Origin of the sequence: Arthrobacter crystallopoietes BAB-32, assembly GCF_000328305.2 — a bacterium.
Classification (GTDB): domain Bacteria; phylum Actinomycetota; class Actinomycetes; order Actinomycetales; family Micrococcaceae; genus Crystallibacter; species Crystallibacter crystallopoietes_A.
In genome coordinates this window covers 57,672-100,415 of record NZ_ANPE02000058.1, presented here as the reverse complement: position 1 = coordinate 100,415, position 42,744 = coordinate 57,672, and the positions used below count along the sequence as shown (strand labels likewise).

Sequence of the window (42,744 nt, the reverse complement as noted above, 5' to 3'; positions counted from 1 at the left end):
CCGCCGCTGGTGCCGCTGTTCATCGCCGGCTTTGCCGCCATGGTGCTCCTGCGCAGCACCGGTTGGCTGCCACCGGAGGTGCTCGGGGCCGCGGGACTGCTGCAGGACGTCCTGCTGGCCATGGCGCTGTTCGGCCTCGGCACCGGCATCCGGCTGCGGGAACTGGCGCGGGGTTCGGCCGCCTCGCTGGCGGCTGCGCTGCTGGCCTGGCTGCTCATTGCGCTGCTCGGGCTGGCCGCGGCGTGGCTGATCGCGGGATGAGGCCGGCTGGCCTGACGCTCGCTGGAGGCCTCGGACCGCGTGGTTAAATGGCCGGATGAACAATGGGAACCTGACGCGCGCCGAGGCACGCCGGCGGTCGCAACTGCTCGAAGTCGACAGCTACGAGGTCAGCCTCGACCTGCGCGCCGCCGAAGATCCGGACGGGCCGGGCTATCTCTCGCGGACGGTCGTCACGTTCAGCTGCAGCTCCCCCGGCGCCGACACGTTCCTTGACTTCATCCATGGCGGCATCCATTCCATCACGCTGAACGGCGAGCGCCTGGACCCCGCGGAGGTCGCGGACGGCTCGCGGATCCGGCTGCCCCGGCTCCAGGCGCAGAACCAGGCCGTCGTGGTCGGTACCGCGCTGTACAGCCGCAGCGGCGAGGGACTGCACCGCTTCACGGACCCTGCCGACGGGAGAACCTACCTCTACACGCAGTATGAGCCCGCCGATGCCCGCCGGGTTTTCGCGAACTTCGAGCAGCCGGACCTGAAGGCCAGCTTTGCGTTCACTGTCGCTGCGCCGTCGGGCTGGCAGGTGGCCTCCAACGCACCGCTGCAGGCTGTGGAGGAAATGTCCACCTCGCCGCGCCATGCCAAATACCGGTTCGAACAGACGCCCCGGATCTCCACCTACATCACTGCCGTCCTGGCCGGTCCCTACCACCGCGCGGAGGACAGCTGGGAACGGCGCCTGCCCGATGGCAGCCTGCTGCGGGTCCCGCTGGGTGCGTACTGCCGGGCCTCGCTGGCCGAAGCCTTCGACGCGGAGCGGATTTTCGCCACCACCAAGCAGGGCCTGGACTTCTTCCACGACCTCTTCGACTACCCGTACCCCTTCGGCAAGTATGACCAGGCCTTCGTGCCGGAGTACAACCTCGGCGCCATGGAGAATCCCGGCCTGGTCACGTTCACCGAGAACTATGTGTTCAAATCCCGCGCCACCATTGCCCAGTACCAGGCCCGGGCCAACACCATCATGCACGAGATGGCCCACATGTGGTTCGGCGACCTGGTCACCATGGCCTGGTGGGACGACCTGTGGCTGAAGGAATCCTTTGCGGACTACATGGGCTCGCTGGCGCTGGTCGAGGCGACGGAGTTCTCCAACGCCTGGGTCACCTTCGCCAACCGGCGCAAGGCTTGGGCCTACGTGCAGGACCAGCTGCCGACCACGCATCCCATCGTGGCGGACATTGCTGACCTGGAGGCGGCCAAGCAGAACTTTGACGGCATCACCTATGCCAAGGGCGCATCGGTGTTGAAGCAGCTGGTGGCCTATGTCGGCTTCGACGCGTTCACCGCCGCCGCCCGCCGCTACTTCCGCCAGCACGAGTACGGCACTACGTCGCTGGCGGACTTCCTGGCCGTGCTCAGCAGCGCCTCGGGCCGCGACATGGGCAACTGGGCGGCGGCCTGGCTGCAGACCGCCGGGATTTCCAGCATCACGCCGGAGCTAACGTACGACGGCGGACGGCTGGCGTCCGTACGGTTGTTGCAGGAGGCCACGGATCCCGTCACCGGGCTGCCGGCGAACCGTCCGCACCGGCTGCGCCTCGGGCTATACGATTTCGACGATGCCGGCACCCTGGTGCGCACCGGTTCCGTGGAGCTGGACGTCGCCGGGCCGGTCACTGAAGTGCCCCAGCTGGCCGGCCGCCGGGAACCGGCACTGCTGCTGGTCAATGACGAGGACCTCAGCTATGCCAAGGTCCGGTTCGATCCGGGATCCCTGCAGACCGTGCTCTCGTCGCTGGACCGGATGGCGGATCCGCTGGCCCGGGCCTTGTGCTGGTCCACGCTGTGGGACATGGCCCGGGACGGGCTGCTTGACGCAGCGGCCTACCTTGCGGCGGTGGAGGGCTTTGCCCCGGCGGAAGCGGACAACGGCGTGCTGCAGATGCTCCTGGACTGCGCGCGGACAGCGCTGGACCGCTACGCGCCGGCGTCGGAACGCACCGCGCTGCGCCAGCGCTTCGCCTCGTTCCTGCGCAAGGAGCTGGCCCAGGCGGAGCCTGCCAGCGACCACCAGCTGGCGTGGGCCCGCTCCCTTGCGGCTGTAGCCCGGGCGGAGCCGGACAGCGCGGACTACCTGGCGGAGCTGCTGGCCGGCTCCGGCGTTCCGGACGGCCTGGCCATGGACGCTGACCTGCGCTGGCGGTTCTGGCAGGCCCTGGCGGCAACCGGCAAGGCTGAAGCATCCCTGCTGGAAGCTGAACTTGACCGGGACCGGACAGCATCCGGGCGGGCCGGGTTCACCGCCGCCATGTCCGCCCGTCCCGATCCCGCCGTGAAGGCCAAGGCCTGGCAGGACGCCCTCTCCGGCTCGCAGCTGACCAACGAGCTCCTCGACGCCACGATCGATGGCTTCATGGCCGCCGGCCCCGAGCTGCTCGACCCCTTCATCGAACCGTACTTCCGGAGCATCGAGGGCGTCTGGCAGCAGCAGAGCATCGAACTGGCCAGCCGCGTCGTTCGCGGTCTGTTTCCGCTGCACCAGGACCTGGCCGAGGGACAGGCACCGGAGCTGCATCCCGTCGTCGTACGCACTGACGAGTGGCTGGCCGGACACGGCCGTGCCCCTGCTGCCCTGCGCCGCATCGTCGTCGAGCAGCGTGACCACCTGCGCCGGTCCCTGCAGGCCCAGCAGGCGGCGGAAAAATAAAGGCCTTCCGCGCTCGCCAGGAAGCCACCGGCGGACTTAATCTGGTCTTGCCGGCCGCCCCTTTCGAAGCGGCCGGACCAATGCGGACCGGAGACGCCAAATGCCCAGACTGAGGGTGCACAACTTCACGCTGTCGCTGGATGGCTACGGCGCGGGACCGGACCAGAGCGTCGAAGAGCCGCTGGGCGCGGGCGGTGAACAGCTGCACGACTGGCTCTTCCGGACCCGGGGCGGCAAAGAGATGCTCGGCGAACCGGGCGGAAGCACCGGCGTCGACAACGACTATTTCCGCGCCGGGGAGACCGACATCGGCGCCACCATCATGGGCCGGAACATGTTCGGCCCGGTCCGCGGCAGCTGGAACGGCAGCCAGTGGCGCGGCTGGTGGGGCGACAATCCGCCCTTCCACCACCCGGTCTTCGTCCTGACGCATCATCCGCAGCCGCCGATCGAGATGGAAGGCGGCACGGTTTTCCACTTTGTCGACGGCGGCATCGAGGCGGCGCTCGAACAGGCGTTCTCTGCGGCCGGCGGCCTGGACGTGCGGCTGGGCGGCGGCGCGTCGACGGTCCGCCAGTACCTGCGTGCCGGCTTGGTGGACGAGCTGCATCTGGCAGTCGTTCCGGTGCTGCTGGGGGGCGGGGAGCGGCTCTTTGACCAGCTAGGCGGCGCGATTGAGGGCTACGGCATCGTCCGGTTCACCGGCTCGGACTCCGTCCTCCATGCGCAGCTCGCCCGGAAGCCTCAGCAGTAGCTACGGCACCCGGTTCAGCCATTCCCCGGTAGCGAACTTGGTCTCCACGAGCTCTTTCGCCGCAGCGAGCTCATCCTCGGCAACGGCAGAGTCCGCGGCACTATAGCGGTCGCGGAAGGTGGCCATCATGGTCTCGATGATGGCTTCCCGGGCGAGGCCGGTTTGGCGGCGCAGCGGGTCCACCCGCTTTTCCGCGCTGGTGATGCCCTTGTCCGAGATCTTCTCCTTGCCGATCCGCAGGACGTCCGTCATCTTGTCCGCGTCGATGTCGTAGGACATCGTGACGTGGTGCAGCATGACTCCATTGCCGAAACGCTTCTGGGCGGCACCGCCGATCTTGCCCTCCGGCGTCGCAATGTCGTTCAACGGCTGGTAGAAAGCCTCTACACCGACCTTCTCCAGGGCAGCCATCGTCCACGCGTCGAGGAAGGCATAGGAGGCTTCGAAGGACAGTCCGTCCACCAGGGTCTGCGGCAGGTACAACGAGTACGTGATCGCGTTGCCGTGCTCCATGAACATCGCGCCGCCGCCGGTGATCCTCCGAACCACCGTCACGCCATGGCGCTCGGCACCGGCGGCGTCGACTTCGTTCCTGACGGACTGGAAACTGCCGATGACCACGGAGGGCTCGTCCCAGTCCCAGATCCGCAGTGTGGGCTGGCGCCTGCCCTCCCCTACCCTGCGGGTCAGCACCTCATCAAGGGCCACGTTCAGGTGGATGGGAAGCGCCTGCGGGCCGATGATCTGCCACTCGTGGTCCAGCCAGCCCGTGGCCTTGGCCAGTGCGCGGCGGACCGCAGTGGCAACGGCCGGGGCCGAGAAGCCGAAGAGCACGACGCCGGGTGCCAGCGCAGCGTCGACGGCACGGGCGTAGTCTGCATGCGAGCCGTCGGCGGGCAGCCCGTTGAGGGCAGCGTTGATATCGGCCAGCGCTTCGTCCGGCTCGAGGAAGAAGTCGCCGCTGACCGAGACGTTGGCCAAGCGGTCCTCCACGACGTCGAGGTCGACGACAACGAGTTTGCCGCCCTGGACTTTGTACTCACCATGCCGGTGACCGGACATTCCGTGCTCCTTGCCGTACTCACTTGGGCCGCAGCTGCCGCGGCCAGCCCTTCAGTCATACCACCAGCCCCATCCCGCGTGCGAAGCAGGCCCGGCCTGGTGCCCCTCGGGTCAGCTGCGCAGGGGCTTCAACGCACCGGCCCAGGCGATCACCTGGTCGAACAGTGGCGTCAGGGCTTCGGTGGCCTCGTCGGTGGGGACGAAGTCCTGGTCGTCGCTGAACTCATCATCGAACGGGAGGAACACCTGTGCCCGAACGTCCGCCATCTGCAGTTCCGCGGCGATGGTGCGCAGATGCTCCACCACCCGCGTTCCTCCAGCGCTGCCGTAGCTGACGAAGCCACAGGCCTTGTTGTTCCATTCGGCGTACAGGAAGTCGATGGCGTTCTTGAGGGCACCGGGCACGGAGTGGTTGTACTCGGCGGTGACGAAGATGTAGCCGTCGAACGGCGCTATGGTCGCGGACCAGGCTTTCGTGTGGTCCTTCGAGTACTTCCCCAGCGACGGAGGCAGCGGTTCATCCAGCAGCGGCAGGTTTTGCTTGGCGACATCGACCAGTTCGAACTCGGCGTCCGTGCGCCGGCGGGCGTTTTCGAGGACCCAATCGGCGACGGGAGAGCCGGTGCGTCCGGGGCGGGTGCTGCCGAGGATGATGGCGATCTTCATAGCTGGACTTCTCCATTCGGTCGGGCTGGTTCAGTCTTGCCTGGTGCATGTCCCTGCGGGCCTAGGGGCATCCTAACCGTGGAGCCGCAGGTGGGATACAGCAGCCTTAACGACGCCGGTGCCCGCACCTTGTCAGGTACGGGCACCGGGCGAAAGAACGGGTGGCGAAGCCTACTTCTTGCCGAAGCCCTTGAAGCGGGCGTTGAAGCGCTCGACACGGCCGGCGCTGTCCATGATGCGCTGCTTGCCGGTGTAGAACGGGTGCGACTCGGAGGAGATTTCCACCTCGATCAGCGGGTAGGTGTTGCCGTCTTCCCACTCGGTGGTCTTGTCAGAGCTGACGGTCGACTTGGTCAGGAAGGAAACGCCGGAGGCCAGGTCGCGGAAGACAACCGGGGCGTACGCCGGGTGGATATCAGACTTCATGTGGAATCCTTTGATCGCGCCCCTGGATTTTGCCAGCGGCTATAAGGGATGAATAGTGCGGCCTATGGCAGGCCAGCAATCAATCCTACCGCACGGCAACGTCCACGAAGAAATTCCGAGAAATTCCGGAAACTCCGGGAAACAGTGGCAGGAAGCGGCCTGCTGTTCCTGGGCCCGTCAGCGGGGCCGGCAGGCCCAGAACGCGACGGCGCTGGCGGCCGCGACATTCAGGGAATCCACTCCGGCGCGCATCGGGATCATCACTTTCAGGTCCACCTCATCCAAGGTCTCCGGCAGCATGCCTGCGCCCTCGGTTCCCAGGACGAGAGCCAACCGGTCGAAGGTACGGGACTCAAGTTCATCCAAAGTGATGGCGTCCGCGGCCAGCTCAAGCGCCGCCGTCGTAAAGCCCTTTTCCCGCAGCAGGCCCACCCCGGCGGGCCAGGCATCCAGCCGCGCCCAGGGAATCTGGAACACAGTGCCCATGCTCACCCGGATGCTGCGCCGGTACAGCGGGTCGGCACAGCGCGGACTGATCAGCACCGCATCCATGCCCATCGCGGCCGCGGACCGGAAAATCGCGCCGACGTTGGTGTGGTCCACGATGTCCTCCAGGACCGCCACCCGCCTGGCGCCGGCGATGACCTCGGCCGGATCGCGCGGGGCGGGCCGGTGCATGGCGGCCATGGCCCCGCGGTGCAGGTGGAAACCGGTGATCGCCTCGAGCACGTCGGGCGTGCCGACGAAGACCGGAACGTCGGGAAACAGGCTGATCACATCGCGCAGGTCCTCGAGCCACTTCTCCGCCAGGAAGAACGAGCGCGGCCGGTGCCCTGCTGCGATAGCCCTGCGCAGCACCTTCGAGCTTTCCGCGATGTACATCCCCTCCGCGGGTTCGCGGCGGCGGCGCAGGGCGGTGTCCGTGAGCTGGGTGTAGTCGGCGACGAGCGGGTCCTCGGGCGAAGCCAGGTAATGCAGGTTCATGCGGCCAGGTTCGAGACCATGACGAACAGCGCCACCAGGCCGAGGACCACGATGATGCCGCGCAGCACCACGGGCTTGAGCCGTCGGCCGACCGCCGCGCCGACGAGGGAGCCGGCCAGGGAGCTCACCGCAATCACCAGCACCACCCACCAGTTGATCCGGTCGAAGGCGAACACCATGTAGGAGATGGCCGCAATGATGTTCACGCCCAGCACCAGTACGTTCTTGACGGCGTTGGCCTGCTGCAGGCTGCCGTGCAGGAACACGCCCAGGATGCCGACCAGCAGCACGCCTTGGGCGGCCACGAAGTACCCGCCGTAGACGCCGGCGAAGTAGACGAGGAACAGCAGCACCCACGGCCGGCTCTGGGTCCGGGCCTGCGCCGCCTGCCGCTCGCGCACCCAGGCCTGCAGCCGCGGCTGGAACACCACGAACAGCAGCGCCACCACAATCAGGAACGGCGCGGCCACGGCGAAGACTTCCTCGGGGAGCCGCAGCAGCAGCGCGGCGCCGGTGATACCGCCGAGCAGGGAGGCCGGCAGCAGCACCTTCAGGGTGCCGCTCAAGCCCCGCAGCTCGCGCCGGTAGCCGAAAACCCCGCCGACGTTGCCGGCGATGAGGCCCATGGCGTTGGAGATCGTTGCCGTCACCGGGGCGATACCCAGCGCCACCAGGACGGGGAAGGTGACCAGCGTGCCGGAGCCGACGATGCTGTTGATGGTGCCGGCCCAGAGCCCGGCCAGGGCAATAATGGCCGATTGGACTAGGTCCATAAGGTACGTACAGCCTTAGGCGCGGCGGGCCACGGCGGTGTAGCGGCCGCCGTCGTTCCTGACATCCAGCGGCAGGTCGAAGGCGGTGCTGAGGTTCTCCTCGGTCAGCACCTGCTCAATGGCGCCCTGCGCGACGACCCCGCCGTCGCGCAACAGCATCGCGTGGGTGAAGCCCGGGGGCACTTCCTCCAGATGGTGGGTGACGAGCACCAGGGCGGGCGCGTCGTCGTCCTGCGCCAGTTCGCTCAGCCGGTGGACCAGGTCCTCGCGCCCGGCAAGATCCAGCCCGGCGCCGGGCTCGTCCAGCAGCAGCAGTTCGGGATCGGCCATCAGCGCCCGGGCAATCTGGACGCGCTTGCGCTCCCCCTCGCTCAGGGTGGCGAACCGGCGGTTGAGGAAGGTCGACATGCCCCACTGGTCCAGCAGGCGGAAGGCGCGGCGCTCGTCCTGCTTCTCGTACTCTTCGCGCCAGCGCCCGGTCACCCCGTAGGACGCGGTGACGACGACGTTGAGCACAGTTTCCTGCTCCGGGATCTGGGTGGCCAGCGCGGCGGAAGCCAGGCCGATCCGCGGCCGCAGTTCGAAGACATCGACCGAACCCATGACCTCTTCGAGGATGCCGGCTACGCCGCGGGTGGGATGCATCCGGGCGCCGGCGATCTGCAGCAGGGTGGTCTTGCCGGCGCCGTTCGGGCCCAGAATGACCCACCGCTCGCCCTCCTTGACTTGCCAGTCCACGTTGTCCAGCAGGGTTTTGCGCCCGCGGACTACGCTGACCCCGGCAAATTCAAGAACTTCACTCATGTCAATAGACACTAGGCTAAGAGGCGTCGTCATCGCCAAACGCTACGCCGATGCTGGATGATTGACCTGGCAGGTTCTCCGCCCGCCGTTTCCGTGTGCCCACAGATAAGGACCATGCAGCATGCTTTCGCTCTTCCGCGTTGTCTCCTACGGACTTGAGCTTACCGACGACTACCTGGTGGCCGTCCAGCGGGCACTGGGGGCGGCCGGCGGGGACATTGTGGAACTGGAGAATTTCAGCAACGGGCGTTTCCAGGCCACGGTGCATGCGGTAGGGTACGACGGCGACGCAGAGTCCGGCCTTCTGGCGTTGCGTGCGGCGGTGGCACCGGTCATCACCACCACACAAAGCACCGCCGTGATGCCGGCTGAGCTCGCCGGGCCCAAGCGCAAACTGCTCATCATGGACGTCGATTCCACGCTCATCAAGCAGGAGGTCATCGAACTGCTGGCCGAGCACGCGGGCAAGCTGGATGAGGTCGCCGCGCTGACCGACGCGGCCATGCGCGGCGAACTGGACTTCGCCCAGAGCCTGCATGCCCGGGTCAAGACCCTGCAGGACCTGCCGCTGGAGGTCACCGAGCAGGTCCGCGGGTCGGTCGAGCTCACTGACGGCGCCGCCGAGCTGGTCGAAGCCTTCCTCGACGCCGGCCACGTTGTCGGAGTTGTCTCCGGCGGCTTCAGCCAGATCCTCGACCCGCTCGCCGAGGAGCTGAATCTCCACTACTGGCGGGCGAACCAGCTCGGAACGAGCGAAGCCACGCTGACCGGCCACGTCGAAGGCGACGTAGTCGACCGGGCCGCGAAGGAAGCCTCGCTGCGCGAGTGGGCCAAGGCTGAGCATATCGAGCTGTCCCAGACGATCGCCATCGGTGACGGCGCGAACGATTTGGACATGCTCGGCGCGGCCGGCCTGGGCGTGGCCTTCAACGCCAAGCCGGCGGTCCGCGAGGCAGCCGACGCCGCCATCGACCTCCCGTACCTCGACGTGGTGCGCTACTTCGCCGGAGTCTGAAGCGGTGCCTGCCATCCCGCCATTGGCGGAGGCAGGCCCGCTTTTTCGCCCCTAACGCTAAATGGCTGCCGCCGGAGCTTATGCCCCGGCGGCAGCCATTCTCCAATCCGCTGTGGCGGAATCAGGCCTGGGCCTGCTCGAACCATTCCGCTCCGCCGACGAGCTCGGTATGGCCGGACGGAACATCTGCCGTGGCCATCTTGGCTATTTCCACTGCGAACTCCTTGACGGAATACAGCTTGCCGGCTGCTTCACGGCGGGCCTCGATGGCTCCCGGTGCGGCGCGGTCGAGCAGGGTTGCAGTGACCGTTCCTTCAATCATGTCGCCGGACACGACAACCAGGCTGATGCCCTTTTCCTCCAGCGCCGGAAGTTCCGCCCGGAGGGCATCCTCGCCGGCGCGCTTGCTGCGGGCCACCGGCTCGTACTCCGGCATGGTCGGGACGGTGTTGATGAAGTGCGCCTGGTGGCTGGTGACGAACACCACGCGGGACCCGGCGGGCATCGCGTCCACGGCGGCCTTGAGCATGTTGACCTGGGCATCCCGGTTGAGCCGCATGGCGTAATCCTCGCCGAGGCCGGTTTCCATGCCCCCGGAGGCGTTGAGGACCAGCAGGTCCAGGCCGCCGAAGTTCTCCTTGGCGGCGTCCACCAGTGCCTGGGCGCCTTCAGTGGAGGTCAGGTCGGCACCCACGGCCACGGCCCGGCCACCGGCGGCTTCGATGCCGGCCACGACTTTATTGGCGCGCGGAGCCTTCTGCCGGTAATTGACGACGACGCCGGCCCCCTCAGCTGCCAGCAGCTGGGCAACTTCGGCTCCAATACCGCGCGAGGATCCGGTCACGATCGCTGCTTTGCCGTCCAAGGCACCCATTCTTGCTCCTAGTCGTCAGGTCGTTTGTAGAAAACGCTTAATGAAAATGGCTCCGCAGACCATACTGCCAGCCCGCGGAGCCACAGCCGTTGTAGGGAAACGACAAAAGAATGCTCAGTGCCCCATTCCCAGACCGCCGTCCACGGGAATGACCGCCCCGGAGATGTAGGCCGCTTCATCGCTGGCGACCCATCGGACCACGTTGGCCACTTCCTCCGGCTCCGCGAAGCGGCCGGCGGGAATGCTCGCGAGGTAGCTCTTCTGGGTTTCCTCCGGCAGCTCTGCCGTCATGTCCGTGTTGATGAAGCCCGGGGCCACCACGTTGGCAGTGATACCGCGGGAGCCGAGTTCCCGCGTGAGCGAGCGGGCGATGCCGACGAGGCCGGACTTGGATGCGGCGTAGTTGATCTGGCCGGGTGAGCCGTAGAGCCCGACGACGGACGAGATCAGCACGACCCGGCCCTTGCGCAGCCGGATCATGCCCTTGGAGGCCCGCTTGATCACGCGGAAGGCGCCGCTGAGGTTGGTGTCGACGACGTCGGTAAAGTCGTCTTCGCTCATCCGCAGCAGCAGGGTGTCGCGGGTGATGCCGGCGTTGGCGACGAGGACTTCCACCGGACCGTGGGCCGCCTCGGCTTCGGTGAACGCGGCGTCGATGGAGGCGGCATCCGTGACGTCGGCCTTCACGCCGAGCAGACCTTCCGGCACGTCGCCGCTGCGGTAGGTGATCGCCACCTTGTCGCCATTGGCTTCGAAGGCACGCGCGATGGCCAGGCCGATGCCGCGGTTGCCGCCGGTCACCAGGACACTGCGCCCGGTCCGCTCTTCGTTGCTCACATTTACCTCCATTGAAACGCTGATTTGTCCTAGAGCATCCTAGCTGGCGGCATCCGCCGGACTGGAAGCGGCCAAGCGGCCGTGCCATGCACCCGGTTCGTCCCAGCCGGTGTCCCGTGGGAGAATTGAAGGAGGTTCCCTGGAGCGTGATGAGTAAGCAGCCAAACGACGACCGGGCCGTCCAGAGCATTACGGACGTGCCGGAAGGCCATTCCGACGAAATGCGGCGCCGGATGGTCAAGTACACCGTTGCCATGAGCATCCGCCTGGCCTGCCTGCTGCTCTTTTTCTTCGTGGACGGCTGGATGCGTTGGCTCTTGATTGCCGGTGCGGTCTTCCTTCCGTGGATCGCGGTGGTCATCGCGAACGCCGGCGGCGACCAAAGCGTCACGCACAGCGACGCACTTCTGGACAGGGCTCCCGTTGCCGAACTGGAGTCCGGGGCGGTGCTGCGGGAGCCGGAGGCGGATGTGCTGCCAGGGGAGATTATCGACGACGACGGCGATCCGGTTCCGCATTCCGGGGAGCCTGGGGCTGCGGGGCCGGCGGGACGGGAATCCGACGCCGGCAGCGGCACCGAAGACAGGACCATGGACGAACGCAGGGAAGACGGAGACGCCGCGTGAGCATTTTCGACCAACTGTCCGGCGGCGGACAGCCGGTGGCTGCTGCCACGACCTGCTCCCGCAAAGGGTGCCGTTCGGCGGCTCAATGGCAGCTGCTCTGGAACAATCCGAAGATCCACACGCCGGAGCGCCGGAAGGTGTGGCTGGCCTGCGATGAGCACCGGGATTGGCTGCAGGACTACCTGGAACAGCGCGGCCTGTGGCGTGAGACGACGCCCTTCGATGCGGCGGAACCGACGGCGGGTGGCCGGTGAGTTCCTATCGCTTCCTGCTGACCGGCAAATGGATCGGGTGGCTGCTGCTGGTCATCCTGCTGGCCGCCGTGTGCGTTCTGCTGGGCAACTGGCAGATGGACCGGAGGGACCAGGCGCGCGACGTCATCTCGGCCATCGAGACCAATTATGACCGGGAACCGGTCGGGCTGGCGGAGGTCCCGGACATCTTCGATAGGGCAGCCGAAGCAGACGAGTGGACGCCGGTCGTGCTGCGCGGCGAGTATGACACCGCCGGCCAGCGGATCGTGCGCAACCGGCCCCTCAATGGCCGTCCCGGCTATGAAGTCCTGGTTCCCCTGAAGCTTGAGTCCGGACCGGCCGTCATCGTGGACCGCGGCTGGCTGCCGATCGGCAATAACCAGGCCGGCCACCCCGACGAGGTGCCGGCAGCCCCCGAAGGCGAGGTGACCGTCGTCGTACGCATGAAACCCGGCGAGGCGTCGGTGGATCGGGGTGCCCCGGAAGGACAGCTGGCCTCAATCCAGCTGGAGGACTACGCCGCGGAGCTCGGCTATCCCATCCATACCGGCGGCTACGGCATGATGGCCAGCGAGGACCCGGCGCCCGCAGCCCTGCCGGTGCAGATTCCGAAGCCGGCCATCGACGAGGGGCCGCACCTGTCCTATTCGATGCAGTGGTACGCGTTCGGCCTGCTGTTCTTCGTCGGCTACGGCTATGCCGCCCGGCAGCAGGCCCGGCTGGACGAGCTGCAGGAGGAAGACGAAGAGCTCGGGTACCACGAGGCCAACCCGGCGCCGCGGCAGGCGGCGGCCAAGCGGCGGCGGAACCGCCCGACTGCAGAAGAGGAAGAAGACGCCCTGCTGGATGCCCAGGGCTTCCGCACCGATGGTTCGCTGCTGAGCCGGGAGGACTGACCCAACGGAACCCGGCGGGCGCGCGCGTCAGGCGAGCGTGACCAGGTCCAGGTAGTCCTCGCTCCAGAGGTCCTCCACCCCGTCCGGCAGCAGCACCACGCGCTCGGGGTTCAGCGCCTCGACCGCGCCTTCGTCGTGGCTGACCATGACGACGGCGCCGGTGTAGTTGCTCAATGCGCCCAGGATCTCCGCCCGGCTGGCCGGGTCCAGGTTGTTCGTGGGCTCATCGAGCAGCAGCACGTTGGCGGACGACGCCACGATCGTCGCCAGCGCCAGGCGCGTCTTCTCGCCGCCGGAGAGCACGCCGGCCGGCTTGTCCACGTCGTCGCCGGAGAACAGGAAAGACCCGAGGATGTTCCGGACCTGAGTGTCCGCCAGGTCCGGCGCGGCGCTGCGCATGTTTTCCAGTACAGTGCGGTCCGTGTCCAGGGTCTCGTGCTCCTGGGCGTAGTAGCCGACCTTCAGTCCGTGTCCGGGAACCACTTGGCCGGTGTCCGGGGAGTCCACGCCGGCCAGCATCCGCAGCAGCGTGGTCTTGCCGGCACCATTGAGGCCCAGGATGACGACCTTCGAGCCGCGGTCGATCGCCAGGTCCACGTCGGTGAAGATCTCCAGCGAGCCGTAGGACTTGCTCAGCCCCTCGGCGGTCATCGGCGTCTTGCCGCACGGGGCGGGGTCCGGGAAGCGCAGCGCGGCGACCTTGTCCTGGGCCCGGACCGCGTCCAAACCGCTGAGCAGCCGCTCGGCGCGCTTGGCCATGTTCTGCGCGGCGACGGCCTTGGTGGCCTTGGCCCGCATCTTGTTCGCCTGGTCCAGCAGGACCTGCGCCTTCTTCTCCGCGTTGGCACGTTCGCGCTTGCGGGCGCGTTCATCCGTCTCGCGCTGCTGCAGGTAGCGCTTCCAGTTCATGTTGTAGATGTCGACGGCGGCGCGGTTGGCATCCAAATGGAAGACCTTGTTGACCGTGGCTTCGAGCAGGCCGGTGTCGTGGCTGATCACGATCAGCCCGCCCTGGTGGTTCTTCAGGAACTCGCGCAGCCAGCTGATCGAGTCCGCGTCCAGGTGGTTGGTCGGCTCGTCCAGCAGCATGGTGTCGGCGCCGGAGTAGAGGATGCGGGCCAGTTCCACGCGCCGCCGCTGTCCGCCGGAGAGCGTCTTCAGTGGCTGGTTGAGGATGCGTTCGGGCAGGGCCAAGTTGGACGAGATCGCTGCGGCTTCCGCCTCGGCGGCGTAGCCTCCACCGGCGAGGAACTCGGCTTCGAGCCGGTCGTAGCGGCGCATCGCGCGGGCGTGCACCTGCGGGTCCTCGCTGGCCATTTCCTGCTGCGCCTTCCGCAGTTTGCCGACGATGACGTCCAGGCCGCGCGCGGAGAGGATGCGGTCGCGGGCCAGCTGGTCCATGTTGGGCGTGCGCGGATCCTGCGGCAGGTAGCCGATCTCGCCGCCACGGATGACCCGTCCGCTGGCCGGGGCGCCCTCGCCGGCGAGGACCCGGGTCAGCGTGGTCTTGCCCGCGCCGTTGCGCCCGACCAGGCCGATCTTGTCTCCCTTGTCCACCCGGAAGGAGACCGCCTCCATGAGCAAACGGGCTCCGGCTCGCAGCTCAAGATCGCTGACGGTAATCACAGATGGGACCTCTCCACAGGGGTATTGGATGCCGGACTCGGCCCATCCATTCTACGGGCCGGCCTGTCTTAGTCGGAAACCTACAACGGCCAGTGCGCAGCCAGCCGCTATTGTCTGTTTGAATTGTTGGGCGCTTTGTGCCGCCATGACAGAAGGAGAGCCTCCATGCCCGCTTCGGAAGACATCCGCAGCTCCACCTCGGCAGCCTCGGCCGCGGCTCCCGCAACGGGCGCCAGGCGGCGCCGGTCCTGGAACGGCACGGACCTTGCCCTGATCGCCGTCTTCGCCGCCCTGACGGCCGCCTCCGTGGCCGTCCCGCCGATTCCTGCCGGCAACGTCCTGGGGGTCCCGATCACGCTGCAGACCATGATCGTCGCGCTGGCGGGGCTGGTCCTCGGCGGGGCGCGGGCTCTGGCTGCCGTCGGCCTCTATGTCCTGCTTGGCCTGGTCGGGCTGCCGATCTTCGCCGGTTTCCAGGGCGGCCTCGGCGTCCTGGCCGCCGGCTCGGCCGGCTACCTGCTGTCGTTCCCCTTCACCGCTGGGCTGATCGGTGTGCTCGCCGGCCTGGTCCTGCGCCGCAGCGCCAAGGTCGGAACGCTGACCACAGTGTGGCTGTTCCTGGCCGCGACGGCGGGCACCCTCCTGACCCACGCCCTGGGGGTGGCCGGCATGATGCTCAACGGCCAGTTGGCCCTGCCGGCCGCGCTGGTCGCCGACCTGCCCTTCATCCCGGGCGACCTGGTCAAGAACGCCGTCGCCGCCGCGGTCGCGTTGAGCCTGCACAAGGCCTTCCCCGACCTGCTGCGGCGCCGGAGGCGCTGAGCGTGATCCGGTTCCGGAACGTCCAGGTGGCGGGTGAAACCGAGGCGGGCACCAGGCCCATCCTGACGGTACCCGACCTCGCCCTGTCCGAGGACCGGATCAGCGTGATCGGAGCCAACGGTTCCGGCAAATCGACGCTGCTGAAGCTCATCAACGGCCTGGCCCTGCCGGACACGGGAACCGTCGATGTCGACGGCCTGGACACGACGGCCCAGGGCGCCGCGGTGCGCCGCCGCGTGGCGTTCGTCTTCACCGACCCGCTGTCCCAGCTGGTGATGCCGACCCCGCTGGAGGACGTTGAGCTCTCCCTGCGCCGCCAGTACCGCAACCGCACCGAACGCCGCAGCGCCGCCTTGGACCTGCTGAGGGATTTCGGGCTCGAGCCGCTGGCCGGGCAGAGCATCTACCAGCTTTCCGGCGGGGAACGGCAGCTGGCGGCCCTCGCCAGCGTGCTCGCCGTCAATCCCTCGGTGCTGGTCCTCGACGAACCATCCACGCTGCTGGACCTGCGCAACACCATGCTGCTGCGCCGCCGGCTCGCGTCCCTGCCGCAGCAGCTGATCACCGCGACGCATGACCTGGACCTCGCCCAGGACAGCGTCCGGACGCTGGTGGTGGACAACGGGCAGGTGGTGTACGACGGCGAACCGGCGGCTGCCGTCTCCTTCTATCGTGAGCTGGCCGCTCACGTCGCGGGGAGCAGCTGAATGCGCGGCCACGCCCATCTCATCAGTGCCTACGTGGCCGGCAGCAGCTGGCTGCACCGGACCCCGCTGCTGCTGAAGTTCCTCCTGCTGGCGGGCACAGGTGTCGTGGTCCTGGCCCTCCCCGGCCTCCTGCCCCGCGCACTGGTGCTGGCCGCCGTCGTCGTTATCCACTTGGCGGCACGCCTGCCCGCAGTGCGGCTCCTGCAGCCGATCCGAAGCATGTGGCTCTTCCTGCTCGTGGTGCTGGCATACCGGTGGTGGGCGGACTCGGCCGCCGGTGCCGCCGGAGTGGTAGCCGGTCTGCTCGCCTGCATCTACGCCGCCAACCTGCTGACCGCCACCACCGAAGTGCAGCGCCTGCTGGACGGCCTGGTCGCGGCGGTAACCCCGCTGCGCCGCTTCGGTGCGGACCCGGAACGCTTTGCCCTGACCATCGGGCTGATGCTGCGGAGCATCCCGTTCCTGCTCGGCTCCTTGCATGATGTGCGGGACGCCGCACGGGCCCGCGGGCTCGGCGCTTCGCCGCGTGCCGTCGTGCAGCCGGTCCTGATCGGCGCGGTCGCCTACGCCCGGCAGACGGGTGACGCCTTGGCCGCCCGCGGCCTCGGCGAAAAGGCAGCGGACTGACCCGCAGGTCCGGCCCCGGCGCTATTGTTGGCCCATGAGCTTCAACCAAGGTTCCCGGCTGGACACCTCCCAGGTTTCAGACCGGCGCGGCGGAATGGGCGGTAAGATCGCCATCGGCGGCGGCGGACTGATCCTGCTCATTGCCAGCCTGCTCGGCGTCCCTCCCGAGCTCCTGCAGAACCTCACCGGCGGCGCCGCCGCCCCGGCGGGCCAGGTTGCGAACGGGCAGGAACTGGCGCAGGAGTGCGAAACCGGCGCCGACGCCAATGCCCGCCGGGACTGCCGGGTGGTGGCCACGGTCAACAGCCTGAACCGCTATTGGGGTGAAGCACTCCCCCGCTACAACATGCAGTATCCGCCGCCGGAAGCGGTCCTGTTCGACGGCCGGGTCAGCACCGGCTGCGGCAGCGCCACCAGCGCGGTCGGACCGTTCTACTGTCCGGTCGATTCCACTGCGTACTTCGACGTCGGCTTCTTCGACCAGCTCACGGACCAGTTGGGCGCCGCCGAAGGGCCGCTGGCCGAGGAGTACGTGATCGCGCACGAGTTCGGCCACCACATCCAGAACCTGACCGGGGCCTTGCAGTACTCGCAGCAGGATCCGCAGGGCGCCGGTTCCGGTGCCGTCCGCGTGGAGCTTCAGGCGGACTGCTATGCCGGCGTCTGGGCCGGCAACGCCACCGAACAGATCGATCCCGCCACAGGCGAGCCCTTTATGCAGCCGCTGACCCGCGAGGACCTCAGCGACGCGCTCTCGGCAGCCTCCGCCGTCGGGGATGACCGCATCCAGGAGGCCAGCGCCGGCCAGGTCAACCCGCACACCTGGACCCACGGCTCCAGCGAGCAGCGGCAAGCTTGGTTCGCACACGGCTACGAAATCGGCGATCCCTCCCGCTGCGACACTTTCAACGCACCGGACCTTGGCTCGCCCAGCTAGTCCCCGTAGCCGGCAGGTAGCCGTCCGGCTCGCGGCCCATCACCAGGTCCAGGGCGAGGAAGACGAAGGCGGTGCCGAGCCAGAGGAGCAGCACCAGCAGGCAGTTGACCAGCACCGGGCCGATGCCCGCAAGGCCGACATCGAGCAGCGGATACGGATACCAGCCCGTTGCAGCCCCGCGCACCAGGGAGCCCAGGAGCCAGGCAGCCGGATAGACCAGCGACCACAGGACGCGCAGCGGCGTGATCCGCGGCCGCGGTCCGAAGAGCAGCCAGCTGGTGATCACCAGGATGGGCACCGCATAGTGGAGCAGCCGGTCCGCGAACACCGCCGTGGAGGTCAGCGCGGCAAAGTCCGGAATGCCCCGGAAGGGCGTGAACTGCAGCAGGAGCAGCAGCAGCGATCCGGCCAGCGTGATGACGCGCAGGGCCCGCCAGGCAGGGCCACCGGAGCGGGCCGGCTCCATGAGCAGGCTGAGTGCCATGACGAAAACCAGCGCATTCAGCTGCAGGCCTGCGGAGCCGAAGAAGTTGGCCCACGCATGCGCGGGCGCTGCCGCCTGGGCAGGAGATTCGCTGGTCGCCATGATCTGCAGGACGATGCCGAGGACCGCCGCCAGGGCCGTGATGCCGTGGAAGATGCCTGCCACAGCCGTCTCGTTGTATCGGCCTGCGGTCCGGGCAGCAGGAGTAGGTTCCGCCATGGACACGATGCTAGCGGCATTTACGACGGCGGCGGACGGGAAAGGCGCTTAAAGCAGCGGGCTGCCGGCCCCCTGTGCGGGAACCGGCAGCCCGGGAAGCGATGCCTGGGCTAGATGTTGAAGCCCAGTGCGCGCATCTGGTCGCGTCCGTCGTCGGTGATCTTCTCCGGACCCCACGGCGGCATCCAGACCCAATTCAGCCGATATTCGTCCACAATGCCTTCCAGCGCCTTGCCGGTCTGCTCCTCGATGACGTCGGTCAGCGGGCAGGCGGCGGTCGTTAGCGTCATGTCGATCAGCAGCGCACCGTCCTCGGCGTACTTGAGCCCGTACAGCAGGCCCAGGTCGACGACGTTGACCCCGAGTTCCGGGTCGATGACGTCCTTCAGGGCTTCTTCGACATCCTCGAGGGACGTCTGTGCAGCGTTGGTCTCGGACATGATCAGGCCTTTGCAGGTACCAGGTAGCGGTCGTAGCCCTCTTCTTCGAGGCGGTCGGCCAGTTCGGGGCCGCCTTCCTCAGCGATGGTTCCGTCAACGAACACATGCACGAAGTCGGGCTTGATGTAGCGCAGGATGCGCGTGTAGTGGGTGATCAGCAGGGTGCCCATTTCGCCGGCAGCGTGCACCCGGTTGTGGCCCTCCGACACGACCTTGAGCGCGTCGACGTCGAGGCCGGAGTCGGTTTCGTCCATGATGGCGAACTTGGGCTTGAAGAGCTCGAGCTGGAGGATTTCCACCCGCTTCTTCTCGCCGCCGGAGAAGCCTTCGTTGACGTTGCGCTGGGCGAAGTCGGCGTCGATGCGCAGCTGGCTCATGGCTTCCTTGACGTCCTTGGTCCAGGTGCGCAGCTTGGGCGCTTCGCCGTCGAGCGCGGTCTTGGCGGTGCGCAGGAAGTTGGTCATGGTCACGCCGGGGACCTCGACCGGGTACTGCATCGCCAGGAACAGGCCGGCGCGGGCACGCTCGTCCACGCTCATCTCCAGGACGTCCTCGCCGTCCAGGGTGATGGAGCCGGAGTCCACGGTGTAGCGCGGGTGGCCGGCGATGGTGGAGGCCAGGGTGGACTTGCCCGAGCCGTTCGGACCCATGATGGCGTGGATTTCGCCGGTCTTGATCGTCAGGGAAACGCCCTTGAGGATTTCCTTCTTGCCCTGGTCAGTCTCGATGCTGACGTGCAGGTCCTTGATTTCCAGAGTCGACATATTCTCTGCTTTCTCCTTTGCGGCCGCTTGCGTCGCCAGGCGGCCGCTTTCGTGAAGTTGGTGAAGTTCTTTAGTTCGAGGTCGGAGCGGGGGCTCCGTTGGTGACCGTCGTGACGTCCACGTAGACGTCGTCGCCGTCGACGGTCAGGGCAAACACCGGGACCGGGTCATAGGCCGGCAGGCTGAGGGGCGCACCGCTGCGCAGGTCGAACTGGGAACCGTGGCCCCAGCATTCGATCGTGCAGTCTTCGACGTCGCCTTCGGACAATGAGTAGTCCTCGTGCGAGCAGGTGTCCCCCAGCGCGTGCAGTTCCCCGTCGGAATCACGCACCACGGCCACCGGATAATCGTCGATGAGAATGCGCAGCGCCTGCTTGACCTGCACGTCGGAGGCCTTGCAGACGAGCTGTCCCCGCGGTGTTTCCGGCATCAGATGTTTCCTGCCGCCAGTTCGCGCTCGAGGGCCTCGGTCAGGCGCTCCTCCAGTTCCGGCACCCGGATCTGCTGGAGGATCTCGTTGAGGAAGCCGCGGACCACCAGGCGGCGCGCGACGTCCTCGGGGATGCCGCGGGCCATCAGGTAGAACAGGTGCTCGTCGTCGAACCGGCCGGTGGTGCTGGCGTGGCCGGCACCCTCGATCAGGCCCGTCTCGATCTCGAGGTTGGGCACTGAATCGGCGCGGGCGCCGTCGGTCAGGACCAGGTTGCGGTTGGCCTCGTAGCTGTCGGTGCCTTCGGCCTCCTTGCGGATCAGCACGTCGCCGACCCAGACCGTGTGCGCTGCCTCGCCCTGCAGGCGCCCTTGTAGAGGACGCGGGACTTGCAGTTGGGCACGGCATGGTCAACGAAGAGCCGATGCTCCAGGTGCTGGCCGGCGTCCGCGAAGTACAGGCCGTACATTTCCACTTCGGCGCCGGTGGCGGTGAAGCGGGTGGACGGGGTGACCCGGACCAGGTCTCCGCCGAGGCTAACGACGACGTGCTTGAACTTCGCGTCGCGGCCCACCTTCGCCTGCTGGGAGGAAGCGTGCACCGCGTCGTCGTTCCACTCCTGCACGGAAACCACGGTGAGTTCGGCGCCGTCGCGCACGTCGATTTCGACGTTCTGGGAGAAGGTGGCGCTGCCCTTGTGGTCAAGCACGACGACGGCCTTGGAGAACTGCTCGGCCACAATCACGAGGTGCTGGGCGGCGGCTTCGCCGGAGTTTCCTTCGATCGCGACGACTACGCCGGTTTCCAGCGCGGTCTCGGCGGGAATGGTCACCACGGTGGCTTCCGTGAAGGCCTCCCAGGCCGCCGCGGACACCCGGTCTTCGGGAATGCCGGCGCTGCCGATCCGCGCATCGTCGCGGCCGACGGTTTCCACCTTCACTGCGGCGGGAGCCTGGCTGCCCTCCGGACCGGTGATGGCGACGGCAGGTGCGGCCCCGGACAGCCCGTCGGTGTGCAGGCCGCGCAGGCGCTTGAGCGGGGTGAACCGCCAGTCCTCTTCGCGGCCGGTGAGCTGCGGGAAATCCGCCAGCTTGTAGGAGGTCAGACGGCCGGCGCGGGAGCTGTCCGGAACGCCGACTCCGCCGCCGTGGCTGTGGCCCTTGGTGCTGGCGCCCGCCAGCGGACCCTGCGCCGTGTTCTCCGGGGAGAGGTTCTCGCCTTCTTCGGAGAATCCGTCGATGGCCGGAGCACCGATGCGTGCCTTCTCAGTGATCTCAGTCATTAACCTACGGATCCTTCCATCTGCAGTTCGATCAGGCGGTTGAGCTCAAGGGCGTACTCCATGGGCAGCTCGCGGGCGATCGGCTCGACGAACCCTCGCACGATCATGGCCATGGCTTCGTCCTCGGGCAGTCCGCGGGACATGAGGTAGAACAGCTGCTCCTCGCTGACGCGGGAAACCGTCGCCTCATGGCCCATGGTCACGTCGTCTTCACGGACGTCGATGTAGGGGTAGGTGTCCGAGCGCGAAATGGTGTCCACCAGCAGCGCATCGCAGACCACGCTGTTCTTGGTGTTCTTCGCACCCTCGCGCACCTGTACGAGGCCGCGGTAGGCGGAGCGGCCGCCGCCGCGGGCCACCGACTTGGCCACGATGGCGCTCGAGGTGTTCGGGGCGATGTGCACCATCTTGGAGCCGGTGTCCTGGTGCTGGCCCTCGCCGGCGAACGCGATCGAGAGGGTCTCGCCCTTCGCGTGCTCGCCCGTGAGGTACACGGCCGGGTACTTCATGGTGACCTTGGAACCGATGTTGCCGTCGATCCACTCCATGGTGGCGCCTTCATGCGCAACCGCACGCTTGGTGACCAGGTTGTACACGTTGTTGGACCAGTTCTGGATGGTGGTGTAGCGGACGCGGGCGCCCTTCTTCACCACGATTTCGACGACGGCCGAGTGCAGCGAGTCCGAGGTGTAGATCGGCGCGGTGCAGCCTTCGATGTAGTGGACGTAGGAATCCTCGTCCGCAATGATCAGCGTCCGCTCGAACTGGCCCATGTTCTCGGTGTTGATGCGGAAGTAGGCCTGCAGCGGGATTTCGACGTGGACGCCCTTGGGCACGTACACGAAGGAACCGCCCGACCATACGGCCGTGTTGAGCGAGGCGAACTTGTTGTCGCCGACCGGGATGACCGAGCCGAAGTACTCCTGGAAGATCTCCGGGTGCTCCTTCAGGCCGGTGTCGGTGTCCAGGAAGATGACGCCCTGGGCTTCCAGGTCCTCGCGGATCTGGTGGTAGACAACCTCCGACTCGTACTGGGCAGCGACGCCGGCGACCAGGCGGTTGCGCTCGGCTTCGGGGATGCCCAGCTTTTCGTAGGTGTTGCGGATGTCCTCGGGGAGGTCTTCCCAGCTGCCGGCCTGCTTCTCGGTGGAGCGGACGAAGTACTTGATGTTGTCGAAGTCGATGCCGGACAGGTCGGCGCCCCAGGTGGGCATCGGCTTCCGGTCGAAGTACTTCAGGCCCTTGAGCCGGAGGTCCAGCATCCATTCCGGCTCGTTCTTCTTGGCCGAAATGTCGCGGACAACCTCTTCATTCAGTCCGCGGCGTGCGTTGGCGCCCGCGTCATTCTTGTCGGCCCAGCCATACTCATAGTTGCCGATGCCGTGCAGCTCGGGGTTCTTCTCAAGGATTTCGGAAATGGTTGTGTCGGGCACGTCGGTGCTGCCGACAGCGCCCTTCACGCCCTGATCCACTTGGTCCGTCATTACGGCCTCTCCTGCAGATTGATGGATACTCTTCTGGTGCCTGAAGCCGGCCCGGGTTCCCGGACCGCAGACCTTGTTCGACCCACCGGAACGTGGGTCGTACACACATGGCCCCCGCTCGAGAGGGTGGACAGGCGGCGCACGTCCACTCCGAGCAGTCGGGCAAAAACTTCGGTTTCGCTGTCGCAGAAAACAGGGAAGTCGGCGGCGAGCTGCTGCACTGGGCAGTGCCCCTGGCATAGCTGCACAGCCAGCATAGTGCTGTGCGGGGACTTAGTGCCGACGATGGTGGTCGATGCCACGAACCCGTCTTCGCTCAAAGCCTTCGCCAGGGCTTCGGCCCTGGCTTCGATGTCCGGTCCGGCGGCCTCCACCACCGGCCGGTAGCGCTTCTCCATGTCCGCGTAGCGCTGGCGGGCAAAGGCGGAAACCGCCTCTTCGCCGGCGGCGGCCGAGAGCGCGTTCAGCGCGTCGCGGGCGATGACGAGGTAGTCGTCCCCCAGCTTGGACTGGCCCTGCCGGCTCAGGACATAACGCCGGGCGGGACGTCCTGCTCCGGAGGCGGAATTGGCAACCAGCTTGATTTCGATCAGGCTGCTGCGCGAAAGAGCGTCCAGATGCCGGCGCACTGCCGCGGGCGTAAAGCCCAGGATCTCGCCCAGTTCAGCGGCGCTGACCGGACCGTGCTCCAGCACTGCATGCAGGACGCGGTCCCGCGTACGCTCCTCGGTTTCCGCGCCTTGGGCGCGCAAAGAGGGAGTCTTGGTCATGGAATACACAACACAAGCATGACGTATTCCATTCCGGGCCTCCAGTAAGGCAGTCCTTAGCCTCCGGGCCGGCGTCAGGTTCCCAGACAGCCCTTCCGGGTCCGCCTTCGCGGCTCTACGTCGCGTAGAATGTTCTGGTGCCACATTCCGATCCCTGCCTCGATATCCAGGGGCTCGTTAAAGATCTCGGGCCGGTGGCGGCGCTGGACGGCAAAATGGTCCGCGTGATCGATGGTGTGCACCTGCGCGCCTACCCCGGCCAAGTGACCGCGCTGCTCGGCGCCAACGGAGCCGGCAAGACAACTACGCTGGAGTGCGCCCAAGGACTTACGCGTCCCAACGGCGGGAGCGTCCGCCTGCTGGGCCAGGATCCCTACGAGGCCGGAGCAGGGCTGCGCAGCCGCGTCGGTGTCATGCTCCAGGAAGGCGGCCTGCCGCAGGCCATCCGCCCGGTGCCGCTGCTGCGCCACGTCGCCGGCATGTACCAGCGGCCGCGCAGCGTCGACGACCTGGTCGACCGGCTCGGCATCGGCAACTTTGCCAACACTCCCATCCGCAGGCTCTCCGGCGGCCAGAAGCAGCGCGTCGCCCTGGCCGCTGCCTTGGTCGGCGATCCGGAAGTGGTGTTCCTCGACGAGCCCAGCGCCGGCCTCGATCCGCAGTCCCGCGCCGTGGTGTTCGAACTGATCCAGGAACTGCGCGCCGAGGGCCTGGGCATCATCCTCACCACGCACCTGATGGACGATGCGCAGCGCCTCGCGGACTATGTCTTCATTATCGACGCCGGCAAGACCGTTGCCCACGGCACCGTAGCGGAACTGACGAAAGCCACGGACGAAAGCGCCGGCGTCGAACGCTTGCTCACCTTCGACGCCCGCCCGGGATTGGACCTGGCCGCCCTGCGGGCACTGCCGCTCGAGGTGCATGAGGCCGTGCCGGGCCGCTACACCGTGGCCGGCGCCCTGACCCCGGGCCACCTGGCGCAGCTGGCCGGATTCTGGGCCGCGCAGAACGTCATGCCCGCCGCCATCCACATGGCACCGCGGTCGCTCGAGGACGTCTTCCTCGATATTTCCGGAAAGGAGCTGCGGTGAACGCGCCCGCCCCGCTGCTGCGGCGTGTCCTGCTGCAGGGCCGCTACGAGACGATGGCGATGCTCCGCAATGGCGAGCAGCTGCTCATCGCCGTGATCCTGCCGCTGATGGCGCTGGTCGGCCTGGTCATCACTCCCCTGCTGGACGAATTCACCGGCAGCCGGATCGATCTGGCGGCGCCCGGCGTGCTCGCCCTGTGCACGGTCTCGACGGCGCTCACCGGCCAGGGCATTGCCACCGGCTTCGACCGCCGGTACGGCGTGCTGCGCTTTCTCTCGACTACGCCGCTGGGCCAGAACGGACTGATCCTGGGCAAGGTCATCGCGGTGTTGTCCGTGCTCGCCATCCAGACCGTCGTGATCAGCACCGCCGCACTGCTGCTCGGCTGGCAGCCCGAGATCGCGGGCATCCTGCCGGCCCTGGTCCAGCTCATCCTCGGCGCCGGCGCCTTCACCTCGTTGGGCCTGCTGATCGCCGGCACCGTACGGCCGGAAGCCACGCTGGCTATCACCAACCTGCTCTGGGTCCTGCTGGCGGCCGCCGGCGGCATCCTTTTCCCCACCGCCAGCTGGCCCGATGTCTATGAACCGGCTGCCCAGCTGCTGCCCTCCACCGCGCTCGGCGATGCCCTGCGCAGCGCCCTCATGCACGCCGAGTTCAACCTCACTGCCTCTATCGTGCTGCTGGCCTGGACCATCGTGGCCAGCCTGGCAGCCATCCGCTGGTTTAAATGGAGCTGAAACTATGACCGGAACACCGCACGCCCAGCGACGTGGGAGCGACGGACTGCTGCAGCGCCTGCCGCTGGCCCCGAACAAGGCCGTCCGCTCCCTCGCCGTGGCCTCGCTCGCCTCCGAGATCCTGATCGTGGTCACCGGCGGGGCCGTGCGGCTGACCTCCTCCGGCCTGGGTTGCCCGACCTGGCCCAAATGCACACCGGAATCGCTGGTCGCCACGCCCGAAATGGGTATCAACGGTGCCATCGAGTTCGGCAACCGGCTGCTGACGTTCCTGCTGGCAGCCATTGCCTTCGCAATGGTCGTCTCGGTCTGGCGCATGGCCACCCAGCGCAAGGACCTCTTCCGGCTCTCCGTGGCCCTGCTCGCTGGCATTCCCGCCCAGGCCGTAATCGGCGGCATCACCGTCTGGACGCAGCTGAACCCGTGGGTGGTCGGCTGCCATTTCGTGGTCTCCATGGCAATGGTCACCGTGGCCACTGTGCTGGTGCACCGGGCCTGGCTGGACAACGAGCGCGCCGCCAGCGTGGTGCAAAGATTTACGACGGCGACCGTTCGGCAACTGCTGTGGGCCCTCGCCGTGTTGAGCGGACTGTCGATCGTCCTCGGCGTCATAGTGACCGGCTCCGGGCCGCACGCCGGAGACGCCATGGCGCCCCGCAACAACCTGAACCCGGACCTGATCACGCGCGTGCACGTGCTGCCGGTCTACCTCCTCGTGGCGACCGCCGTGGTCCTGCTGGTCATGGCATACCGCAACACCCGCTTCAAGCCGCTGCGCCGCCCGCTGGTGATCTTCGCCGTCGTCATTGTCCTGCAGGCCGTTATCGGTTACTGGCAGCATTTCACCGGGCTGCCCATCCTGCTCGTGGGCCTGCACATGCTCGGGGCGTCGCTGCTCGCGGCCGCCTGTGCCCACGTCGTCTACGTTGGCGTAACCCGGCAGCCCGCCGCCGTCCGGCACTAGGCGGCTGCGCGACATTAGGCAGCCGGCCGGCACAACGCGGCCGGCCGACACTACAGCAGCCCTCCCGGCAGCCACCAGACACTACGGCAGCCCGCCCGGCAATAGGCAGCCAGCTGACACTACGTCAGCCCTCCCATTGGACAGGGAAACCGGCGTTGGGCCCCGAAAGCCGCCCCCTTGGCACCGCCAGGCTGGAGCGGCTCTCCTGCCTCCGGCCGCGTCTCGACTTTGGCCCGAAGCTGGGCGCGGCGAGGGCACTGCAGGCATTCGTGGGCACTGCTTGCCGGCGCTCGAGAGCATCGAGGATCGCAGCCGGCACGCCCCGAGAACGATTGGCCTCTAGTGGCTGCTTTGGCGGTGGAATTCCCCTTCAATCCAGCCACTACGGGCCAACAGATTCGGGGTGGCGGCCAGACGGGCTGCCTTTGCCTAAGGAGCTGGCAGCAAAAGGAAGGGCTCCCGGAACCGAGGGGACCCAAGAGCCGCGGGGCTGCGTGTCGACGTCCGCCGGCGTGTCCGTTCTGCCAGTGGCAGCACGGGCCTGTGTCAGAGTTGGGCGAAGACCGGTCCGCCGACGAAGGGGTCCACGGCGAGGGCCAGGAAAAGTACGGTCAGGTAGCTGATGGAGCCGTGGAAGACGCGCATGGCGCTCTTGTTGGTCGCCGCGGGCGGCTCCGTGCCGAGCTTGGCGAGGTTGTAGAGCCGGTGCGATTCGTAGACGAACCAGCTGCCGCCGGCCAGGGCTGCGATGGTGTAGACCCAGCCGGCTCCGCCAACGGGGGCGAGCAGCAGGGAGCAGGCCAGGGTGGCCCAGGCGTAAAGCACTACCTGGACGGACACCTGCCGTGCGCTTGCGATCGCCCCGAGCATGGGTACGTTGGCGGCGTTGTAGTCGTCGCTGTACTTCATCGACAGCGGCCAGTAGTGCGGCGGCGTCCACAGGAAGATCACCATGAACAGGATGATGGCCGGCCACTCCACCGAACCCGTGACTGCTGCCCAGGCGATCAGGACCGGGAAGCAGCCTGCCGCTCCGCCCCACACGATGTTCTGGGCGGTCCGCCGCTTCAGGATCAGCGTGTAGATGACGACGTAGAAGAAAATGGCTCCGACGCCGAGCATTCCCGCCAGCGGGTTGGCGCCGAACCAGAGGACGAGGATGGAGAGGACGCCCAGGACCCAGGAGAAGACCAGCGCCTCCCGGGGCGTGACTTCGCCGGTGACCAGCGGCCGGTTCTCGGTCCGCTGCATGAGCTTGTCCATGTCCCGGTCGATGTAGCAATTGAACGAGCCGGCAGAGCCTGCCGCCATGGCCCCGCCGACCATCGTCGCTGCAATCAGCCAGATATCGGGGAAGCCGCCGGCGGCGAAGATCATTGTGGGCAGAGTGGTTACCAGCAGCAGTTCCATGACGCGCGGTTTTGTGAGTGCAAAGTAGGCCTTGGCCTTACGTCCGAAGCCGGTCTTGACGGGAGCGTCAGCTACCTGTTCCGGAGCGCTAAGGATCTTCAAGGAAAAACCACACAGTTCTGCTGGGAAATCTGGATAAGGACGGCCCGCGGCGGGCCAATCGCCGGACCCGGGTGCACGGCGGCACACGGATCCAAAGTGCATCACCATCATATCCTCTATGACCTGTAGAAATCTCCCCGGCAATGTGACCTTGCCATTTCCGGTTGACCGGCGACTTCCTGCTTGCAGGAGGGTGCTAGGCGCTAAGGTGGGAGTTGGGCCTGCCGTGAGGCAGCTTCGGGGCCGATGCACGCCTGTCCGCGCGAACGACTAGAGAGGGACTTTCACAGTGCCACATTCGGAAGAACTGTCCTGGACAGACCTGGACCAGCGCGCGGTGGACACCGTGCGTGTCCTGGCTGCGGACGCGGTGGAGAAGGTCGGCAACGGCCACCCGGGAACCGCCATGAGCCTGGCGCCCGCTGCCTATTTGATCTTCCAGAAACTGATGCGCCACGACCCGTCGGATCCGACGTGGATCGGCCGCGACCGCTTCATCCTCTCCCCCGGCCATACCTCGCTGACCCTGTACATCCAGCTGTTCCTGTCCGGCTATGGACTGGAGATCGAGGATCTGCGCCGGCTGCGCACCTGGGGATCGCTCACTCCCGGACATCCCGAATACGGCCACACCGCCGGCGTCGAAATCACCACTGGACCCTTGGGGCAGGGACTGGCCTCCGCCGTCGGATTTGCCTACGCGCAGCGCCGCACCCGTGGCCTCTACGATGCCGATGCCGAAGCCGGCCAAAGCCCGTTCGACCACACCATCTGGGTCATCGCCTCCGACGGCGACCTGCAGGAAGGCGTCACGGCCGAGGCATCGTCGCTGGCCGGACACCAGGAACTTGGGAATCTCGTGGTCCTCTACGACGAGAACCACATCTCGATCGAGGACGATACGGACATCTCGTTCACCGAGGATGTCCTGAAGCGCTACGACGCCTACGGCTGGCACACCCAGCGGGTGGACTGGACGCGCACCGGGGAATACAAAGAGGACGTCGAAGAGCTGTTCAACGCGCTCAAGGCTGCCCAGGCGGAGACCTCGCGCCCGTCGATTATCTCGCTGCGGACCATCATCGGCTGGCCCGCGCCGAAGAAGCAGAACACCGGCAAGATCCACGGTTCCGCTCTCGGCGCCGACGAGGTCGCCGGCGTCAAGGAGGTCCTGGGCTTCGACCCGGAGCAGCGTTTCCACATCGACAACGACGTGCTGGAGCACGCCCGCCAGGTCGCTGCCCGGGGCAAGGAAGCCCGGGCCGACTGGGAGAACGCCTTTGCCAAGTGGCGCAGCGCGAACCCGGAGGCAGCCGCGCTGCTGGACCGCGTCGAGAAATACGAACTCCCGCAGGGCTGGGAGGACTCGCTGCCGGAGTTCGAGGCCGGCAAGGATGTTTCGACCCGTGCAGCCTCCGGCAGGGTGCTCAACGCCATCGGACCGGTGCTCCCGGAACTGTGGGGCGGCTCCGCCGACCTCGCCGAATCGAACAACACCACCATTGAAGGCTCGCCGTCGTTCGTGCCGGAATCCCGGCAGACCGACATGTGGTCGGGCAACCCCTATGGGCGCGTGCTCCACTTCGGCATCCGCGAACATGCGGCGGCCTCCATTGTCAACGGCATTGTCCTCAGCTCCAAGACGCGGGCGTTCTCCGGCACCTTCCTCATCTTCAGCGACTACCAGCGTCCCGCGATCCGCCTCGGTGCACTGATGGGCGTCCCCTCCATCTACGTCTGGACCCACGATTCGATCGGCCTGGGCGAAGACGGCCCGACGCACCAGCCTGTCGAACAGCTTGCGAGCCTCCGCGCCATCCCGAACCTGGACGTCGTGCGTCCCGCGGATGCGAACGAGGTAGCCCAGGCCTGGAAGGTCATCCTGGAAAACCACGAGCGGCCGGCGGGCATTGTCCTGACGCGGCAGAACCTGCCGGTGTTCGAGCGGGGCGAAGGCGGGTTTGCCGACGCCGGCAACGTCGCCCGGGGCGCGTATGTGCTGGCCGAGGCCGAGCAGGACGGCGCGGAAGTCGAGCCGCAGGTCATCCTGCTCGCGACCGGTTCCGAGGTCCAGCTGGCAGTTGAAGCCCGCGAGACGCTGCAGGCGGAGGGAATCGCGGCGCGCGTCGTTTCGGTGCCGTGCCTCGAGTGGTTCGACCGGCAGGATGAGCAGTACCGCGAATCGGTTCTGCCCGCCACTGTCCGCGCCCGTGTCTCGGTCGAAGCCGGGGTGGCCCAGAGCTGGCACCGGCTGGTCGGCGATTCCGGCCGCTGCGTCAGCCTGGAGCACTTCGGTGCCTCAGCCGACTACAAGACGCTGTTCCGTGAGTTCGGGATTACCGCAGAAGCCGTCGTAGCGGCCGCACGTGATTCCATCGCCCAGGCAACTTCCTAAGGAGTCCAGCATGTCCAATAAGAACACCCAGGCCTTGTCCGACGCCGGAGTTTCGATCTGGCTCGACGACCTCTCCCGCGAACTGATCATTTCCGGCGAGTTGAAGCAGTTGATCGCGGAGAAGAATGTCGTCGGCGTGACGACGAACCCCTCCATCTTCGCGGCAGCCCTGAAAAACGGCGAATCCTACTCCTCACAGGTCGAGGAACTGGCCGAAGAAGGCGCGGACGTGGACGCGGCTGTCTTCGCGATCACGACCGACGATGTGTCCGAAGCGTGCGATATTTTTGCCCCGCTGGCCAAATACACGGGCGGAGTGAACGGCAGGGTATCCATCGAAGTGGATCCCCGGCTCGCCAGGGACACCGTGGGAACCATCGACGAGGCGCGCAAGCTCCATGCCAAGGTCAACCGCAGCAACGTGTTCATCAAGATCCCCGCGACGGTCGAGGGGCTGGAAGCCATCACCGCGACACTTGCCGCCGGCATCAGCGTCAATGTCACGCTGATCTTCTCGCTCGAGCGGTATCGCGAAGTGATTAATGCCTTCATGCTCGGCATGGAGCAGGCCAAGGAAAACGGCCACAAACTGGCGCACATCCATTCGGTTGCCTCGTTCTTCGTCTCCCGAGTGGATACCGAGATCGACAAGCGTCTTGAGGCCAACGGCAGCGATGAGGCCATGGCGCTGCGTGGAAAGGCCGGCATCGCCAACGCCCGGCTGGCCTACCAGATCTACGAGGAACTCTTCAGCAGCGAACGCTGGCAGCTGCTCGCAGAGGCCGGCGCGCGCCCGCAGCGTCCGCTCTGGGCATCGACCGGCGTCAAGAATCCGGCCTACCCGGACACCATGTATGTGACCGAGCTGGTGGCCGCCGATGTCGTCAACACGATGCCGGACAAGACGCTGGACGCCGTCGTCGATCACGGCGAAATCCGGGGCAATACCATCGCCGGAACGTACGACGACGCGAACGCGGTGCTCGACGCCGTCGACGCGCAGGGCATTTCCTACAAGGAGGTCGTCGACTTGCTCGAGGAAGAAGGCCTGGACAAGTTTGTGGCCAGCTGGTCCGAGCTGCGCCAGACCGTCCGCACGGCACTGGACCAGGCGGGACAGGAGTAGCCGGTGGGTGCATTGTCGATCCAGGCCTCCGGTGCCGCCCGGGAAGCCATTGAACAGCACGTACCCGCCTTGGTCGAAGACAAGGTCGCATCACGGATTGCAGCGAAGGACTACACCCTCTGGGGTCCTGACGCCGAGCAGGAGGCGGGCATCCGGCTGGGCTGGGTCGAGGCTGCAACAGTTTCCCGGCCGCTGGTGCCCCAGATCCTGAAGCTACGGGACGAACTCCGGGCGGAGGGCGTCAACCGCGTTGTGCTGGCCGGCATGGGGGGATCGTCCCTGGCTCCCGAAGTCATCAGCAACACCGCCGGCGTGGAGCTGACGGTGCTCGACAGCACCGACCCGCAGCAGGTGCGCACCGCATTGGCAGAGCGGCTGGACGAAACCGTACTTGTCGTGTCGTCCAAGTCCGGTTCGACGGTGGAAACGGACTCCCAGCGGCGGGTGTTCGAGCAGGCCTTCACGGAGGCCGGCCTGGATGCCGCGGCCCGGATCATCGTAGTGACGGACCCGGGGTCGCCCATGGACAGCAGTGCCCGGGAGGCAGGCTACCGCGCGGTCTTCAACGCCGATCCCAATGTCGGCGGGCGGTACTCGGCCCTGACAGCGTTCGGTCTGGTCCCGTCCGGTCTGGCCGGTGTGGACATCGAGGCACTGCTGGACGATGCCGAGGAAGCAGCCGAGATCCTGTCCGACGACGACCCGGACAACATCGCCCTGGCACTCGGCGCAGTCCTGGGCGGGACCGATCCGCTGCGCGACAAGATCGTCATTATGGACGAAGGCTCGGGCATCGTTGGGTTCGCCGACTGGGCCGAACAGCTCATCGCCGAATCGACCGGAAAGCTCGGCACCGGAGTCCTGCCCGTCGTCGTCGGCGAAGATGCACCGGAGGCCTCCTTCGATGCTCCGGACGTGCTCATTGTGCGTTTGGTTTCAGCGGAGGCCGAACTTGAGCTTGACGGCAACCAGGTTGCGGTGTCCGGCACCTTGGGCAGCCAGTTGCTGCTGTGGGAAGCTGCGACGGCGGTCGCCGGGCGACTGCTGGGCATCAACCCGTTCGACCAGCCGGATGTGGAGGCGGCCAAGAGCGCCGCGCGGGGACTGCTGGACGCGCGCCCGGAGACGCCCGCACCGCAGGCCGTGGACCAAGCCGTCGAAATCCGGGCCAACGGTGAGTGGCTCGGCACGGCGGATACCGTCGAGGGGGCCATCCGCGCGCTGCTCGGCACGCTGGGCCGCGATGGCTACTTGAGCGTACAGGCCTACCTGGACCGCTTTGGCCAGGCCGAACTGGAGCAGCTGCGTCCCCGGCTGGCCGAAGCGGCACAGCGGCCGGTGACGTTCGGTTGGGGACCGCGCTTCCTGCATTCGACCGGACAGTTCCACAAGGGCGGTCCCACGGTCGGCGTGTATCTGCAGATCACCGGTGCTGCAGTCGAGGATCTGGCCATCCCGGACCGGCCGTTCACTTTCGGCGAGCTGATTTCGGCCCAGGCCGCCGGTGACGCGCAGGTCCTCGCCGAACACGGCCGGCCGGTGCTGCGCCTGCACCTGCGCGACCGCCAAGCCGGTGCGGCGCAGTTGGTCCAGGCCGTGGCGGCTCTCTCCGACGGAAAGCTGTAATGGTCGATTCCGCTAGCCCGCGCCGGAACCCCCTGCGCGATCCCCGCGACCGGCGGCTCAACCGGATCGCCGGGCCTTCCTCGCTCGTGCTCTTCGGAGTGACCGGAGACCTCGCGCGCAAGAAGCTCATGCCCGCGGTCTACGATCTCGCCAATCGCGGCCTGCTGCCGCCGAGCTTCGCGCTCGTCGGCTTCGGGCGCCGTGCCTGGAGCGATGAGGACTTCGCCGCCCAGGTGCGGTCCGCCGTCGAACAATACGCCCGGACGCCCTTCCATCAGGACGTCTGGGACCAGCTCAGCGCCGGCATCCGCTTCGTCCAGGGCGAGTTCGGCGACGACGCGGCCTTCGCACGGCTGAAGGAAACCGTGGGCGAACTCGACCAGACCCGCGGGACGCAGGGAAACCACGCGTTCTATTTGTCGATTCCGCCCAAGGACTTCGAGCAGGTCTGCGAGCAGCTTTCCGCACACGGGTTGGCACAGGGCGAGGACGGCTCCTGGCGCCGGGTGGTGATCGAGAAACCCTTCGGCCACGACCTCCACTCGGCGCGCGAGCTGAACAATATCGTGGAGTCGGTCTTTCCCACGGATTCGGTTTTCCGGATCGACCACTACCTGGGCAAGGAAACGGTGCAGAACATCCTGGCGCTGCGCTTCGCCAACCAGATGTTCGAGCCGCTGTGGAACGCCAACTATGTGGACCACGTCCAGATCACGATGGCCGAGGACATTGGAATCGGCGGCCGCGCGGGCTATTACGACGGCGTGGGCGCGGCCCGCGATGTCATCCAGAACCACCTGCTGCAACTGCTGGCCCTCACCGCCATGGAAGAGCCGATCTCCTTCAACGCCGAGGACCTGCGCACGGAGAAGGAGAAGGTGCTGGCGGCGGTCCGGCTTCCGGAGGATCTGTCCACGCACTCCGCCCGAGGACAGTACACCGGCGGCTGGCAGGGCGGCGAGAAGGTCAAGGGCTACCTGGAAGAAGAGGGCTTTAACCCCGAATCCACCACGGAAACCTATGCCGCGCTCCGGCTCGATATCCATACCCGCCGCTGGGCGGGGGTGCCCTTCTACCTACGCGCCGGCAAACGCCTCGGCAGGCGGGTGACCGAAATCGCCGTCGTCCTTAAACGCGCACCCAACCTGCTGTTCCGCGACCACAATGATGAAGACTTTGGCCAGAATGCCGTGGTCATCCGGGTCCAGCCGGACGAAGGCGCAACCATCCGGTTCGGCTCCAAGGTGCCGGGCACGCAGATGGAAGTGCGGGACGTGACCATGGACTTCGGCTACGGCCATGCCTTCACCGAGTCCAGCCCCGAGGCCTACGAACGGCTGATCCTGGATGTCCTGCTGGGCGAGCCACCGCTGTTCCCGCGGCATGAAGAGGTGGAGCTGTCCTGGAAGATCCTCGATCCGTTCGAGGAGTACTGGACGCGCAGCGGCGACAAGCCCGAGCCCTATGCCCCCGGCAGCTGGGGTCCGCCCTCTGCCGATGCCCTGCTGGCCCGCGACGGACGTTCCTGGAGAAGGCCTTGATAGTCGATTTGCTGGACACCACAACTTCCAAGGTCTCCAAGGAGATCGTTTCCATGCGCGAACAGGGCGGCGTGGTCGCCCTGGGCCGGGTGCTGACCCTGGTGGTGCTGACCACGGCCGGCAACGAGGAAGTCGCCATCCACGCCGCGAACACTGCCAGCCGCGAGCATCCCTGCCGGATCCTCGTGCTGGTGGACGCCGGTGCGGAGGAACCGACCAAACTGGACGCCCAGATCAGGGTCGGCGGGGATGCCGGCGCCTCCGAAGTCGTGGTGCTTTACGGCTACGGAGAACTCGCCGGCGAAAGCGACTCCCTCGTTTCCGCGCTGCTGCTGCCGGACGCACCGATTGTCGCGTGGTGGCCGCATGGCATGCCTGAAAATGCCGCAGCGACGTCGATCGGCCGGATCGCCCACCGCCGGATCACGGACTCGGCGCACGAGCCGGACCCGAAGACCGCCTTGGACCAGCTCCGCCGCACCTATGCGGCCGGGGACACGGACCTGGCCTGGACACGGCTGACCAACTGGCGGATCCAGTTGGCGGCCGTGCTGGACCAGGTCGAATACTCGCCGGTCACCTCGGTCGCCGTCGAGGGCGCCTCCGACTCCCCCAGCACGGTTTTGCTGGCGGCCTGGTTGACCCTGGCCCTGGACGCGCCGGTGACCATCGTGGAGGATGCGGCCGGCACCGGGATCCGCGGTGTCAGGCTCAGCCGGGTCGCCGGGGACATCCGCATCCTGCGGCCCGGACTCAGCGTGGCCGAACTGATCCAGCCCGGACAACCGGTGCAGCGGATTACCCTGCCCCGGCGCAGCGTGGAAGAGTGCCTGGCCGAAGAGCTGCGCCGGCTGGACCCGGACGAGGTGTTCGGCGAAGTGATTACCGAGGGATTGCCCCGCACCAACCTAAGGAGTGTACGCCGCAGTGACCGCTGAACCTGTCGTCCATATTCACCCCGACGCCGATGTCCTGACAGCTGCCGCGGCCCGACGCCTGATCGGGCGCCTGGACATTGCGCAGAAGCAGCACGGCACTGCCTCTGTGGTGCTGACCGGCGGAACGCTCGGCATCAACATGCTGCGGGCGGTCGCTGCGGACCCGTCCCGCTCCGACGTGGACTGGAAGCGGGTGGATTTCTGGTGGGGGGACGAGCGTTTCGTCGCCAAGGACAGCCCGGACCGCAATGAGCTGCAGGCCCGGAAGGCACTGCTCGATCTGCTTGATGTCGATGAAGCGCGAGTGCATCCGTTCGGCTCCACCGACGATTTCGAGAGCCCGCAGGCAGCTGCGGAGGCGTACGCCAGTGAGCTTCGTCGGGCGGCGGCCGGGGAAACGAACGACGGCGGCGGCAACCTCGCGGTTCCGCGTTTCGACGTGCTGCTGCTGGGCATGGGCCCCGACGGCCATATCGCCTCGCTCTTCCCTGATATGGCCGGCATCCGCGAGCAGCAGCTGGCCGCCGTCGGAGTCGAGGACTCCCCCAAGCCCCCGCCGCAGCGTGTCAGCCTGACCTTGCCGGTGATCAATTCGGCCGAGGAGATCTGGTTTGTGGTGGCCGGCGAGGACAAGGCCTGTGCCGCCGGGCTCGCCTTGGCCGGTGCGACAGAAGTTCAGGTTCCCGCAGCGGGTGCCCGCGGCCGGCATGAAACGCTGTGGCTGCTTGACCAGGCTGCGGCAGGCCAGCTGCCCGATGCCCTCCGGGCGGCGGGCGAAACCTTCTAGCCCCGGTTCCGCCGCAGGCGCTCCAGCGCGTCCTGGAGCACACGTTCAGCCTCCTGGGGCGTACGGCGTTCCTTCGCGTACTCCAGGTGGCTCTTGAACGGCTCTTCCCCGGGCCGGTCCGCCTTCGCGCCACGCTCCCGGCAGGCAGTGCGCCCGCACCGAGGACAGTCCCAGGTCTTCGGGATCTCCGCCTCGGCCAGTTCTGCGAAAACCGGCGTCGTTTCGTGCCCTTGCGGGCACCAGTACGTGACCGGGATTTTCCGCACCAGTTCTACGGTTCGGCCGGTATCAGCTTGCCATCCTGCAAGGCCTGCGCCGGTGGCCGATCCGGCGCGCACAGCTCTGAGCCCGTTGGAAGAATCCATGATGTCCATCTCCGGGTCGCACGGTGTCGTACTGCGGTGTCTGGCTCAAGTCTACGGCCGGGCCGGGATGAACGTGGCTAAGAATTCTTTATGCTTCGGCGCTAAAGCGCATGATCAGTCCGAGGGCGACGATGACAACGCCCCAGACGAGGCCCAAGACCACGGTGAACCTGTTCAGGTTGCGCTCGGCTACACCCGAGGATCCCAAGGAGGAGGTCATTCCGCCGCCGAACATGTCCGACATGCCGCCGCCGCGTCCCTTGTGCAGCAGGATCAGCAGGGTCAGGAGCAGGCTGGTGATCCCCAGCAGGATTTGCAGCGTGATCTTCAGAGCGTCCACAATCGCCTTCCCGTTAGTCCGTCACCAGATGGTGCTCGAACCTGACAATGTTAGCAAACTCGGCCACGTCGAGACTCGCGCCGCCCACCAGCACGCCGTCGACGTCGCGCTCCTTCAGAATCGCCGCTGCATTGCCGGCCTTGACCGATCCGCCGTACAGCAGCCGCACGCCGGAGGCCACCGTGTCGTCATAGAGGCTGGCTATTTCGGCACGGATCGCTGCGCACATCTCCTGCGCATCGGCGGGGCCTGCGACCTCTCCGGTCCCGATGGCCCAGACCGGCTCGTAGGCGATGACGAGGCTGGCCGCGTCCTCGGCCGGCAGTCCGGCCAGATCGGCGCGGACCTGCTCCAGGGTGTGGGCCACGTGGTTCCCGGCCTGCCGCACCGCCAGGCCCTCCCCGACGCACAGCACCGGGGTGAGGGAATGCCGGTAGGCGGCCTTGACCTTGGCATTGAGGGTCTCATCGGACTCGCCGTGGATCGTCCGGCGTTCGGAGTGTCCTACGAGCACGTAAGCGCAGCCCAGCCGGGCCAGGAACTGGCCGGAGATGTCGCCGGTGTAGGCGCCGGAATCGAACTCGGACAGGTCCTGGGCACCGTAGGAGATCTCGAGGTCGTCGCCGCGGACCAGCGTCTGGACGCTGCGCAGGTCCGTGAAGGGCGGGAAGACCGCCACTTCGACCCGCTTGAAGTCATGCCGGGCGTCGCTGAGGGTCCAGGCGAGCTTCTGCAGCAAGGTGATGGACTGGACGTGGTCCATGTTCATCTTCCAGTTGCCGGCGATCAGCGGCGTGCGGTCGTACTTGCCGTTCGTCGAGGTGGTCACTGAAGTCTCCAGTCGTTTTGGGGCCGTCCTGCCTGCGGCGCGCAGGCAGGACGGATTGCTTGGTGCGTGGTGGTCCGCAGGGGCCTAGCGGTCGAGCGCGGTCAGGCCGGGCAGCGACTTGCCTTCCAGGTATTCCAGGCTCGCGCCGCCGCCGGTCGAGATGTGGCCGAAGGCGTTGTCGTCGAATCCCAGCGTGCGCACGGCTGCGGCAGAGTCGCCGCCGCCCACCACGGTGAAGCCATCGCTGCCGGTCAGCGCTTTCGCGACCGCACGCGTACCGTTGGCGAAGGCAGGGAACTCGAACACGCCCATCGGGCCGTTCCAGAACACCGTGTTGGCCGAATGGATGCGCTGGGCGAAGGCCTCGGCGGAGTCCGGGCCGATATCCAGTCCGATGCCGGCATCGCCGAAGCTGGAGGATTCAATGTCGTGGGCGGGCACAACCTCGTGCGCGGCGTCGGCGGCGAACTTCTCGGCCACGACGATGTCGGTGGGCAGGATGAAGTCGCAGCCGTTCTCCTTGGCCTTCGCGAGATAGCCGCGGACGGTGTCGAGCTGGTCTTCCTCGAGCAGGCTGGAGGCGACCTTGTGGCCTTGGGCAGCGAGGAAGGTGAAGACCATGCCGCCGCCGACGAGGATGGCGTCGGCACGGCGCAGCAGGTTTTCGATCACGGCGAGCTTGTCCGAGACCTTCGACCCGCCGAGCACCACCACATAGGGGCGCTGCGGCGCCTCCGTCAGCCGGTTGAGCACTTCGACTTCGGTGCGGACGAGGTCGCCCTGGTAGGCCGGCAGCCTTTCCGCGATATCGAAGACGCTGGCGTGCTTGCGGTGGACCGCGCCGAAGGCATCATCGACGTAGGCGCCGTTGCTGCCCGTCAGGGCCGCCAGCTCTGCCGCGAACTCCTGCCGCTCGCTGTCGGCCTTGCTGGTCTCGCGGGCATCGAAGCGCAGGTTCTGCAGCACCAGCGCCTCCCCGTCCTGCAACTCCTGAGCCAGCTGCTTTGCGCTCTCGCCGACAGTGTCTTCGGCAAACCGGACGGTAAAGGGGGCCAGTTCCTTCAAACGCACGACGGCGGGGCGCAGCGAGTACTTTTCCTGCGGCTCGCCTTTCGGCCGTCCCAGGTGGGCCATGACGATGACCCGCGCTCCGGCTGAGGCCAGCTTCTCCAAAACCGGGAGCGAGGCCCGGATGCGTCCGTCATCGGCGACTGACAGCGAGGATTCCTCACCCTCCAGCGGCACGTTCAGGTCCGAGCGGACCAGGACGGTGCGTCCGCGGACGCCTTCAGCCAGCAGTTCATCAAGAGCGCGTGCAGTCATACCTACCCTTAGCAGTGCGTCGGTCAGCTCATCTTGGATGCGACCAGTTCGGCCAGATCCACCAGGCGGTTGGAATACCCCCACTCGTTGTCGTACCACGCAACAACTTTCACCTGGTTACCAATAACCTTAGTCAGTCCGGAGTCGAAGATCGAAGATGCCGGGTCTGTGACGATATCGGACGAAACAAGCGGATCCTCCGAGTAGGTGAGAATGCCGGCGAGCCGCTCGTCGGAGGCGGCCAGTTTGAAGGCGGCGTTGACCTCGTCGGCGCTGACTTCGCGGGACACCTGTGCAGTCAGGTCGGTGGCCGAGCCGGTCGGCACCGGAACCCGGATCGCAAAGCCATCCAGCTTGCCCTGCAGCTCCGGCAGTACCAGCCCGATGGCCTTGGCGGCACCCGTGGACGTGGGCACCACATTAATCGCGGCAGCACGGGCCCGCCGAAGGTCGCGGTGCGGACCGTCCTGGAGGTTCTGGTCTGCGGTGTAGGCGTGGATGGTGGTCATCAGGCCGCGTTCGATGCCGAAGTTCTCGTTCAGCACCATGGCCAGCGGCGCGAGGCAGTTCGTCGTGCAGGATGCATTGGAAATGATGTGGTGGGCCTGCGGGTCGTAACTGCGGTCGTTGACGCCCATGACCACGGTCAGGTCTGCGTCCGATCCGGGCGCGGAGATGAGGACTTTGGAGGCACCGGCGTCGATATGCTTTTTCGCTTCGGCGGCCTTACGGAAGAAACCCGTGGATTCGATGACGATGTCGACCTCGAGGTCCTTCCAGGGCAGCTTCGCCGGGTCCTTTTCCGCAAGGACTTTCACCGCCTTGCCGGCTACCAGCAGGCCATCGTCCTTGAGTTCCACGCTTTCCGACATCCGTCCCATGACGCTGTCGTACTTCAGCAGGTGGGCGAGGGTTTTTGCGTCGGTCAGGTCGTTCACGGCGGCTATTTCGAAGTCGGCCCCCTGGGCCAGTGCCGCGCGGAAGAAGTTGCGTCCGATACGTCCGAATCCGTTGATGCCTACTCGAGTTGCCACAGTTCCATCCCCTTCAGTTGGGCGCCGGTTCCTGCTGGTGCACGTCGGTTGCGGCCGGGCGGCCGTATGGTCCGGCCGATGTGCTGCTTCCTCACCTCATTGTGTCTGTGTTGCGGGGAATCCGGAAGGCATCCCGCATGCGGCGGCATGCCTTCCGGATCCGTCCTGCCCGCGGCCGGCCCGGCCGCGGCGGAAATGCTACTTGCCGGGGACGACCAGCTTGCTGGCGCCGGCGCGGGCGGAATCGAAGCGGGCAGCGACGTCGGCCCAGTTAACGATGTTCCAGAAGGCCTTGACGTAGTCGGCCTTGACGTTCTGGTAATCCAGGTAGAACGCGTGCTCCCACATGTCCAGCATCAGCAGCGGAGTGGTCGCGACCGGCACGCCGTTCTGCTGGTCGTACATCTGCTCGATGACCAGGTTGCCGCCGATAGGCTCGTAGGCCAGGACGGCCCAGCCCGAGCCCTGGATGGTGGTCGCAGCACCGGTGAAGTGGCCGCGGAAGTTGTCGAAGGAGCCGAAGAACTCGTCGATGGCGGACGCCAGCTCACCGGTCGGCTTGTCGCCGCCTTCCGGAGACAGGTTGTTCCAGAAGACCGAGTGGTTGATGTGGCCGCCGAGGTTGAACTGCAGGTCCTTGGACAGCTTCGCGGCAGCCGCTGCGTCACCGCCGGCCCGGGCTTCTTCCATCTTCTCCAGTGCCGTGTTGGCGCCGGTGACGTAGGCGGCATGGTGCTTGCTGTGGTGCAGCTCCATGATGCGGGCCGAGATGTGCGGCTCCAGCGCTGCATAGTCGTAGTTGAGTTCGGGCAGTTCGTACTTGCTCACGAATATCCTCCGTAACTGTGGCGGCCGCCCGGAGACGGCCCTTGATCGGATTGATCATCCGGGCAGCGGTCGTACCCGGAAACTTATCCCTGGCCCACTGGGCACAGTCCGGGCGCCGCCCGGACAATCCCCATCCTAGGCATACGTCCTAGCCATCCAACATCTCGGCGGTCACATTCGCCTCGGTACCGGGAATACCCAGCTCGGCTGCCCGCTTGTCCGCCATGGCCAGCAGGCGGCGGATGCGTCCGGCGATGGCGTCCTTGGTCATCGGCGGATCGGCCAGGCGGCCCAGTTCATCCAGGCTTGCCTGCTTGTGCGCCACGCGCAGATCACCGGCGTAGCGCAGATGTTCCGGAACGTCTTCGCCAAGGATTTCCAGCGCGCGTTCAACCCGTGCGCCGGCAGCGACGGCCGCCTGTGCGGAGCGGCGGAGGTTGGCGTCGTCGAAATTGGCCAGCCGGTTGGCGGTGGCCCGGACTTCCTTGCGCATCCGGCGCTCTTCCCACACCATCAGCGCGTCATGTGCACCCATCCGGGTCAGCAGCGCCGCTATGGTGTCGCCGTCGCGGATCACCACGCGGTCCACTCCCCGTACCTCGCGGGCCTTGGCAGCGATGTCGAGCCGCCGGGCGGCGCCGACCAGGGCCAGCGCCGCTTCCGGCCCGGGGCACGTCACTTCGAGGGCGGAAGAACGGCCGGGCTCGGTCAGTGAACCGTGGGCCAGGAAGGCGCCGCGCCAGACAGCTTCGGCGTCGGCAGTGGAGCCATTAACTACAGCGGAGGGAAGACCCCGTACCGGGCGGCCGCGGGCATCGAGCAGGCCGGTCTGGCGCGCCAGCGATTCGCCGTCCTTGACCACGCGGACCACATAGCGGTTGCCGCGCCGCAGGCCCCCGCCGGAAACTACGATGATTTCGCTGCCGTGCCCGTAGACCTCCGCGATGGCGGTGCGCAGCCGCCGGGCCGTGGCGGCCAGATCGACTTCCGCCTCGATGACGATCCGCCCGGAGATGATGTGCAGTCCCCCGGCGAAGCGCAGCGTTGCCGAGACTTCGGCCTTGCGGACCTGGGACTTCTTGACCTCCAGGCGTGAAAGTTCATCCTTGACCGCTGCAGTCAGCGCCATGCACCTTGTCCTTACTCATTCATGCTCGCCGGCGAAAATGTCATGGTAGGCCGTTGCAAGCCTGAGCGGATCATGCACGGCGCGCCTGCCGGGAGTTCCCACTCTACCGAACACCACGGCGGCGCCCAGCCGGGCGGCAGCGGATTCGAACTCCGCACGGTCGCCCACGGCGAAGGGGTCGGCGAGCACCACGTCGAACTTCATCTCCGGAGCGTAGCGCTGCAGCACGGCCAGGTGGTCGGCTGCCGTCATGCCCGAGGTTTCTTTGGTATCCGTGGCCAGGTTCATGGTCAGGATGCGCCGGGCCGGCGTTGCGCACAGGGCATCGCGCAGCTGCGGCAGCATCAGGTGCGGCAGCACCGAGGTATACCAGGAACCCGGTCCGAGGATCACCCAATCCGCCAGCTCAATCGCGTTGAGCGCCTCGGCGCACGCGGGTGCGTCCTCCGGAATCAGGCGCACATCGTTGACGTGGGTGTTGCGTCCGGCGGCCGCCAGTTTCGATTGGCCGGAGATCGTGGTGCTGCGCAGTTTGCCCGTCGCGTCTTCGGTCAGCACGTCTCCCTCGATGGTCAGCGGCCGGGTGGCCATGGGCAGCACTTGGCCACGCGCGCCGAGCAGCGCGCCGGCCCATTGCAGCCCGGCCACCGGGTCCCCCAGCAGTTCCCACAAGGTCACGAT

The 42,744-nt window shown here is 66.9% G+C and carries 44 protein-coding genes and 1 pseudogene (1 of these 45 cut by a window edge); 20 read left to right on the top strand and 25 right to left on the bottom strand.

From position 1 onward, the window contains the following. The 3 genes from D477_RS02005 to D477_RS01995 all read left to right on the top strand — a co-directional run. The coding region (locus D477_RS02005) for a putative sulfate exporter family transporter (protein ID WP_005266769.1) at positions 1 to 261 on the top strand (261 nt) is incomplete at its 5' end. A 55-nt stretch (positions 262 to 316) separates the two neighbouring features. Continuing rightward, positions 317 to 2,929 carry an aminopeptidase N gene (gene pepN / locus D477_RS02000; RefSeq protein WP_005266768.1) on the top strand — a complete coding sequence of 871 codons (2,613 nt, stop codon included), beginning with the start codon at positions 317 to 319 and terminating at the stop codon, positions 2,927 to 2,929. 100 nt (positions 2,930 to 3,029) lie between these two features. Further along, a complete protein-coding gene (locus D477_RS01995; RefSeq protein ID WP_005266767.1) occupies positions 3,030 to 3,683 on the top strand; it encodes a dihydrofolate reductase family protein in 654 nt (217 codons plus the stop codon). Here the strand turns inward: D477_RS01995 and D477_RS01990 are convergent, their stop codons facing one another. The 6 genes from D477_RS01990 to D477_RS01965 form a co-directional block, all read right to left on the bottom strand. Continuing rightward, positions 3,684 to 4,745, bottom strand: coding sequence for a lipoate--protein ligase family protein (locus D477_RS01990; RefSeq protein WP_005266766.1), 1,062 nt, complete (start codon positions 4,743 to 4,745; stop codon positions 3,684 to 3,686). Between the two features lie 111 nt (positions 4,746 to 4,856). After that, the gene (locus D477_RS01985; RefSeq protein WP_005266765.1) at positions 4,857 to 5,411 is read right to left on the bottom strand and encodes an NADPH-dependent FMN reductase; all 555 of its coding nucleotides are present in this window, start codon (positions 5,409 to 5,411) and stop codon (positions 4,857 to 4,859) included. A 171-nt stretch (positions 5,412 to 5,582) separates the two neighbouring features. Continuing rightward, positions 5,583 to 5,837 carry a type B 50S ribosomal protein L31 gene (locus tag D477_RS01980; protein WP_005266764.1) on the bottom strand — a complete coding sequence of 85 codons (255 nt, stop codon included), beginning with the start codon at positions 5,835 to 5,837 and terminating at the stop codon, positions 5,583 to 5,585. Between the two features lie 177 nt (positions 5,838 to 6,014). Continuing rightward, positions 6,015 to 6,821: a TrmH family RNA methyltransferase gene (locus D477_RS01975; RefSeq protein ID WP_005266763.1), complete on the bottom strand. Its 807-nt coding sequence runs from the start codon at positions 6,819 to 6,821 to the stop codon at positions 6,015 to 6,017. Beyond that, positions 6,818 to 7,594 (bottom strand): sulfite exporter TauE/SafE family protein, encoded by a 777-nt coding sequence (locus D477_RS01970; protein ID WP_005266762.1) that lies wholly within the window; start codon positions 7,592 to 7,594, stop codon positions 6,818 to 6,820. Before D477_RS01970 ends, D477_RS01975 begins: the two co-directional genes overlap by 4 nt. Before the next feature lie 15 nt (positions 7,595 to 7,609). Further along, the gene (locus tag D477_RS01965; protein WP_005266761.1) at positions 7,610 to 8,398 is read right to left on the bottom strand and encodes an ABC transporter ATP-binding protein; all 789 of its coding nucleotides are present in this window, start codon (positions 8,396 to 8,398) and stop codon (positions 7,610 to 7,612) included. A gap of 121 nt (positions 8,399 to 8,519) precedes the next feature. Between D477_RS01965 and serB the strand changes: the two genes are divergently transcribed. Further along, the gene (serB, locus tag D477_RS01960; protein WP_005266759.1) at positions 8,520 to 9,413 is read left to right on the top strand and encodes a phosphoserine phosphatase SerB; all 894 of its coding nucleotides are present in this window, start codon (positions 8,520 to 8,522) and stop codon (positions 9,411 to 9,413) included. 121 nt (positions 9,414 to 9,534) lie between these two features. On the opposite strand, the gene D477_RS01955 is transcribed toward serB, so the two are convergent. After that, positions 9,535 to 10,287, bottom strand: coding sequence for an SDR family oxidoreductase (locus D477_RS01955; protein ID WP_005266757.1), 753 nt, complete (start codon positions 10,285 to 10,287; stop codon positions 9,535 to 9,537). Positions 10,288 to 10,401: 114 nt separating this feature from the next. Then, a complete protein-coding gene (locus D477_RS01950) occupies positions 10,402 to 11,136 on the bottom strand; it encodes a beta-ketoacyl-ACP reductase (protein ID WP_043845236.1) in 735 nt (244 codons plus the stop codon). A 137-nt stretch (positions 11,137 to 11,273) separates the two neighbouring features. Here D477_RS01950 and D477_RS01945 point away from each other — a divergent pair, with 137 nt between their 5' ends. From D477_RS01945 to D477_RS01935, 3 genes are read left to right on the top strand one after another with little or no spacing between them, the layout of a single operon-like run. Continuing rightward, entirely contained in the window at positions 11,274 to 11,750 is a 477-nt protein-coding gene (locus tag D477_RS01945; protein ID WP_005266754.1) for a DUF3099 domain-containing protein, read from the top strand. Next, the gene (locus tag D477_RS01940) at positions 11,747 to 12,004 is read left to right on the top strand and encodes a hypothetical protein (protein ID WP_005266752.1); all 258 of its coding nucleotides are present in this window, start codon (positions 11,747 to 11,749) and stop codon (positions 12,002 to 12,004) included. The genes D477_RS01945 and D477_RS01940 overlap by 4 nt, the downstream gene beginning before the upstream one ends. After that, a complete protein-coding gene (locus D477_RS01935) occupies positions 12,001 to 12,900 on the top strand; it encodes an SURF1 family cytochrome oxidase biogenesis protein (protein WP_005266751.1) in 900 nt (299 codons plus the stop codon). Before D477_RS01940 ends, D477_RS01935 begins: the two co-directional genes overlap by 4 nt. 27 nt (positions 12,901 to 12,927) lie before the next feature. Here the strand turns inward: D477_RS01935 and D477_RS01930 are convergent, their stop codons facing one another. Further along, positions 12,928 to 14,526: an ABC-F family ATP-binding cassette domain-containing protein gene (locus tag D477_RS01930; protein WP_005266749.1), complete on the bottom strand. Its 1,599-nt coding sequence runs from the start codon at positions 14,524 to 14,526 to the stop codon at positions 12,928 to 12,930. A gap of 165 nt (positions 14,527 to 14,691) precedes the next feature. Between D477_RS01930 and D477_RS01925 the strand changes: the two genes are divergently transcribed. The 4 genes from D477_RS01925 to ypfJ are packed head-to-tail and all read left to right on the top strand — an operon-like array spanning position 14,692 to position 17,619. Further along, positions 14,692 to 15,348, top strand: a complete 657-nt coding sequence (locus D477_RS01925) for a biotin transporter BioY (protein ID WP_005266734.1) — start codon at positions 14,692 to 14,694, stop codon at positions 15,346 to 15,348. A gap of 2 nt (positions 15,349 to 15,350) precedes the next feature. After that, a complete protein-coding gene (locus D477_RS01920) occupies positions 15,351 to 16,055 on the top strand; it encodes an energy-coupling factor ABC transporter ATP-binding protein (RefSeq protein ID WP_005266732.1) in 705 nt (234 codons plus the stop codon). After that, the gene (locus D477_RS01915; RefSeq protein ID WP_005266729.1) at positions 16,056 to 16,682 is read left to right on the top strand and encodes an energy-coupling factor transporter transmembrane component T family protein; all 627 of its coding nucleotides are present in this window, start codon (positions 16,056 to 16,058) and stop codon (positions 16,680 to 16,682) included. 34 nt (positions 16,683 to 16,716) lie between these two features. Continuing rightward, positions 16,717 to 17,619: a KPN_02809 family neutral zinc metallopeptidase gene (ypfJ, locus tag D477_RS01910; protein WP_005266726.1), complete on the top strand. Its 903-nt coding sequence runs from the start codon at positions 16,717 to 16,719 to the stop codon at positions 17,617 to 17,619. Here ypfJ and D477_RS01905 read toward each other — a convergent pair. From D477_RS01905 to D477_RS01875, 7 genes and pseudogenes are all read right to left on the bottom strand, one after another. After that, positions 17,588 to 18,322 carry a Pr6Pr family membrane protein gene (locus tag D477_RS01905; RefSeq protein ID WP_150109948.1) on the bottom strand — a complete coding sequence of 245 codons (735 nt, stop codon included), beginning with the start codon at positions 18,320 to 18,322 and terminating at the stop codon, positions 17,588 to 17,590. The two genes, ypfJ and D477_RS01905, sit on opposite strands and share 32 nt — an antisense overlap. A 110-nt stretch (positions 18,323 to 18,432) precedes the next feature. Further along, a complete protein-coding gene (locus tag D477_RS01900) occupies positions 18,433 to 18,762 on the bottom strand; it encodes a metal-sulfur cluster assembly factor (RefSeq protein ID WP_005266723.1) in 330 nt (109 codons plus the stop codon). 2 nt (positions 18,763 to 18,764) lie between these two features. Further along, positions 18,765 to 19,526 carry a Fe-S cluster assembly ATPase SufC gene (gene sufC, locus D477_RS01895; protein ID WP_005266722.1) on the bottom strand — a complete coding sequence of 254 codons (762 nt, stop codon included), beginning with the start codon at positions 19,524 to 19,526 and terminating at the stop codon, positions 18,765 to 18,767. A 70-nt stretch (positions 19,527 to 19,596) separates the two neighbouring features. Further along, positions 19,597 to 19,956, bottom strand: a complete 360-nt coding sequence (locus D477_RS01890; RefSeq protein ID WP_005266720.1) for a non-heme iron oxygenase ferredoxin subunit — start codon at positions 19,954 to 19,956, stop codon at positions 19,597 to 19,599. Beyond that, positions 19,956 to 21,238, bottom strand: a pseudogene (sufD, locus tag D477_RS01885) (Fe-S cluster assembly protein SufD). The gene D477_RS01890 and the pseudogene sufD overlap by 1 nt, the downstream one beginning before the upstream one ends. After that, entirely contained in the window at positions 21,238 to 22,722 is a 1,485-nt protein-coding gene (gene sufB / locus D477_RS01880; protein ID WP_005266719.1) for a Fe-S cluster assembly protein SufB, read from the bottom strand. The pseudogene sufD and the gene sufB overlap by 1 nt, the downstream one beginning before the upstream one ends. Continuing rightward, positions 22,722 to 23,492 carry a helix-turn-helix transcriptional regulator gene (locus D477_RS01875; RefSeq protein WP_150109947.1) on the bottom strand — a complete coding sequence of 257 codons (771 nt, stop codon included), beginning with the start codon at positions 23,490 to 23,492 and terminating at the stop codon, positions 22,722 to 22,724. The genes sufB and D477_RS01875 overlap by 1 nt, the downstream gene beginning before the upstream one ends. A 194-nt stretch (positions 23,493 to 23,686) precedes the next feature. On the opposite strand from D477_RS01875, the gene D477_RS01870 reads away from it, so the two are divergent. The 3 genes from D477_RS01870 to D477_RS01860 are packed head-to-tail and all read left to right on the top strand — an operon-like array spanning position 23,687 to position 26,290. Continuing rightward, entirely contained in the window at positions 23,687 to 24,586 is a 900-nt protein-coding gene (locus D477_RS01870; RefSeq protein WP_005266716.1) for an ABC transporter ATP-binding protein, read from the top strand. After that, positions 24,583 to 25,326, top strand: a complete 744-nt coding sequence (locus D477_RS01865; protein WP_005266713.1) for an ABC transporter permease — start codon at positions 24,583 to 24,585, stop codon at positions 25,324 to 25,326. Before D477_RS01870 ends, D477_RS01865 begins: the two co-directional genes overlap by 4 nt. A 4-nt stretch (positions 25,327 to 25,330) precedes the next feature. Then, the gene (locus D477_RS01860) at positions 25,331 to 26,290 is read left to right on the top strand and encodes a COX15/CtaA family protein (protein WP_005266711.1); all 960 of its coding nucleotides are present in this window, start codon (positions 25,331 to 25,333) and stop codon (positions 26,288 to 26,290) included. 546 nt (positions 26,291 to 26,836) lie between these two features. On the opposite strand, the gene D477_RS01855 is transcribed toward D477_RS01860, so the two are convergent. After that, positions 26,837 to 27,802 (bottom strand): heme o synthase, encoded by a 966-nt coding sequence (locus tag D477_RS01855; protein ID WP_005266710.1) that lies wholly within the window; start codon positions 27,800 to 27,802, stop codon positions 26,837 to 26,839. Positions 27,803 to 28,091: 289 nt separating this feature from the next. Between D477_RS01855 and tkt the strand changes: the two genes are divergently transcribed. Genes tkt through pgl form a run of 6 tightly spaced genes read left to right on the top strand, consistent with a single transcriptional unit; the run spans position 28,092 to position 36,215 of the window. Continuing rightward, positions 28,092 to 30,197: a transketolase gene (gene tkt / locus D477_RS01850; RefSeq protein WP_005266709.1), complete on the top strand. Its 2,106-nt coding sequence runs from the start codon at positions 28,092 to 28,094 to the stop codon at positions 30,195 to 30,197. A gap of 10 nt (positions 30,198 to 30,207) precedes the next feature. After that, positions 30,208 to 31,323, top strand: a complete 1,116-nt coding sequence (tal, locus tag D477_RS01845; RefSeq protein ID WP_005266708.1) for a transaldolase — start codon at positions 30,208 to 30,210, stop codon at positions 31,321 to 31,323. Between the two features lie 3 nt (positions 31,324 to 31,326). Beyond that, the gene (locus D477_RS01840) at positions 31,327 to 32,949 is read left to right on the top strand and encodes a glucose-6-phosphate isomerase (RefSeq protein WP_005266707.1); all 1,623 of its coding nucleotides are present in this window, start codon (positions 31,327 to 31,329) and stop codon (positions 32,947 to 32,949) included. Beyond that, entirely contained in the window at positions 32,949 to 34,490 is a 1,542-nt protein-coding gene (zwf, locus tag D477_RS01835; RefSeq protein ID WP_005266706.1) for a glucose-6-phosphate dehydrogenase, read from the top strand. Before D477_RS01840 ends, zwf begins: the two co-directional genes overlap by 1 nt. Beyond that, positions 34,487 to 35,428: a glucose-6-phosphate dehydrogenase assembly protein OpcA gene (locus D477_RS01830; protein WP_005266705.1), complete on the top strand. Its 942-nt coding sequence runs from the start codon at positions 34,487 to 34,489 to the stop codon at positions 35,426 to 35,428. Before zwf ends, D477_RS01830 begins: the two co-directional genes overlap by 4 nt. Further along, the gene (gene pgl, locus D477_RS01825; protein WP_005266704.1) at positions 35,418 to 36,215 is read left to right on the top strand and encodes a 6-phosphogluconolactonase; all 798 of its coding nucleotides are present in this window, start codon (positions 35,418 to 35,420) and stop codon (positions 36,213 to 36,215) included. Before D477_RS01830 ends, pgl begins: the two co-directional genes overlap by 11 nt. On the opposite strand, the gene D477_RS01820 is transcribed toward pgl, so the two are convergent. From D477_RS01820 to D477_RS01785, 8 genes are all read right to left on the bottom strand, one after another. Continuing rightward, positions 36,212 to 36,580 (bottom strand): RNA polymerase-binding protein RbpA, encoded by a 369-nt coding sequence (locus tag D477_RS01820; protein ID WP_043845248.1) that lies wholly within the window; start codon positions 36,578 to 36,580, stop codon positions 36,212 to 36,214. The two genes, pgl and D477_RS01820, sit on opposite strands and share 4 nt — an antisense overlap. A gap of 88 nt (positions 36,581 to 36,668) precedes the next feature. Beyond that, positions 36,669 to 36,920 (bottom strand): preprotein translocase subunit SecG, encoded by a 252-nt coding sequence (secG, locus tag D477_RS01815; RefSeq protein ID WP_005266698.1) that lies wholly within the window; start codon positions 36,918 to 36,920, stop codon positions 36,669 to 36,671. Positions 36,921 to 36,933: 13 nt separating this feature from the next. Beyond that, a complete protein-coding gene (tpiA, locus tag D477_RS01810; RefSeq protein WP_005266696.1) occupies positions 36,934 to 37,749 on the bottom strand; it encodes a triose-phosphate isomerase in 816 nt (271 codons plus the stop codon). 84 nt (positions 37,750 to 37,833) lie between these two features. Next, positions 37,834 to 39,072: a phosphoglycerate kinase gene (locus tag D477_RS01805; RefSeq protein ID WP_005266693.1), complete on the bottom strand. Its 1,239-nt coding sequence runs from the start codon at positions 39,070 to 39,072 to the stop codon at positions 37,834 to 37,836. A gap of 23 nt (positions 39,073 to 39,095) precedes the next feature. Beyond that, positions 39,096 to 40,106: a type I glyceraldehyde-3-phosphate dehydrogenase gene (gene gap, locus D477_RS01800; RefSeq protein ID WP_005266684.1), complete on the bottom strand. Its 1,011-nt coding sequence runs from the start codon at positions 40,104 to 40,106 to the stop codon at positions 39,096 to 39,098. Between the two features lie 198 nt (positions 40,107 to 40,304). Next, entirely contained in the window at positions 40,305 to 40,934 is a 630-nt protein-coding gene (locus D477_RS01795; protein WP_005266683.1) for a superoxide dismutase, read from the bottom strand. Positions 40,935 to 41,082: 148 nt separating this feature from the next. After that, positions 41,083 to 42,063 carry a DNA-binding protein WhiA gene (gene whiA, locus D477_RS01790; RefSeq protein ID WP_005266682.1) on the bottom strand — a complete coding sequence of 327 codons (981 nt, stop codon included), beginning with the start codon at positions 42,061 to 42,063 and terminating at the stop codon, positions 41,083 to 41,085. A 15-nt stretch (positions 42,064 to 42,078) separates the two neighbouring features. After that, positions 42,079 to 42,744: the 3' portion of a gluconeogenesis factor YvcK family protein gene (locus D477_RS01785; RefSeq protein WP_005266681.1), read on the bottom strand. Its footprint extends 375 nt past the window's final position; only the last 666 of its 1,041 coding nucleotides appear in the window; its start codon lies beyond the right edge, outside the window; the stop codon is at positions 42,079 to 42,081.

What these genes read in the sequence shown, in the direction of transcription:
- pepN (WP_005266768.1), top strand. Translation starts at nt 317, where the DNA reads ATGAACAATGGGAACCTGACGCGCGCCGAGGCACGCCGGCGGTCGCAA.
- D477_RS01995 (WP_005266767.1), top strand. Translation starts at nt 3,030, where the DNA reads ATGCCCAGACTGAGGGTGCACAACTTCACGCTGTCGCTGGATGGCTAC.
- D477_RS01990 (WP_005266766.1), bottom strand. Translation starts at nt 4,745, where the DNA reads ATGTCCGGTCACCGGCATGGTGAGTACAAAGTCCAGGGCGGCAAACTC.
- D477_RS01985 (WP_005266765.1), bottom strand. Translation starts at nt 5,411, where the DNA reads ATGAAGATCGCCATCATCCTCGGCAGCACCCGCCCCGGACGCACCGGC.
- D477_RS01980 (WP_005266764.1), bottom strand. Translation starts at nt 5,837, where the DNA reads ATGAAGTCTGATATCCACCCGGCGTACGCCCCGGTTGTCTTCCGCGAC.
- D477_RS01975 (WP_005266763.1), bottom strand. Translation starts at nt 6,821, where the DNA reads ATGAACCTGCATTACCTGGCTTCGCCCGAGGACCCGCTCGTCGCCGAC.
- D477_RS01970 (WP_005266762.1), bottom strand. Translation starts at nt 7,594, where the DNA reads ATGGACCTAGTCCAATCGGCCATTATTGCCCTGGCCGGGCTCTGGGCC.
- D477_RS01965 (WP_005266761.1), bottom strand. Translation starts at nt 8,398, where the DNA reads ATGAGTGAAGTTCTTGAATTTGCCGGGGTCAGCGTAGTCCGCGGGCGC.
- serB (WP_005266759.1), top strand. Translation starts at nt 8,520, where the DNA reads ATGCTTTCGCTCTTCCGCGTTGTCTCCTACGGACTTGAGCTTACCGAC.
- D477_RS01955 (WP_005266757.1), bottom strand. Translation starts at nt 10,287, where the DNA reads ATGGGTGCCTTGGACGGCAAAGCAGCGATCGTGACCGGATCCTCGCGC.
- D477_RS01950 (WP_043845236.1), bottom strand. Translation starts at nt 11,136, where the DNA reads ATGGAGGTAAATGTGAGCAACGAAGAGCGGACCGGGCGCAGTGTCCTG.
- D477_RS01945 (WP_005266754.1), top strand. Translation starts at nt 11,274, where the DNA reads ATGAGTAAGCAGCCAAACGACGACCGGGCCGTCCAGAGCATTACGGAC.
- D477_RS01925 (WP_005266734.1), top strand. Translation starts at nt 14,692, where the DNA reads ATGCCCGCTTCGGAAGACATCCGCAGCTCCACCTCGGCAGCCTCGGCC.
- D477_RS01915 (WP_005266729.1), top strand. Translation starts at nt 16,056, where the DNA reads ATGCGCGGCCACGCCCATCTCATCAGTGCCTACGTGGCCGGCAGCAGC.
- ypfJ (WP_005266726.1), top strand. Translation starts at nt 16,717, where the DNA reads ATGAGCTTCAACCAAGGTTCCCGGCTGGACACCTCCCAGGTTTCAGAC.
- D477_RS01905 (WP_150109948.1), bottom strand. Translation starts at nt 18,322, where the DNA reads ATGGCGGAACCTACTCCTGCTGCCCGGACCGCAGGCCGATACAACGAG.
- D477_RS01900 (WP_005266723.1), bottom strand. Translation starts at nt 18,762, where the DNA reads ATGTCCGAGACCAACGCTGCACAGACGTCCCTCGAGGATGTCGAAGAA.
- sufC (WP_005266722.1), bottom strand. Translation starts at nt 19,526, where the DNA reads ATGTCGACTCTGGAAATCAAGGACCTGCACGTCAGCATCGAGACTGAC.
- D477_RS01890 (WP_005266720.1), bottom strand. Translation starts at nt 19,956, where the DNA reads ATGCCGGAAACACCGCGGGGACAGCTCGTCTGCAAGGCCTCCGACGTG.
- sufB (WP_005266719.1), bottom strand. Translation starts at nt 22,722, where the DNA reads ATGACGGACCAAGTGGATCAGGGCGTGAAGGGCGCTGTCGGCAGCACC.
- D477_RS01875 (WP_150109947.1), bottom strand. Translation starts at nt 23,492, where the DNA reads ATGACCAAGACTCCCTCTTTGCGCGCCCAAGGCGCGGAAACCGAGGAG.
- D477_RS01860 (WP_005266711.1), top strand. Translation starts at nt 25,331, where the DNA reads ATGACCGGAACACCGCACGCCCAGCGACGTGGGAGCGACGGACTGCTG.
- tal (WP_005266708.1), top strand. Translation starts at nt 30,208, where the DNA reads ATGTCCAATAAGAACACCCAGGCCTTGTCCGACGCCGGAGTTTCGATC.
- zwf (WP_005266706.1), top strand. Translation starts at nt 32,949, where the DNA reads ATGGTCGATTCCGCTAGCCCGCGCCGGAACCCCCTGCGCGATCCCCGC.
- D477_RS01820 (WP_043845248.1), bottom strand. Translation starts at nt 36,580, where the DNA reads ATGGATTCTTCCAACGGGCTCAGAGCTGTGCGCGCCGGATCGGCCACC.
- D477_RS01805 (WP_005266693.1), bottom strand. Translation starts at nt 39,072, where the DNA reads ATGACTGCACGCGCTCTTGATGAACTGCTGGCTGAAGGCGTCCGCGGA.
- whiA (WP_005266682.1), bottom strand. Translation starts at nt 42,063, where the DNA reads ATGGCGCTGACTGCAGCGGTCAAGGATGAACTTTCACGCCTGGAGGTC.